A 57,671-nucleotide genomic window follows, 5' to 3' on the forward strand; every position below is an offset into this window, starting at 1 on the left:
TGGACCTAGGCCTGCTTTACCTAGAGAAGTTGAAGAGTATTCCCTTTATGACAAACAAAGATTAGGTGTTACCCCAGGTTGCACAGGACTTTGGCAGATTAGCGGAAGAAGTAATTTAGGGTTTAAGGAAATGGTTGAGTTAGATCTTAAATATATTCAAGACAGAACTTACTGGTATGACATTAAAATTATATTCAAAACAATAAGGGTGCTTTTTGGGACAAAAGATGCATTTTAAAGCAGTGCTATGCTGAAGCAAATAGCTTATTAATTGGGCCTTTAAAGTTTCCCCTTATTATTAGTTTAGGGATTTAAAGTGCGAATAGTAATGATCTGAAAAGAATTTCTGAATATAAATTTTGATTTTTAGTTTTCCAAAGAAAAGAGGGATAAGATGAAATTAATTTTACTATCTGGAGGATCGGGAAAACGACTTTGGCCACTTTCTAATGATGCAAGATCTAAACAATTTCTCAGGATATTAGATATGGAAGGTCAAGATGAAAAAGTATCTATGGTACAAAGAGTGTGGGATCAACTGAAAAAAAACGGTTTGTCTGATGATTCTTATATTGCGACTAGTCAGAGGCAGGTTGAGATTCTCAATAACCAATTAGAAAATGAAATAAGGTTAGTAATTGAGCCTGAAAGAAGAGATACATTCCCTGCTATTTCTCTTGCAGCTGCTTATTTATACAATATTTCAGGTGTAAGTTTAGATGAGACTATTGTAATTTTACCGGTAGATCCTTATGTAGATGATTATTTCTTTGAATGTGTCAAAAACCTCGATCAAGTATTAAATGATTCGGGTGCAGATATCGCCCTTATTGGAGTTAAGCCAACTTACCCATCTGAGAAATACGGTTATATTATTCCAGAACAAAGTGACAGTAATCAATCATATACAAGCGTTAGTACTTTTGTTGAAAAACCTCATCATTCTGAAGCAGAGTCAATGATTAAACAAGGCGCTCTTTGGAATTGCGGGGTTTTTGCATTTAAATTGAACTACTTAATTAATTTGCTGATTGAATTAGAATTACCTATCCAGTATGAAACAATGTTAAGTCAATATGGACAGATGTCTGCCACAAGCTTTGATTATAAAGTAGTCGAGAATGCAAAGAATATTGTGGTTAGTCCATATGATGGATATTGGAAAGATCTTGGTACTTGGAATACACTTACTGATGAAATGGCGAATAAGATTATTGGTAGAGGTTACATATCAGATGATTCTCTGAATACACATTTAATTAATGAATTAAATATCCCTGTAACTATACTAGGACTTTCTAATATTGTAGTTGCGACTAGTGCAGATGGGATTCTTGTAAGTGATAAAGAATCAAGTCCACGAATAAAGGATGTTTTAAAGGGAGATAATCCCCGCCCTATGTATGAAGAACGACGTTGGGGGAGTTACCAGGTCCTTGATCATACGAAAAATAAAAACGGTGAACAAGTATTAACTAAGCGTATTTGTATCAAAGCGGATAGTAATCTGAGTTACCAATATCATAATTATCGGGAAGAAATGTGGTCCATTGTATCTGGTGAGGGAGAGCTTATTCTCAATGATCAATTTCGAAAAGTAAAACAAGGGGATCTTATTAAAATTCCTTATAGAACACTTCATAGTATTAGAGCCATTACTGATTTAGAAATAATCGAAGTCCAACTTGGCTCTGACCTAGTTGAAGAAGATATTGTTCGAGTGAAAATGGATTGGTCTGAAATTATGGAACTAAGTCTTTAAGGAGAGATTATTATGAAATTAGCAGTGATTGGTACCGGTTATGTAGGGCTAGTATCCGGAGTTTGTTTCTCAGACTTAGGTAATCAGGTTATATGCGTGGACAATAATCCATTAAAAGTTGAAATACTGGAACGTGGAGAAGTACCAATATACGAACCAGGACTGAAAGAATTAATAGATAAAAATAAGGCAGCCGGCAGGCTGTCTTTTTCTTATGATACAAAATCTGCAGTGGAAGCCTCGGATATCGTATTACTTGCCGTAGGCACTCCATCATTACCAAACGGAGAAGCAAACCTCAGCTACATTGAACAAGCTGCTAAAGATGTAGCTGAGGCACTTAACGGATTTAAAATTATTGCAACGAAGAGTACCGTGCCCGTAGGTACGAATGAACACATCGAACGAATTGTAAGCGAGCATACTAATTTTCCATTCTCGATTGCTTCAATTCCTGAGTTTCTTCGGGAAGGTTCTGCAATTCAAGATACTTTTAATCCAGATCGTATTGTTTTAGGCTGTTTGGATCAAGAAACCTTAAATACATTAATTGAACTGCATAAGCCGCTTACTTCAAATATCATTACAACCGATATCCGTTCTGCTGAAATGATAAAATATGCTTCGAATGCCTTCTTAGCTACCAAGATCTCCTTCATTAATGAGATTGCGAATATTTGTGAGAAGGTTGGGGCAGATGTTACTAGAGTTGCAGAAGGTATGGGATATGATCAGCGAATCGGTAGTTCCTTCCTCCAAGCAGGTATTGGCTATGGCGGATCTTGTTTTCCAAAAGATACGGAAGCCTTAATTCAAATCGCAGGAAATGTAGATTATGAATTCAAGTTACTTAAATCCGTTGTTGAAGTTAACAAGGATCAGCGCTTTAATATTATTAGAAAATTACAAGAAGCACTTGGTTCTTTACAAGGAAAGAATATTGCGATCTGGGGATTGGCATTTAAACCAGAAACAGATGATATTCGTGATGCACCAGCGATTGAAATCATCGAAGAATTAATAAAATTGGGAGCTAATGTAAAAGCATACGACCCGGTTGCCACAGCAAACTTTAAACTTAAAGTGAATCATAGTTCAATTAAGTGGTGTGATAATGCTTTAGAGACAGCGTCACAAAGTGATGCACTTTGTCTTCTTACTGAATGGTCTGAATTTACTCGAATTGACTTAGTACAATTGGCTTCATTAATGGCCCGTCCTATTCTGATCGACGGAAGAAATGTGTATGATCCTATTAAAGTGAAAGAAGCCTCGTTTATCTATTATTCAGTTGGTCGTCCTCATTCTGCTAACATTTCTGATTCTTATGCAGAAGCTATGTCCTAATGGACATAGCTTCTTTTTTTTAGGTTCGAAAACTACCCTATATCAGAACGGGGGAATATAATAGATGAAAAAATGGGCGAAGGTCACACTAAGTATAGCTTCATTATTTATAGTTCTTGGTGTTGGATACGGTGTTTATTTATATAAATCAGTTGAATCAACTGCGAATAACATCTATGAACCTAGAAATCCCATTCCTGCAGTCACTAATACAGATGGTGGACAACAAACAGATACAGCTGTCATATCTGAAAAAATTGCAGATCAAGAGCCCTTTTCCGTATTACTATTAGGAGTCGATGAGAGAGCGAATGATGTTGGACGCTCCGATACAATGGTTGTTCTAACCGTGAACCCAGGTAAACATTCTATTCTCATGTTTAACATTCCAAGGGATACACGAACAGAAATTATTGGCCGGGGGACAGTAGATAAAATTAATCACGCCTATGCATTTGGAGGAGTGAATATGTCTATCCAAACCGTGGAGAATCTCCTGGGATCTCCTATTGACTACTATGCGAAGGCTAATATGGAAGGATTTTCATCTATTATTGATCTTTTAGGTGGAGTAAGTGTCAACAACCCATTTTATTTTACCTACGAAGGAAAAGTATTTGAACAAGGGAATATACAATTAACTGGAGAAGAGGCACTATTATTTTCCCGTATGAGATATGACGATCCTCGTGGCGATCTCGGGCGTAACGCAAGACAACGAGAAATTCTTCAAGAACTGATGAATAATGCGCTGCAGGTATCCAGCGTAACTAAAATCCAAAATATCTTAGGTGAAGTAGTCAATAATGTAAAGACGGACATTACGTTTGATGAAATGAAGCAATTTATTAAGGACTACCGCTCAGATTTGAAAAACATCGAAACGATAGAAATACAAGGTCACGGTCAGCGTATTAACGGAATCTACTATTACATTGTAGACGAACAAGAACGGGAACGAGCACAGAACTTAATGAAGGAACATTTGCAAAGGGTTGATACTCCTTGAGTAGATTAGAGAGAAAAAGGGCGAGTAGAAAAAAGAAGCAATGGACTTATTTGCTTATAGGTATCTTTCTTTTATGGGCAGTATTTATATTGTTTATGTCCACTCGATCTTATCAACAACAGACCATTCGCCCTCTTCTTATTAAAATTTCCAATCAGATTAATATAGAAATTCCTCTGCCGGATGTGAAGATACATTATGCGGGATATAACTACAATCTTCAGTCAAACCCCTATGGATTCATTGAATTTACTTTTCGCAAAAGTGCACATGTGTTTGTATATGCTGTACTCACACTTCTAGCCCATTATCTGATTCGAAAAAAGTGGGGGAGAAACCTGTACAGCTATATTCTCCCGCTCATTTTTGTTGTTACGGTGGCAAGTATTGATGAGACCTTGCAAAAATTTTCAGCGGATCGTACGTCCTCCCCCTATGACGTTCTCCTAGACTTCACCGGTGGATGCATCGCTCTACTTCTCATGATCCTGATTGAAAGGATCTCACGCAAACGCAGGTCTAAAGATTCTTCTTCGCTCATAACCTGAGAAAGATACAAAGGACAAGAGGGAGGGAGCATCATGCTGCGCAGACGCCGAGGGAATGGATTTATCAAATTGCTCACTGCCATCCTGGTGGTGGGCTTGATTATTCTTTTGTTCTGGAGTGTACGTGGGATGGTTAAATCAACGAATGGAGAAGAAGCGGTAAAGATCGTTGAACAATTCTATGATTATGAGCAAGAAGGGGACTTTGGAAGTTCGTGGGAACTGTTTCATTCGCTCATGAAGGAAAGATATAAGAAACCCGACTATGTTCAGACCCGGGCGCATGTGTTTATGCAGCATTTCGGTACGAACACCTTCCAGTATGAACGGAGCGAACCAGAGCGAAAATTCGATGTACAGTTGGTAGAAGGAACAGAACCGCTGAAAGAAGTTTACCTTATTACGGTAACCCAGATCTATCATTCTTCCTTTGGTAATTTTAAGATCGTTCAGCCTGTATATGCTGCTGAAGAGTCGGGCGATTGGCGGGTATTATGGTCATTTCAGAAATCTGAAGATTTCTAATGTTTCATTTATATGAAGAGCCCCTTTATGCATGGAGAAATTCGGTGCATAGAGGGGCTCTTTTTGTTTTTCATCTCTACTTTTTTCAAAATCGCAAAGAAGTTGTCCTAACGTACAAGCAGTAAGCGTACAATAAAGTAGGTCAAGATGGGTGCGCCTACAATAACGAGTACAGGTACGAGGCTGATGTGCCTCGATGCATTCCTCCTGCATTTTTCACTGTTCTTGTCATCATTCTTCCTCCTAAAAACAACTGTATTTATATAGTACATTTTGTATCATTTGTCCGTGGTCGTGTGAATACGATAATGACTTGTTTACGTAATTCTTACGTAATTCAACAGCTGTTTTCAGAAAAAACGCGATTTAACCCATAAAATACAGGTTATATTTGTAATACAGGGTGATTATTCTTGACAAAGATATAGGACTCCATTATGTTCGAGATACAAAATGTATCGAATTAGATCGATTTTTGTAGTTCAAGAATGTGTTGCACGTTACTTGAATGGGAGGGGTTTGATATGATAGGTACTCGTCGTTTTTATTGTGTAGCCTGCAAGAAAATTATGTGGGTCGAGAATGAGTCTGTAAGTACTTTTGACTCAAGTCGCATTACAGCCGATCTTATCTTCCGGACCGGATTCTATCGAAATGAAATGCCGCTTGGCTATTGTGGTCACTGCCGGGAACTTCATCATCAGCCGCAAGATCAGGAGCAGGCTTCTCAGCAGGAGAGTCATGATCTTCCTTCCATAAATCCACAGAAGAGTGCTTCCTCTCTCGAATGTAGTACAGGTTGTATGGTACACTAGCTTCTGAGCTTAAGTTTCAGTACGAATCTGTACGATATTTGATAAATAAGGAGTGAACTTGTCCATGCATCAAGAACCTGTTGTTCGAATGCAAGGGGTCAGCAAAGTCATTTCTTCCCGCTATCTAGTACGAGACCTGACTCTGGATATCCATCCAGGCCAGGTTTTTGGTTTTTTAGGACCCAATGGCGCGGGAAAAACGACGACGATCCGTATGATGGTTGGACTGATTTCGATCAGTGAAGGCGATATACAAATTGCGGGGCATAGTATAAAACATGAATTTGAAGAGGCGATTCGCGAGGTAGGGGCGATCGTAGAAAACCCGGAAATGTACAAATTTATGACCGGATACCAGAACCTGTTACATTTTGCTCGGATGTCACCAGGTGTAACCAAGGAACGAATTCAGGAAGCGATTGAACTTGTCGGGCTTACGCAGCGTATTCATGATAAGGTGAAGAATTACTCGCTAGGAATGCGGCAGCGACTTGGCGTGGCACAGGCAATTTTGCATCGTCCCAAACTGCTTATTCTAGATGAGCCGACGAACGGACTGGATCCTCAGGGAATTCGTGAACTGCGGGATTATCTCCGCAAACTATGTGATGAAGAAGGAACGACCGTCTTCGTATCCAGTCACCTGTTATCTGAGATGGAGCTGATGTGTGATACGGTGGCCGTCATACAAAATGGAAACCTCATTGATGTGAGAAGCGTAAGAGAAGAGGGAGTACAAACGGTGACGGAATATGTCTTTGAGGTGAGTGACGTGGATATGGCGTACAAGCTCCTTAAGGGTGAAGGAAGAGTAGAGCAAGGTATGTTATATCTGTCAGGAACGAGAGATGAAGCTGCAGCGCTGAATGCTCTTCTTGTGCAACGTGGAATACAGGTATATGGAATTCGTGCTAGAAAGAATTCTCTAGAAGATCGGTTCCTAGCCCTTACAGGAGGTGAATCGATTGAGTAATTTTTTGATGCTTGTCCATAATGAGAATATGAAGATATACCGTCGTATGCGGACATGGGTCATGCTGGGCATTTTGGCTTTCATGTCGATCATCATCCCCTATCTCTTTTCCGGCAACGGGGGAGGAGAGACGACTTCTTTCTGGGAGGGAGCGATGCTCGCGGTTACGTTTGTCAGCTTCCTGAATACGATCTTTTCCGTCGTTATCGCCGCAGATTCCGTAGCAGGTGAGTTCTCCTGGGGAACGATTAAGCTCTTGCTGATCCGTCCTTGGACGCGGAGTAAGATTCTTTTCTCCAAGTATCTTTCTGTTCTGCTATTCAGCATACTCAGTACACTTACCATGATTCTGCTTGCTCTCGGTACATCGTATCTGCTTCTATCTTCTACAGCGGATGTGGGAATGATACCTGAAAATATGACTCCCGCGAGTTATGCAGTGATTAGTTGGGTATTTGAATATGTAGATCTATTTATTACGATTGCGATTGCTTTTATGGTATCAACCGTATTTCGTTCGGGTGCGCTTGCGATCGGCTTGTCTCTATTTATCCTATTTACTCAGGGGATCTTCGGAATGATCTTTAATCCTGAACGTTATGTATGGGCGAAGTACATACTTTTTACGAATATGGATCTTAGTCAGTATATGTATGGGGATGGCCTCGGAGGTATGACTCTTGGTTTCTCGATGATGATTCTCGCCGTGTATTATGCCATCTTTATGGGAATCTCCTGGTACGTATTTAGCAAAAGAGATGTGGCTGCGTAAAGCAGCATGACCGGATCGTAGTTACGCTTAAGGTATCCATACAGAAGCTTCCCTGCACATCGTAGACAAAATTTATGTGGATGGAGGGTCTGGCATTGACTCAAACAAACCGATTTTTCCGGTTTCTGATCGGAATTATTTTGGTCTTTCTCGTGATTTACCTGGGTTCAAAAGTAAACTTTATTTTTGACCCGATCATCTCGTTCGTCAGTATTATTCTTGTTCCACTCATGCTGGCTGCGTTCTTCTATTATCTGCTTCGGCCTTTGGTAGAAATTATGGCGAAGCGAAAACTCAATCGTACGGTTGCCGTTCTCTTGATTTATCTGGCGATCACTCTGATTCTGGTTGGGTTTATTCTAGGCGTATGGCCTTCTCTTCGGGCGCAGTTCCTGGCATTCATCGAGAGTGCACCTGATCTGCTTAATATGCTTGGGAAGCAAGTGAAGGAATTAGAACAGAGCGGCGTTCTTGCCCAGTTTTTCCCGGAAGGTACGAATATATTATCTAAGGTGACTGATATTATCAATCAGGGATTTACGGTGGCCGCCAACTATTTGTCGGGTCTCGTTTCCTTCTTCTCCTCCTTTGTGGTAGTACTCTTTGTTTCACCGATTATGCTGTTCTTTATGCTCAAAGAGGGCGGTAAATTTGGAGAGAACATTGTCAGCTTCCTGCCAAGACGTTTTCGAGATGAAGGTACGGATTTGCTGAATGATATTGATAACTCACTCAGTGGATTTATTGTAGGCCGTGTAATAGCGAATGTTGCTTTAGGTGTACTCATGTACATTGGTTTTCTTATTATTGGTTTACCGTATGCGTTACTTCTTACCGTCGTCTCCATAATTATGAATTTCATTCCATTCATTGGGGCGATTGTATCTTCTATTCCGATTGTGATTATTGCTTTCACGGAAGATCCTGTAATGGCAATCTGGTCGCTGGTTATCATTCTTGTAGCACAGCAAATTCAGGATAACCTACTGGCACCGTACATTATGAACAAGACGCTGGATATCCATCCAATCACAACCATCGTTGTTGTACTCGTGGGCGGAGATATCGGAGGACTTATCGGTATGCTGCTGGCGATCCCAGTTTACATGACGGTAAAGATCATTGTTGGACGTGTATATAACGTGTTCTTTAAAGATCGTTGGGAAAAAGTATAGAAGAAACGGAAGAATAACTACATTCATAATCTGCTTGTAAATAAAGCAAAATAAGGCCCGCATCCTACATAGAGGATGCGGGCCTTATTCTATATAACAACGAATTACTCAGCCATAATGGCTTGTTCATCTAGTGCACTGGCAATAGGTACTTTCGATGCCACCGCAACTTTAAGGAAGCGGTTTTTCTCTTTTTCAATAAGAGTGAACGTAAGTCCTTCAAATTCAAATTCCTCTTGTACTTCCATTTCTGGCTGATGACTATACAGCCATCCTCCAATGGTATCCCATTCGTCTGTATCAAGCGCAGCGGAAAAGAGATCATTCACTTTCGAGAGCGACACTTTTCCGTCAAAGAGGATATGGTTCTCATCCATGATTTGGATTTCTTCTACCTCATCAGAGTCAAATTCATCTCTTATCTCACCGACAATTTGTTCCAGTACATCTTCGATGGTAACCATACCTGAAGTACCGCCGTATTCATCGACCAGGATCACAATATGATTGCCTTCTTGCTGCATTTTTTTCAGCAGGTCTTTGACCGGTGTAGTTTCATGTACTGCCGGAATCGGGTGGATCAAACTTTGAATATCAATCTTATTAGAATCGTTGCCGTAATAGTCCAGGAAGAATTGTTTGGTATGAATAATTCCGATAATATCATCCTTGTTCTCATTAACGACAGGAAAACGAGTATACTGTTCTTCTTTAATGATGGCGAGATTCTCTTCGACCGACTTACTGGCGTATAGGCATACCATATCCGTACGTGGAACCATAATTTCTTTGGCTAACATCTCATCAAAAGCAAAGATTCGGCTCACATATCCAAATTCACTTTGGTTGATCATGCCACTTTCAAAACTTTCGTTAATGATGATCTGCAGTTCCTCTTCAGAGTGAGCTTCTTCTTGTTCCGAAGCCGGTTTCACACCGAATAATTTAACAAGCTGGTTTGCAGAGCTATTTAAGACGAAAATAAATGGATACATCACTTTGTTAAACCAGATAATGGGTCCCGCAGTCCACATAGCCACCGTTTCGGCTTTACGAATCGAGACAGTCTTAGGAGCCAGTTCCCCTACAACGACATGTAAGTAAGTGATCATCATGAAAGCAAGTACAAAGGATAACACCGATCCTACGGATTCAGGTATTCCCCAGCTTGCAAACAATGGATGCAGAATTTTCTCAATCGTTGGTTCACCGAGCCAGCCAAGTCCGAGTGAAGTAATAGTAATTCCCAGCTGACAAGCAGACAGATAACCATCCAGATTGGCAACCACTTGCCTTACCGCGGCTGCTTTCTTATTGCCTTCTGCAATTAATTGATCGAGCCTACTTGTTCTTACACGTACTATGGCGAACTCAACAGCTACAAAAAATGCAGAAAATCCGATGAGCACTGCCACCATTACTAAATTTAACGCGTAACTACTACCTTCGTCCATTTCACATCTCTTCTCCTTCATGATTTTAAAGTATATAAAAGTTTAACGAATATTATATCGCATCTTCCATCTTATGACCAACTTGACATAAGGCCTAATAAGTGTTCTTACGGAAAAATAGTTCTCAAACACGATATGTATAGACTTGTATATATATTAATGAAACATTTTCTTCTGATCCGAAACTGTTCACAGGAGATCAAAAAGGGAGATTCTGTACAGAAGCGTGCATGAAATACGCTGAAGTTTGTCAAACTGTATAGATGACTGTGTAGAGTCGTATTATGTTTTTTATCAGATCAGAGGAGGAGCTTAGCGATGATGGGGTCGGTTATTCTTTTTCTTATCCTATTGTATTTGGGTCAGACAATGCTTCTGTTATTGCTGGAATATAAGCGCCCGGACAGAGCCGCTGTGTGGATCTTCATTTCGTTCTGTCTGCCTCTGATTGGTATATGGCTGTATCGGATTGCAGGAAGACCTTATGGCAAGAGTGCTTCTATGACAAGAGAAGAGTGGATGGTATGGCAAGAGATGCATTCACAGATCGCTGGGAAAGTAAGTAGGGTTACCTCTGTAGAGGACATGAAGAACAAAGATTTTACACATCACCTGCGCCTTTACAATCTGTTATCAGAAATTCCTAATAGTACAATCACGAGCTGCAATCATACAGATTATTATGCGGAAGGAGATCCGTTATTTACGGCTTTATTTCAAGATATCAAAGAGGCTAAGGAACATATCCATCTCGAATTTTATATTATTCGGCATGATATTATGGGCACGATATTTCAAGATCTGCTAATCAAGAAGTCACAGGAAGGGGTTCAAGTACGAATCATCTGTGATGGATTTGGAAGCAAAAGTCTGTCGAAATCATTCATACAGCGTATGAAGGAAGCGGGGGTAGAAATTCATTTCTTTTTACCGCCATTACACGCACTAAAACTCAGAAAAATAAACTATCGGAATCATCGAAAAATCGTAGTGATTGATGGCACGATTGGCTATACGGGCGGGATGAATATCGGTGATGAGTACAAGGGCGAATCTCTCAAATTGGGATTCTGGCGTGACACGCACATGCGTATGCATGGGGATTCAGTCTACTATTTGCAGATGGCTTTTATTAAAGACTGGAGGCTGGTGAGCGGACAGACGCTTTGCACCCATCTGGTTCCGGATTTATTTCCTGAGCACAATTGTAAAGGAACAGAACAGGTGCAAGTAATCGCGAGCGGTCCCGATGAGACCAGGCATCCCATTCAGGAGATGTGTTTTAATGCCATTGCGATGGCTAGCTCAAGGGTGTATATTACAACCCCTTATTTTATTCCGGATGTAGCGCTGATGACGGCGATTAAAACGGCTGCCCGAAGCGGGGTGGATGTAAGAGTGCTTATTCCCGGCAGGGCGGATTACAAGATTGTGCTGCTTGCATCGCTGTCTCATCTAGAAGAATTAATGGAAGCGGGAGTTACGTTCTACCGCTATCAGAAAGGGTTCGTTCATGCCAAGGTGGTAATCGTGGATCAATTACTGGCAGCGGTAGGATCAGCAAACCTTGATATGCGCAGCTTCTACAGCAATTTTGAACTGACAGCAGCCATGTATTCTCGGAGTGCGATAGACCAGTTGACAGCTAATTTCGAACAAGATTTACAGGATAGTAAACGAATTGAATTAGGTGAATTTAAGCAACGTTCTCGGGCCTCCAAGTGCGCTGAAGTCGTATGTAGGTTGCTATCTCCGCTGCTTTGATGAAATTTACCGGATTTCTAAAAGAAAAACAAGTTTCTAATCGTTTATCTCGGTTTTGCTGTCGTTCTTGTGACTTTTGTAACTTTGGTATGTTATAATAAAGGCATCCAGTATGTCTTATGGCATAGAAAAAGTGAAAAGAAAAGGGGGAGTTCTATGTCAGAGATGACAACCAAAGAAATGGTGCCAAGTCAAAGTAAACAGACAAAGGCAAGCAGTTCTCCGCTTAGCCTAAAGCTTCTGCAACGAGCACTTCTAATCATTGTGGGAGCTACATTAATGGCAGTAGGCCTTGAAATTTTCCTTGTTCCAAACGGTGTTATTGATGGTGGAATTACAGGGATATCGATTATGTTATCCCAAATAACCGGTCTGCCGCTCGGGATCCTGCTAACCGTACTTAACCTGCCTTTTCTCTTCATCGGCTATAAGCAGATCGGCAAGACATTTGCGATTTGCACCTTTTTCGGCATTGTAGTAATGTCAATCGGCACACAATTGCTTCATCATGTAAGTGCACTTACGCCAAATGAGCCGCTGCTTGGCGCTGTATTTGGCGGTGTTATCCTAGGGATTGGTGTGGGTCTTGTTATTCGTTCTGGCGGATCGCTGGATGGTACCGAGATCGTTGCTATTTTGCTTAGTGAAAAATCCCCCTTCTCCGTTGGACAGATTGTTCTGTTCATTAACTTATTCATCTTCGTTATGGCCGGATTCGTATTCGGATGGCCGAATGCACTGTATTCCATCATTGCCTACTATATTGCGATGAAGATGATCGACATCACGATCGAAGGTATGGATCAATCCAAATCGGTATGGATCATCAGCGACAAGTTCCGAGATATCGGTGAAGCACTTACCGACAGATTGGGACGCGGCGTTACATACCTCGATGGTGAGGGCGGTTTTAGCGGAGAAGAGAAGAAAGTCATCTTTGTAGTAATTACTCGACTAGAAGAAGCGAAACTGAAGAGTATCGTAGAAGATTGGGACCCGGACGCATTTCTTGCGATCGGTAACATTCACGATGTGAAGGGCGGACGCTTCAAGAAAAAAGGTATTCATTAATACATGAGTCCTCATTTCTTTGTTTTCATGTGTATGAAATGGATTCAAATAAATAACAGCCCGGCTGTTCCTGAGTTTATAGGAACGCCGGGCTTTTTTTGTTTTTATCGGAATCAAGAAGAACATATACATAGTTTCTCATGTCTTAGCGAGATGAGCGAGAAGAGGATCTAATGGCTGAGCAGGGAGGGCTGCGATCAGATCTCCTTTTTCGGCAAGGCGCGCTCCAATGTTTAGTAACGTGAAATCTTTGGGCGATACATCACGCGCCACTTCTTCCCATAAGAGAGGGGTAGAGACGGTTGCTTGTTCTCTAGCTCTTGGCGTATAGGGGGCAGCAAGTGTTTTTCCTCCATAATGCTGTAAATAGTCAAAATAGATTTTATCTCCGCGATCTTTTTTGAGACGCTCTAGGGTGAACAGTTTAGGATGTTTCTCACATACGTACCTGCCGACAAAATGACCGAGCATTCGAAGCTGTTCAAACGTAATTCCTTTGCTAATCGGAACAATGATTTGTACACCGGTTGCACCAGATGTTTTGGGAACGGACTGAATCCCGAGTGAAGAGAGTACCTGACCTACAATGTGCGCGGCTTCCATTATTCTTGGTTCTTCTTGAAGGGTAGGGTCAAGGTCAATCATCCATTCACATGGCAGACTGCTGCCTACCGCATGAAGGGAAGGATGGAATTCCAGCGCAGCCAGATTGCCAAGCCATAATAACTCAGGCAGGCCGCTCAGCACAACGTAATTGATCTTCTCATGAACAGCCGTCTGAACAAAGGGCGGCAGCGGCTCGGGAGCATTTTTCTGATAAAAGAATTCACCATGTACCCCGTGCGGATAACGGATTGTAGTTAATAGCCGATCTCTGCAGTAAGTAAGAAGGTAAGGCGAAAGCTCGGCTAGTTTCTGTAAATATATCGCCTTTGTTACACCAGCCTCTGGCCACAGCGGTTTGTCGGGATTCGTAATGGTCAGGGTCTGGCCTTGAATCTGAATACTTCCTTTTACCGTTCTAGCCATTACGAATGTTCCTCCTTCTGTGATACCCTGCAGTCCTTTGGCTGGATATGAGGCGCAAAGCTTTCGATGGTTGGATGACGCATCGTCCCCCCAGGTGTCCATTCGAGATAGGTAATGCGAACGACGATCTCAGGACGGATCCATAAAGCTCCCTGATATCGGCCTGGCAGTTGTTCAAAAGGCATTTCGCTGGTGAGAAGGGGCTTAATACGATCTGTAAGATCCCGCCACTCCTTAACTGTGAATCTTCCGGTTCCGGCGTGACCGATGTACGTAAGAACTCCATCCTCACGGTATAATCCGACAAGCAGAGAGTTTACGATGTTGTCACGGAGCGTAACGCCGCCGATTACCGCATAGAGGTCACCGTTCTTCTTACGTTTTTGCCAGCGGTTATCCTTTCCGTTTAGCGCATACGTACTCGTTAGATCTTTGACAACAACGCCTTCTAGCTGTTGCGCTTTGGTCGCTTCAAAGAGAGCATTCCCATCGGGGAAATTCTGTACGAGTTGGACAAGGGGCTGAGGTTTAATGATCTGGTTCAGCCGTTCCTGGCGTTCAGATAGAGGGAGGTGAGTTATCCATTCTCCATTCAGATAGAGAAGGTCAAACACCATATAGGTAACGGGAACACTTTGTAGCCCTTGCCGTATACTTCGCTCGCTCCGAAGACTGTCCCGACGCATGATCTCGTGAAAAGAGGGTTTACCACCGGCAAATGCGATGAGTTCTCCATCCAAAATAAAAGAAGAAGCGGATGAATATACATCCGCCTGACCGAGTTCCGGGTATTGTATTGTTCGATCGTTTCGCTTGCGATTCACGAGGCGTACTTCCTCACCATCATAATAAGTGAGCATTCGAACACCGTCCCATTTGACCTGCGCAATCCAGGGATGCCCTGATGGAAATCGTTCGGTTCGAACCGGTTCGAAAGGAATGACGGGTGTAAGCTTCATATATCGCTTCTCCTTATGTGTAAGAGAGATCAGGCGTGAGTAATTCGAATCTGGATACCGAAGGGATTCATTACTCTAGCTTCCTCCGCTTTGCGGCTGACAGAGACTCCGTTCTGCTCAAGTCTTGTGAGAGCTTCTTCATACACGACCTGATTCTCAAAGATAATGGTAAAATAATCAATTCCAACAGCATCCGTAGGTACTTTCGGTGCACCTTTGCCTGCCCATACATTAAGACCAATGTGGTGATGATATCCGCCTGCTGATGCGAAGAGGGCATGCATATTGCGGGAAGCGTCTACCACAATATCAAAACCAAGCAGATGATTGTAGAAATGGCGTGCTACTTCTAGATCAGAGATATGAAAATGCACATGTCCAATGATCGTTCCTGCAGGCAGTCCCGTAAAAGGTGTAACTCCCGCGAGTTGCAGTAAGCCTTCAACATCGACAGGATCTGTTCCCATGATGTAGTTATTATGTTCATCTTTCTTCCATGTGCTTCTTGGACGATCCGCATAAATCTCAATACCATGTCCATCCGGATCATTGATGTATAATGCTTCGCTGACCGTATGATCGCCTTGACCAATCTCAATCCCCGCTTCGGCAAGATGCCGTAGTGCAATGCCTAGAGAAGTACGATCCGGCAGTAGAATGGCAAAATGATATAGTCCTGCATGGCTTCTTGGTGCAACCCTCTTAGCATTCGGAATCTCTTCCAGAATAAGAAGCGGTGTAGAGCCGTCTTTCGCTGTAAAGCTTGCAACATGTTCTCCGGTACGGGATAACAAGGTCAGACCAACCACTTGTTCATAAAAAAGAATGGACCGTTCCAAGTCGCTTACACGAAGTTTTACTTCACCGAGCACGGTATTTGGATGAATAGAATAAGTCATATGATAAATCCCCCTTATGTAAGTAAATCAATTAAATTAACTAAAATAAATATACTTAATTACTTTGTGTAAGTAAGTATAAAGTGTTAATCGATTTACGTCAATCAGAAGATTTATGATAGATAGATTCCATTTGTTAGGCTCCGGACTCTTTTGTTTTGGCAGTTTTGCGTTTTTTTGGTTTTGGCGTAACGACAGGAGTCGTCTTGATTTCTTCTGATTTAGCTGCAGTTGCCGTTTTCCGCGTCCGTTTCTTGGCTGGTGGTTTTCCTGGATCAGTTGGTATCGGCTGCGTAGCTTCAATGCTTGCCTGAAGAGCAGCCATTAGATCAACAACGTTGGTCTCTGGTTTAGCAGGGGCGACTTTGAATTCTTCTCCGGCCACTTTATGCTGAATCGCGTCAAGTAAGCGCAGACGATAATCATCCGTATATTTTTCAGGCTCAAATGGAGTAGACAGCTGGTCGATCAGCAACTTAGCCATCGTGAGCTCCTTATCATTCACCACGGTGTTCTCCGGAAGATTCGGAACCTGAGAGATGGGGCGAATTTCGTCGGGATAAAAAATCGTTTCGATAGCAAGACATTCATCTAATACACGGATGGCTGCAAGGCTGCTTTTCGAACGAATCGAGATTTTGGCAATACCAATCTTCCCTGTATCCCTCATTGCAGACATCAAGAGCTGATAGGCGTTAGCGCCTGCTTGATCGGGAGACAGGTAATATGTTTTTTGAAAATAAATAGGGTCGATATCGGTTAAATTCACAAAATCAAGAATGGTAATATTTTTATTAACTTGATCAGATAATTGCTCTAATTCCTCTTTTTCAAAAAGAACGAATTTGCCCTTCTCATATTCATATCCTTTCGTAATTTCCTCCCATTTCACTTCAATATCACAAGAAGGACATTTACGGATATAGGCAAGCGGACTTCCGCACACATTATGGATGTATCGCATCGAGATGTCTTTATCTTCCGTAGCTGAGAACATTTTGACAGGGACATGAACGAGTCCGAAGCTGATGGCTACCTTCCAGACAGTATGCATGATTCTTCCCCCTCCTTCTTCATCATTTATCAATCCTGTTTTACTGCTATTATGGTCAAAAAAAGCCGGATCTATCCTGATTTCTGACGCATGATCTTCTTTTATAGCGGGCATAGTACATAAATCATTACTAAAGGGGGAAGCTAGAAGATGACATGGGATTATTCGGATTCGCATGAAGGAAGAGATGGGAAAGATGAATGGGATCTTCCTGCTGATTTTGGAGGACCGGATATGATTGCTGTCGATTTAGTGAACTGGGAAGCTGTTACTGCTCCTGAAGATGAAGTAGAGGAATCGTTCGAGAATACCGCATTTGATGTTGATCGAATGGTGAATGAAGGGCTTGGCGGTGGAGAAGTTACGCGGGATAACGGATATATTGGAGACAGTACGAGTGATGCTCTTTTTGATGAAAGTGAATTTAAAGTGAATGAGAAGAAAGGGGAGGAATAGAGATGGAAGCAACGCGCGCAAAAGCAATCTTTGATGCGAAAGAAAATTATGCTGTGAAATTAGATGGTGAAAAACCGGTATGGATCGAGCATGTAGATTTAGACAATAAAATGGCAACAGTACAAATCGGAAATAATCCGCTGGATACGCATACCGTGAATGTAGAGCGTCTTGTAGAAGGTTAACAGTTATACTCTACTTACGAAAGCCATGAACAGCAGAGATAAGCAGAACTCGGGGGAGAGGTAACATCCTTCGGGTTCTTTGACTTGTCTTTCGCCTTGCGAGTGAAAGTGTGGAACTATATAATGAGATGAAGTATTTTGTTATCCTTACATAAGGATAATGGACCGAAAGAAGGTTGGCACATTGGTACAAGAACATCAGGAATGGGTGTTTCACTCTAAAGGTGTACAAGATACAGACAAATTGGCGGCTGTCCTTGCGAAGTTAGTAATTCCTGGGACCGTCATTGCGCTTGATGGAGATTTGGGTGCGGGAAAGACCGCATTTTCTCAAAGCTTTGCAAGACATCTCGGTGTAGAAGGGGTTGTGAACAGCCCTACATTTACACTGATTAAAGAATATAAGGGAAGACTTGCACTATATCATATGGATGTGTACCGCATTTCTTTAGATGAAGCTGAAGGATTGGGCCTGGATGAATATTTCTACGGTGATGGTGTAAGTCTGGTAGAATGGTCCAGCATCATCCCTGAACTGCTGCCGGAAGCTCATCTGCATATTCAGATGGAAGTTACGGGAGCAGAAGAACGAGTTATTCGTTTAGATGGTTACGGAGCACCTTATGCTTCATGGTGTCAGGAATTAAGCAGAAGTGGAGTCGATAAGGGATGAACGAAGAACATCAGCCGCGTCAGCGGTTTTTGGTGCTTGATACATCGACAGCTGTGCTTGCCGCAGCCGTGATGTCAGAAGAGACACTAGTAGCTGAAAGTAATACAAGAGCAGATCGTAATCATGCCGTGCATGTGGTGCAGGCTTTGAAGGATCTGATGGAGAATAATCAAATAACAAAAGAAGATATAGCTGGCATCGCTGTCGGCATTGGACCGGGTTCTTATACAGGGGTCCGCATCGCGGTCACGGCGGCCAAAACATTAGCTTGGGCTTGGGGCGTTCCTGTAGCTGCTGTATCTAGTCTTGCGGCGCTTGCTTTAGGCGGACTAGGGGCTTATTTGAATGATACTAGTTTGGCGGAAAATCCACACGGATCACCGGATAAGTCCGGTAGCCGCTACTGGGTTGTACCGCTGATGGATGCGCGGAGAGGTCAAGCTTATACTGCGTTGTTTGAAGGAGAAGGAGCAAGTTCGGAACTGCACCGAATGGAGCCTGATGCTATAAGGCTGGTCGATAGCTGGGTAGATGCGATTGCATCGCTGCTGAGTGAACTTCCTTCTTCGGATGCACCGGACGGAATTCTTTTTGTAGGAGATGTAGAGCCTCACAGGCAGACGCTCGAGAAACTTCAGATGATGCAGCCTGAAGTACAGATTCATCTTCGATCTTATGAGATGGAAGGGCATTATGTTGGCAAGATCGGAGCAGCGAAACTGCTTCAAGGGGAGCAGGAAGATATTCATACCTTACTGCCGAATTACACCCAACTTGCAGAAGCGGAAGCAAATCTTCTGCGTAAATGAAGGGAGTCGTAGAGCTGCATGGATCGTATGGAAGAGAAGGGACAGCTCGTTTTCCGGATGATGACGATGCAAGATATACCGGATGTCCTCATTATTGAACAGGATTGTTTTACATTACCATGGACGGAAAGTGCGTTCGTGAACGAACTTACACATAACCATTTTGCGAAATACATGATTATGGAACTAGACGGTAAACCGATTGGATATGCAGGAATGTGGACTATTATTGATGAAGCCCATATTACGAATATTGCCGTTCTGGAAGCATACCGTGGCAGAAAGCTTGGGGAGAAGCTGCTTACGGAACTTATGAAGACAGCAGCCTATCTTGGTATGACAAGAATGACTCTGGAAGTTAGAGTCTCAAATACGGTAGCACAAGGATTATATGAGAAAAAAGGATTCAGACCTTCCGGACTCCGCAAAGGATATTATTCAGATAATAATGAAGATGCAATGATTATGTGGGCTGATTTATCCGCAAGCGCGCAGCTGGGTACGGAAGGAACAGAGGAAGGAAGTCTAAGAGATTCATGACACAATCGTCCTTACAAAATACAAGTTATATTCTCGCTGTGGAGACAAGCTGTGATGAAACGTCCGTTTCTGTGATTAAGAATGGGCGCGAAGTATTGGTGAACCTCATCGCAAGTCAGATTGAGACACATAAAGCTTTTGGCGGGGTTGTACCGGAAGTTGCTTCACGGAAGCATGTTGAGGTCATTACGCTCATTATGGAGCAGGCTATTGAAGCATCGGGTATCCAGCCGAAGGATCTATCCGCGATTGCGGTTACGCAGGGACCTGGTCTTGTGGGTGCTTTGCTTGTAGGTATCGTTGCTGCCAAAACGCTAGCGATGGCTCTTGAAAAGCCGCTGATCGGAACTCATCATATTGCGGGTCATATCTATGCAAACCGTTTGGTGGAAGAGATTGAATATCCAGCGATGGCACTGGTTGTATCCGGTGGACATACGGAGCTTACCCACATCCCTTCGGAAGGTAAGTTTGAAGTGATCGGACGTACACGGGATGATGCAGTAGGTGAAGCTTATGATAAAGTCGCACGCGCACTCGGTTGTCCTTATCCGGGTGGACCGCATGTGGACCGGATGGCTCATGAAGCAGAGACGGTAACGCCGCTTCCTCGGGTATGGCTTGAACCAGGTTCTTATGATTTCAGCTTCAGTGGTCTAAAGTCCGCCGTGCTGAATATCGTGAATCAGGCATCGATGAAAGGCGTAACACTTGATCGCAGCAGTGTGGCGCGTGGTTTTCAGGAATCGGTCGTTGAAGTGCTTGTCGAGAAAGCCGTTCGTGCGGTTCGTGCTTATGGTTCCAAGCAGCTTCTGCTAAGCGGAGGGGTTGCTGCGAATAAAGGTCTGCGCAAGGCACTCGAGGAACGCTGCGCCAAAGAAAACATCAAGCTTCTCATTCCGCCAATGGAATACTGTACTGACAATGCGGCGATGATTGGAGCAGCTGCCTACCTGAAATGGGAACGTGGCATGTTTTCGGATCTGAAGATGCAAGCAGAACCAGGCTTATCTTTGGAGAACTGGTCCGTAGAGTAAGATTAATCACATAAATAAAGATAAAGAGCATAAAGATCAAAAGTCGACATCTTCTATAGATGATCGACTTTTCTTTTTGCGCGGAAACCAATATGTAGGATAAATACGATTAACTAAAAAAGGTAAATCTGTCAAGTTGTTAACAAAGTTATCCACATATCCGGAAGATAATGGGGATAAAACCAAAAAAGTGAGTAATATTACGTTTTCGCAAACAAATGAAAATAACGAAAATTCTTAACATCCATATGTAAGGTAAATTGTGGATAATGTGGATAGAATAGTGGATAATATTGGGTTTTACATGAAAATGGCTTTATTAAGCCAAAAAAACAGCCCAAAGGGCTGTTAAATTGGATTTGTTATCCACTTTTTCTGTGGATAGTATTGTTAATAGTTTCTTTATACTGTAAATATGTCAATTTAAAGATTTATTTTTTTACTATTCAGCGAGTTCTTCCCACTCTGCATACACTTCGCTGAGCTTGTTCTTCCAAGTTTCGATCGATTGCTGAATTTCTTGTAGTTTCATGTAATCTTGATAGATCTCTGGCTTCGCCATTTCCGCTTGCTCTTCTTCAATCTTACTTTCGATATCCGCAATTTGTTCTTCGAGACTCTCCAGTCTGCGCTGTCTGTTCCGCTCTTCCCGCTTTGCCTGCTTCTCCGCTTGAAATAGATCGGCTCCAGACTTCTCAGCGGCGGAAGAAGATGGTGTACTCTGTTTCGTTGTTGCTGCCTTTAGTTCTTTGCGTTCCTGCTCGATTTCTTCAAGCTCCTGTTTCTTCATCACATAGTCATCATAATTTCCTAGGAAATGCTGTGTTCCATTCGGGTGCAGTTCGACAATGCGTTCTGCCATTTTGTTAAGGAAATAACGGTCATGTGAAATGAAGAGCAGGGTTCCTTCGTAATCGATCAGTGCAGATTCAAGTACTTCTTTACTATATAAGTCCAAATGGTTCGTCGGCTCATCAAGTATAAGTACATTGGATTCTTGCAGCATAAGCTTCGCTAACGATACACGGGCTTTTTCTCCGCCGCTCAGCGCACTGATTCGCTTCTGCACATCATCTCCGCTGAAGAGGAAGTTACCGAGTACAGTACGAATACGTGCTTCTTCCATATGTGGATATTCACTCCACAATTCTTCAAGTATGGTGTTCTTATCATTGAGATTCGTCTGTTCCTGATCATAGTACCCAAGCTTAATCTTGGTACCCCAATCGATCTGACCTGAGCGCGGAGTCATCTGTCCTGTCAGGCATTTAAGCAGGGTGGATTTTCCGATTCCGTTCGGTCCAATGAGAGCAACTGTTTCTCCTCTACGCAGATCCATATCCGCATGTTCGAAAAGTGGCTGACTTTCTTCATCAAAAGCGACAGATAAGTCCCGCACATGCAGTACTTCTTTTCCAGACATATAAGCAATATCAAAAGAAAAGTGAGCCCGTTTCAAATCGCCTTGCGGCCGATCCATGACTTCCATCTTATCCAGAGCTTTGCGCCGGCTTTGAGCGCGTTTGGTAGTGGAAGCACGCACAATGTTCCGCTGAATAAATTCTTCCATCTTGGAGATTTCATCTTGCTGCTTCTCATATTGTTTCATCTGAGCTTCGTATTCTGCTGCTTTGATCTCCATATAACGGCTGTAATTCCCCGTATACTTGCGGGAACGGTGCCGTTCAATCTCCACAATACCGGTGACAAGCCGGTCAAGGAAATACCGGTCATGGGAGACAACTAAGATGGCGCCTGAATATCCGCGAAGATAATCCTCCAGCCAAGTGAGTGTTTCAATATCTAGATGGTTCGTCGGTTCATCCAGCATAAGCACATCAGGAGCTTGAAGGAGGATTCGGGCAAGAGCAAGTCTTGTCTTTTGTCCACCGCTGAGAGTAGAAATCTTCGTATCTACAGGAAATTCACCGAACCCCATCCCGTGCAGGACACTTCGAATTCGTGTTTCGATCTCGTAGCCGCCATGATCTTTGAACCAGTCTTGACGTACGGCGTAACGCTCCAGCAGATCGGCATATTTTTTCTCATCATTCATTTCTTTTGGATCCGCAATTCGCTGTTCCATCAGTCTTAGTTCTGCTTCGGTTTCCGTCAAGTGAGCGAATACCTTAAGCATCTCTTCCCATAAGGTCCCATCTGACTCCAGGCCACTGTTCTGTGCGAGGTATCCGATGGTTGTTTCTTTGGCTTTAAAGATTTGACCTCCGTCATAGGACATTTCTCCAGCCAAAATTTTCAGTAGAGTAGACTTCCCAGCACCATTGACCCCTACAAGTCCAATCCGTTCACGTTCTAATATCTGTAGGCTGACACCTTCGAGAATGCTGTCTATGCCATATCGTTTTATAATTCCAGAAGCTTGAAAAAGCATGATGTTTCCTCCTGTCTAGAAAGCAATAAACTAGTCCTAGTTTACATGAAAAAGCAAGGCTTTGCACCGCTTAGAACAAGTTATAACCGAAGTTACCCGTCAGCCTTGGATAAAAAGGTTTGAACTTTGTCTCGCTTATAGTCTTTTCATGAAATAGGTGATAAACTTAAAGTTAGAAAAAGCCGAATTGTGATTCACATTAGTGAACGTCAGCAAGTGGTGATGAACGCTAGTGAACAGGTTGTGAATAACCACTTTTCGCACGACGGATAAAACGGAGGGAAAGTGGATGGAAGCACATCCGGACAAGCTCCAGTTAAAGAAGCAACTTCGAAGAAGAATGCTTGCGGTGCGCGAAGCACTGCCGCCTGATCAGCGTTCAGAAGCATCAAGGCAGATATCTGAATATGCCACTCAGGAGATGGATCTTTTGCGCAGTAAGCTTAAGCAGAAGAATCTAACTCTTTTTCTATATATGACTTTCCGAAGTGAAGCCGATACTTTTATGCTTTTGGCGAAGGCACTGGCCCAAGGAGACAAGGTACTCGTGCCGAAGGTAAAAGAGGATTCGGAACTTATGGAACTTAGGGAGATTAAGCGGTTGACAGATGTGGAGCCGGGAAGATGGAATATTCCTGAGCCGGTAGATCATACCGCTATCTATCCTGTAGAGAGATGGCCTGAGATTGATCTTGTCATTGTTCCAGGACTTGCCTATGACCTTTGTGGAGGAAGAATTGGATACGGTGGAGGGTATTACGACCGCTTTGCCGAAAAGATGTATATGGAAGTTCAGAAAAAGCAAATAGAAGGCCAAAATGTAACCTTACCTCTATATGCAGGGCTAGTTCTTCCCGGACAGTTACTTCCGCCGAATGATATTCCCATGGAACCGCAGGATTTTAGACTAAACCTTCTTTTTACAGAGAAGGGTGTTTTACATACTCAAATAAAAGGAACGTGATGGAACATGGATGCGAAGTCACAGAACGGACAGAATGAAAGACAGCAACTGACTCATTTCAATGAGCAGGGACGTGCGAGAATGGTGGATATCTCGGGTAAAGAGGTTACCGTTCGTACCGCGGTCGCACAGTCGAAGATTACAATGAATGAAGCTACACTTCAGGCGATTAAGGCAGGTACGGTAGGAAAAGGGGATGTACTGGCCGTTGCTCAAGTGGCCGGAATTCAAGCTGCTAAGCGTACTTCCGATTGGATTCCGATGTGTCACCCGCTGCCGCTTACCGGTGTTAACATTACTTTTGCAGATAACGGAGAACGCGAACTTTATATTGAAGTGTCCGTTAAGACAGAAGGAAAAACAGGTGTAGAGATGGAGGCTCTAACAGCTGCATCGGCAACTGCACTCACCATCTACGATATGTGTAAGGCGATGCAGAAAGATATGATAATAGGTCCGACACTGCTGAGTTCAAAAACAGGTGGTAAAAGTGGGGACTATAAATCCAAATAGAGGGATGGGTGATCTTATGTTGTGGAAAACAGCGATCCTTACAGCAAGTGATAAGGGAGCGAGAGGAGAGCGGGAAGACACGAGTGCGCAGGTCATCCGTGAACTTGTCGAAGAAGAACTGGGCGGTGAAATTATTGAATACCGCATTGTGCCGGATGAACCAGACGAGATCATTGCTGCGCTGATTGAAATGACGGATTATTTTCATGCGGACCTTGTTCTTACCACAGGCGGGACTGAACTTGCGATTAGAGATGTTACACCAGAAGCTACACGCAGAGTCATTGACCGTGAAGTACCAGGTATGGCAGAAGCTATGCGGATGACGGTGCTCCAGAAGAATCGGGGAGCTATGCTCTTTAGAGGAATCTGCGGTATTCGCGGAAGAACGCTGATCGTGAATTTACCGGGAACACCTAAGGGTGTGCACGAGAATCTCGCAGCTATTATGGACCAGCTCCCAGAGGCACTTCTGATGGTTACAGGTCAATTTAGACAGTAAGCGAGTGACCATGTATCCCTTCCTTTTTCTTGTAAATACGGCTATGTATGTGATTACATTTGTGGTATGATTTCATGTAGATGGATGATTATGGATGCTAATCCATATGTAAAGTACAACAAGAAGGAGGGGTATACATGCCAAATATCGGAGGAACGGGCTTTATTCTGCTTGTCATTGTTGCCTTGTTGTTATTCGGACCTAACAAGCTACCTGAACTGGGACGAGCTGTAGGAAGAACGTTCCGTGAATTTAAGAATGGTGCTCAAGAGATCATGTCAGATGAACCTTCATCCCGTAAGGGATCTTCAGCAAGTGAAGTAAAGTCAGCTGAAGCAGCGACAGTTCAGAAAACAGAGGATAAGCGCCTGCCTGAGTAATTCTATATGTCTTATGCTTGCGCGCTTTAAGTGAGGGTGCATGCTAAGTGCTTGTTTCGTGCAAGTTAAGGATCCCTTCTTTGTAAGAAGGGTTTTGTTTTTTCTTCTACCTGATGAGCAGAGAGAGGGAGTGTTACGATGTCTGAACATGAAGAAGGCATGACGCTGGTGAGTCACTTGGGGGAACTGCGAAGACGTCTTGTCGCTGTACTGGTCGTACTTCTGCTCGGTCTGATTGGCGGTCTATTTATCAGTGATCCGATCTATCAATATCTGACAGCATATGGGCCCCTTCCGGGTATAGAACTTCATGCCCTTACGCTGTGGGATGGACTTGGAATGTATATGAAGATTGCTCTTATTTTTTCTCTTGTTATTACGTTGCCTTTTACAGCCTATCAGATTTGGAAGTTTGTGAGTCCAGGTTTGAAGCCGAGTGAGCAAAAAGCGACTGTGCGTTATATTCCTTTTGTTTTTTTATTGTTCTTATTAGGAATTGCTTTTTCATATAAAATATTGCTCCCAATGGCTACCTCTTTTACAAGCAGTATCAATCAGAATCTTGGTCTTGTCGAAACGTATGGGATGGCACAATATTTCACGTTTATGTTTAATCTAATCCTGCCTGTATCGCTGTTATTTGAACTGCCTGTTGTTGTTATGTTTCTGACGAAACTGCGTATTCTCAATCCACTGCGTTTACGTAAAATGCGCCGGATCTCCTACTTTGCACTTGTATTTATCGCTGTATTTGTGACCCCGCCTGATTTTATTTCCGATATTTTGGTTACAATTCCTTTGATCCTGCTCTATGAGTTCAGTGTCTTTCTGTCATCTGTTGTTTACCGGAAGCAACTCGAAGAGGCTGAGGAATACGAATCAAGATATGTTAAGGTGGATGCAGGAGAGAAGATATAGGACGAGCATAATTTTTACAGGATTGGAGAGAATGGAAGATGGCTTCATGAATTACTGAAAAGATCTGCTAAAAATCCTGAAAAGGACTTGAAATCATCTTCTAATTTCAGTATCATGAAATTGGTTGTTAGCACTGACGACTGTCGAGTGCTAATGTAAGAGTGCAACAACCGTAAGATATGTAACTTACTTATTTAAGGAGGCTATTTTTCATGATCAGACCTTTAGGTGAACGCGTATTGGTAGAACCGATCGAACAAGAAGAGACAACAGCTTTCGGGATTGTACTTCCGGACTCTGCTAAAGAAAAACCGCAAGAGGGTAAAGTTATCGCTGTTGGCGCTGGAAGCTTAAAAGATGGCGTTCGTGTTCCTTTGGAAGTAAAAGAAGGAGACCGCGTTATTTTCTCCAAATACGCTGGAACAGAGCTTAAATACGAAGGTAAAGAATATTTGATTATGAAGGAAAGCGACATTCACGCAATCTTGGGTTAATCTTCATAAGTGAAGAGCTTGAATATATGAATCGAAGCATAGATTTCATAATATATTAGGAGGTTTTATCACCATGGCTAAAGATATTAAATTCAGTGAAGACGCACGTCGTTCCATGCTTCGTGGTGTGGACGCTTTGGCAAACGCAGTAAAAGTAACACTCGGACCTAAAGGACGTAACGTTGTTCTTGAGAAAAAATTTGGCAGCCCCCTCATCACGAATGATGGTGTAACCATTGCGAAAGAAATCGAACTTGAAGATGCATTTGAGAACATGGGTGCTCAACTCGTTAAAGAAGTAGCTACAAAAACGAACGATGTTGCTGGTGACGGTACAACGACTGCAACCGTTCTTGCTCAAGCCCTCATTACAGAAGGTCTGAAAAACGTAACTGCAGGTGCAAGCCCAATCGGTATCCGTAAAGGGATCGACAAAGCGGTTCGTGCTGCTGTTGAAGAACTTCACAAAATCTCCAAACCAGTTGAGAACAAACAATCCATCGCACAAGTTGCTGCTATTTCCGCAGCTGACGACGAAGTAGGCGAACTGATCGCTGAAGCAATGGAAAAAGTGGGTAACGATGGTGTTATCACTGTTGAAGAATCCCGTGGTTTTGAAACTGAACTTGAAGTGGTTGAAGGTATGCAATTCGACCGCGGATACATTTCTCCATACATGATTACAGATACAGATAAAATGGAAGCTGTCCTCGACAACCCATACATTCTGATCACTGATAAAAAAATTACAAACACGCAAGAAATCTTGCCTGTTCTTGAAAAAATCGTTCAACAAAGCAAACCGCTTCTGTTGATCGCTGAAGATATCGAAGGCGAAGCGCAAGCGATGCTGATCGTGAACAAACTGCGCGGAACATTCAATGCAGTAGCTGTTAAAGCTCCTGGATTTGGTGACCGTCGTAAAGCAATGCTGCAAGATATCGCTGCTCTGACTGGCGGCCAAGTGATCACTGAGGAACTCGGACTTGATCTGAAATCCGCTTCTATTGATCAACTGGGTACTGCTCGTCAAGTACGTGTAACAAAAGAAAACACAATCATCGTTGACGGTGCTGGAAGCAAAGAAGATATCGATGCTCGTGTTAAACAAATTCGTTCCCAACTCGAAGAAACAACTTCTGAGTTCGATAAAGAGAAATTGCAAGAGCGTCTTGCTAAACTTGCTGGCGGCGTAGCTGTTATCAAAGTAGGTGCAGCATCTGAAACTGAGCTGAAAGAACGTAAACTTCGTATCGAAGATGCTCTGAACGCAACTCGTGCAGCAGTAGAAGAAGGTATCGTATCCGGTGGTGGTACAGCTCTAGTGAACGTATATGGCGCTGTAGCTGCAGTAGGTGAGAAACTTGAAGGAGACGAGCAAACGGGTGTGAATATCGTACTTCGCGCTTTGGAAGCTCCAATCCGTACAATCGCTGCTAACGCTGGTGAAGAAGGTTCCGTAATCGTGGACCGTCTGAAACGCGAAGAAGTTGGCGTAGGATTCAACGCTGCTAATGGTCAATGGGTGAACATGATCGAAGCGGGTATCGTTGACCCTGCGAAAGTAACTCGTTCCGCATTGCAACATGCTGCATCTATTGCGGCTATGTTCCTCACTACGGAAGCAGTTATCGCTGACAAACCAGAACCAGCAGCTCCTGCAGGTCCAGACATGGGCGGCATGGGTGGAATGGGTGGCATGATGTAATAACAAGGTTTAAACCTTGTTGCTTCAATACATCGAAGTAGCCACATTTTAATTGAGGCATCTCAATAGTTCTCTAAACTATTGAGATGCCTCTTTCTTTTTATTGATTAGAATCTTATAAATTAATTGTTGAGTTATACTTTCATCTTTCGAACTATTAAGGCGAATTAGCAATGATAAGGAGTTTATATTCATGTTTTTGAAATCAGCACAACTTTACAGTAATAACGAGAAACAGTTTATAATATCTAATCAAATTCTACTAAACGGTTTTTTAACAGAGTACGGAGAGGTTACCGAATTGGAATGGAATTGTAGTGAAGAGATCTTACAAAAAACGTTACTTGAAGCGTTAAATAAATCAAATACTATAACTTTGGAAAAAGAAGATAAAGTGGATCCTTTAGCAAAGCATCTAGGAATAAAAAGTTGGAAAAAGGCAAAAAGTGATAAAAAACTAGTTATGGTGAATCATCATTTTGATGACGATCCTTATTTTAAAGTTACTGCTACAAAAAAGATGAAGAATGGAGCGTATCCCGGCATAAAGAGTGTAGAGATTCTTGATGATGAAGCTCTACAAGACAATAACCTTGCTAAAAGTGTGCTAAAGGCTATGAAATAATCTAGCATTTAAATAAAGCATAAGACCCCTGACTCATTAAAGAGCTAGGGGTCTTACACTTGATTAATAAATAAGTTCCTCTGCAAGATGAGTAAATACTTCACCGATTACAGAATCCTCGTCATAGACGGAGGGGTCTGTATTTTTCTGCTTACGTTTTTACTTAGCGAGATATTCCACGAATCTTGTAAAGATGGTAGCTACCTCGGCGCGGGTTGCGTTGGCGTTGTGGTCAAAGAGGTTGCCCGGCTTACCTGATACAATGCCGATGCCCTGCAGTGCCTGAACGGCCTCGAGCGCCCATGAGCTGATCTCACTCTCGTCCGCGAAAGACGTAGATTGGCTTTTCGGTATCTCAAAGCCCTTGTATTTCATGTAATTGTATAGGATCACTAGCATCTGCTCACGCGCAATCGTTGAATTGGGTTTAAACTGGTCTGCGCTTATACCGTTGACTATGCCGTTTTCGGCCGCCCACTCGACTGCGGCCGTGTACCACTGTCCGTCCGGCACGTCGCTAAAGCGGGAGTTCGCGCCGCCAGAGCGGTTTACGTTCTCAAGGTTGGCCAGTGCCTGCACGAACATCGCGCGCGTCATAGAGGTTTCCGGTGAGAACGTCGTGGACGTTGTTCCGTTGAAAAGACTGAATGTGTAGGCGAAGTTTACATAGCTGTAGAACCAGTTGTCATCGTTGACATCATTGAAAGGATTACCCGATACGACGATGAAGCCCAGTGCAGTATCATCATCGAGTACAAGCTCCGTACCCTTTTGAATATTCAACGATACGCCGTTTTCTAAGCTAACAATCGCGACGCCAGATCCTACCACGATCTTACCGTTTGAGTCTATTGTTGTACCTTTTGGTACTTCGATCTTCGTTCCGTTCTTAGTCACAATCTCACCGCCACCGGGAAGGGTAGTGATGCCATTTTTGTCCGTGACCGCAGGCTTATCTTTCGGTGTGTTCACTGTGTAGGTCGGCTTAGAAGAACCAGTGTCTGTCACTGTGCCGGTATTGCTGGTGTTGTCTCCTAAAGGTTTAGGCACAGTCGGATTCGAAGGTGTCGGAGTTGGAGTCGGTGTAGGTGATGGTGACGGATTTGGATTTTGAGTTGTAGTCTGTTTCGGCTTCGCCGTCACAATTTTCTCCGCACTGTCGCCTTTGGAACTTACTGCTACGATCTTGAAGGTGTATTCTTGATTGTTGGTCAGACCTGTAAAAGTGTACTCGTACGTTGACTTATCCACTGAGATTGGTGTCTTGTCTCCATACCAGACTTTATAGCCCAGGATCGTGCTGCCACCGTCGTTCGCTGGAGCAGTCCATTTCAGTGTAACCTGTTTGTCGCCCGCCACCGCTGTAAAACTGCTTGGAGCATCAGGTACGCCTGATTTACTCTGTGAGAACATCCAATCAAAGACGTCTGTGTAGTCATTGTTCCAAGACGTCAAGTTAGAAGACTGTGCTGTTGGAGCTATGCTCCAATTCCCCATCGTAATCTGGTTGTAGAGAACTGCCGCTTCTACTTCGTGTGCTATATAGTCGAGCAGGGGAGGGTTGTTATTCGGATTTGGTCTTTGATTTGGTTGATCAAATTGATTGTATGGCCAGGTAAGAGCCTCATTGCTCTCAAAACGAGAAGCCCTTGCGTTAGTCATTTTAGGCATATTGTTATTTATGAAGTTATTGAGGTTAGTCTGGTATCCTCCTACGTTATGAGTGTTTACAAATATCCAATAGGCCAGATCTTTATGAGCTTCATTTACGCTTGCTTCCGGTGAGCCGAATACCGGGGCCATAGGTGCACCTGCTGCGAAGAATCCAGGATAAGTATTAATTAAGGTGTTCGTATACGCGCCGCCCCATGAAAAGCCCGCGACATAAATACGTTTAGGGTCTACTGATCCGCTTGCCACTAAGTCGTCGATCACTTTCTTAACATCGTCTGTTTTTGGAGTAGAGGTCCCATTGTAGGAAATATTCAGAATATGGCTAGCGTATTTACTAGGATCTTTCTCCATATTCTTCATCAGGGCAACCGAACCGTTAGCAGATTTCATAGACGCTTTTTGATCGATTTTTGACTGTGTGCCGCCTCGCGACATCCCGTGGGTATAGACATATAGCGGCATTCCTTGCAGCACTTCGCCTTTTCCATCCTCGTGAAGGTAGAGGGCGTAATTGAATGAATCATTCGTATGTGTTGTAAACTTGTCGAGGATTGGATTCACAACATTTGTCTGTTTAAAGACGGCGTTATTAAGCGAACCGCCTTTCGTCAGCACGATATCGTCTTTTTGAACAATGCTGTAACTTTGCTTTGTCGAGTTACTGCTTCCATCCAGGGTTGTTCTACCGCCGGCCTCTGTATAAAACTCAAGCTCAACTACGATGTAACGGCCGCTTTCCAGTCCGGCTTGATAATCCGGCGAATTGCTTACTTTCCCAACATAACCGCGTACTTTCGGTTCGTCGTTGGCATATACTCTTGAAATTTTGCGTGTTCCTTCAAAGACCAACTGGTCACCGACCAAGGTTGTGTTCTTTGCCGATACGTTAAACAAGCCTGCTTGAAGTTTGGAACCTAATGCTTCTTTTCCTTCGCCTAAGTCAATAATGACGGCTGTTGTGTACTCACCGCTAGCAAAGTTGTCATTCCATACAATAAAAGGAAGTTGATCAGCGGCTGGATCATCTTTGAACGTGACACGAATCTCATGATCAGCACTAATATTTGTTAAAGAGAAAGTATTATCGCTGGATATATTCACAGCTTTGCCATCAACCGTTACGGTATCTACAACATTGCCTTGATTAGGGGTAATCGTAAATGTAATATCTTCGCCTTTTTCCATTCTCAGAACATTGCCGGGTGCGTTTGGCGATATGTTGCCGCCCGTATCCGCCTGGATGGTGATGGAGAATCTAGTATCCACTTTTTCGGCTTCAATAAGCTCCAAGCTGTCTCTAAATGCAGCATCGCTACCATAACCCGTGTCCGGCTCTCCAAAAGCGGAAACGACTTCATAGCGATCCCCGCCTTTTTCACTCGAGTTATTAATATAAATATCGAAGGTAAACTTGCCTGGCTCCAGGATCAAGTTTCTTTTTGGAATCCTCATCTCCACGATATATCCTGTATCCGTAATCTGGGTCCACGCAGCTCTGTCCGTATCGGACTGCCCTGAATAAATGCCCGTCGAACTGACACGCCATTGGTTTGAACCGCTGGATCCTGGGCCGACATAGAACTCTAAGCTGTCATACGTGTGATCCCCGCCTGGTCCCTGATATACATTGCTATCCTGTACAACTACGCGGGAATACAGGTAGTCATTGTCCCATAGGATTCTGGCTGTGCCTGTGGCATGAGGTTTAGAATCATCAGGAACCGTACTTTTATTAAGAGGATACTCCGTTGTTTTGGACCACAGTGGGTCGTTCGATCCAAGCTCAGGAGTTCCATATGATGCGGTTGGAGCATCAGGCAGTACCATTTGTTTACTCTGTGAGAACATCCAATCAAAGACGTCTGTGTAGTCATTATTCCAAGACGGCAAATTAGGGGACTGTGCTATTGGAACTATGCTCCAATTCTTCTTAGTAAAAGGATTCTCCATAGTAATCTCATTGTAAAGAACCGCTGCTTCTACTTCGTGCGCTATATAGTCACGCAGGGGAGGGGTAGTATTCGGATTCGGTCTCTGAGTTGGCTGATCATATTGATTGTATGGCCACGTAAGAGCCTCATTGCTCTCAAAACGAGAAGCCCTTGCGTTGGTCAAATTCGGAATATCATTTTTAATGAAGTTATCGAGCTGCGATGCATTTACTCGAGTATCATAAGCGTTTACGAGTATCCAATAGGCTAGGTCTCTATGCGCTTCGTTTGCACTCGCTGACGGCCCGCCACTTGCAATTCCCAGAGGTGCAGCTGCTGCAAAAAAGTCTGGGTAGGTGTTAATTAAGGTGTTCGTAAACATGGCACCCATTGAAAAGCCAGAGGCATAAATACGGCTAGGATCTACTAACCCGCTGGCAACCATATTGTCTATAATCTTCTTCACATCGCCTATTTGTGGAGCAGAACCGCCACTAAAGGATATATTTAGAATATGGCTGGCATATTTATCGGAATTGTTTTCCATTTTCTTCATTAGAGCAACCGAACCATTAGCTGATTTCATAGACGCTCTTTGGTCGATATGTGCCTGTGTGCCGCCGCGTGAGAAGCCGTGAGTATAAATATATAGCGGCATTCCTTGCAGCACTTCACCTTCTTCATCTTGATGGAGGTAGAGTGCGTAATTGACCGAATCGCTTGTATGTGTTGTAAACTTGTCAAGGATCGGATTTACAACTTTTTCCTGTTTGAAGACAGCATATCTAAGCGGATAGCCTTCAGTTAGCACGATATCGCCTTTTTGAACAATGTTGTAATTTTGCTTTGTAGAGTTGCTTCCATCCAGCGTTGTTTTACCACCGACTTCTGTATAAAACTCTAACTCAACTACGATGTAACGGCCACTTGCTAGTCCTTCCTGATAGTCAGGTGAATTGCTTACCTTCCCGAGATAGCCAAGTACTTTTGGTTCGTCATTGGCGTATACTCTAGAGATCTTGTGCGTTCCTTGAAAGGTTACTGAGTCACCGACCAGGGTTGTGTTCCTAGCTGACACCGTAAACAAGCCCGGATAAAGCTCAGAACCTAATGCTTCTTTTCCTTCGCCTAAGTCAATGATGACAGCCGTGGTGTACTCGCCACTAGCAAAATTGTCATTCCATACGATAAAAGGAAGCTGATCAGCCGCTGAATCATCTTTAAATGTCGCATGAATGTTAAGATCAGCATTAATATTGGTTAGAGAAAAAGTATTATCGCTGGATATAGTCACTGTCTCGCCATTTACCGTTACGGTATCTACCGTTTTGCCGTGATCGGGGAGAAGGGTAAATGTTTTGTCTGTGCCAGAAAAGACTCTTAGAACATTGCCGGGTGCATTCGGCGTTATTGTGCCGCCCGTATCCATCAAGAGGTTAATGGAGTGTCTCTCATCCACTTCACTGGCCTCAATGAGCTCCAGACTGTCTATAAATGCAGCATCGCTACTAAAACCCGTGTCCGGATCTCCGAAAGCGGAAACGACTTCATAGCGATCCCCGCCAATTTCAGTCGAGTTATTGATATAAACCTCGAAGGTAAGCTTGCCTGGCTGAAGGGTTACGTTTCTTTTTGGGATTCTCATCTCCACGATATATCCTGTTTCCGTGATTTGGGTCCACGCAGCTCTGTCCGTATCGGACTGTCCTGAAAAGACGCCTGTCGAACTGACACGCCATTGGTTTGAACCGCTGGATCCTGGGCCGACATAAAACTCAAGGCTGTCGTATGTATGATTCGCACCGGATCCCTGATAAACATTGCTATCCTCTACAACTACCCGGGAATACAGATAGTCGTTGTCCCAGAGGATTCTGGCTGTGCCCGTGGCATGAGGTCTAGAATCGTCAGGAACTGTGCTTTTGCTGATGGGATACTCCTTTGTCTGTGCCCACAATGGGTCGTCTGACCCGAGTTCGGGAGTTCCGAAAAGAGCAGTCGGTGTTTCATCCGCTTCTGCGTTCTCGATGTTGTCATTTTCGGCGGCAAAGCTGACAGGCATTAGTGACGTCACCATTACCAAGCAACAGAGGAACGCGAGCATTTTGCGATACCGTTTTGAAATCAATGAAAATCCTCCTTGTTTTTCGATCGGGTGCATCACACGGCTTACCCGCATCTCATTTGGGATACATTGTAAATTTATCCAGTATCAAACTATTTAATATGGTTATTTAAATAGTTTACAATGAAATTGATTTTATCGTTACCTGGGAACGCCTTGCTATTTATTGATGAGGCATATGACAAAAGAGATTAACATTCATATAAAACGAAACCCCTGACTCATTAATGAGCCAGGGGTTTATAGCTTTCTTTTACTATTGATAAATAAGTTCCTCTGCAAGATGAGTAAATACTTCACCGATCACCGAATCCTCGTCATAGACGGAGGAGCCTGTATTCTCCTCAGGCTGAGCAAAAGGCACTTGAGCAATGATATGGGAATGAAGCTCCTCTGCTAATTTTTCTGCACCGCCTTGACCGAAGAGATAGTTCTTTTCACCGTTCGATTCAAAGTAGGCCATATTTTCAACCACACCAAGAATCGAGTGTTTGGTATGCTGAGCCATGACTCCCGCACGAGAAGCGACATGGGAAGCAGCATAGTGAGGAGTGGTCACTATGATCTCTTGCGCTTGTGGAATCATAGCTGCCACATCAATGGCGACATCTCTTGTACCGGGCGGTAAATCCAGCAAGAGATAATCGAGTTCACCCCAATGGGTATTCGTAAGGAAATTACGAATCCATTTGTTCAGCATCGGGCCGCGCCACATGACAGGCTGGTTATCTTTTGCAAAGAAGCCCATCGACATCACTTTTACCCCATGACTTTCGGCCGGAATCGCCGTTTGGTCAATCATGGTTGGCTTTTGGTCGATCTTCATCATCGCAGGAATACTAAACCCATAAATATCTGCATCTAAAATCCCCACACGTTTCCCAAGCCGGGCAAGAGCTGCGGCTAAGTTAATCGTAATCGTAGACTTACCGACACCACCTTTACCGCTTGTCACTGCAATGAAGGTAACACCAGACTCAGGCAGAAGCATTTTCGGCATACCTTGTTCTGTAGCATTTTGTGTTTTTAATGAAGAGGTTATCTTCTGGCGTTCTTCATCTGTCATGGAACCAAACGTAATCGAAACGCTGGATGCACCGATTTCTTTTAGTGCCTGTTCAATATCCTGCTGTATCTTTGCTTTTAGCGGGCAACCTTAATGGTTAAAATAACGTCCAGCGAGACATGCGTACCGTCAACCTGTATATTCCGAACCATATTAAGGTCAACGATACTTTGATGAAGTTCCGGGTCATGAATATTCTTTAGTGTTTGTAAAATTTGTTCATTTGTCAGCATATAAGAAACCACCTTATTTTAAGCCTTTGCCGAGCCCTTTTAAAAAGTGGATTCCAAAATTTAAAGAGCGATTGACATCTGGATCATTTAATAGTTTTAAAAGTTTGAAGGCACTAATCTTTTCATCTGATTCAATAGCTTTGTTTGCTTCATCCAGTCCTGTAGTCAGGCTATTGATAAGTTTCGTTGTTGTTTCAGGATCGATTTCAGATAGTGCTCCAGCCGCACCCATTAAGTTGTTGATCATATTCGTAACCGGTTTACGAGCCAATTGACTAAGGGCCACATGAGCGACATCTTCTTTTGCTTCTAGCAGTTTAGTAGCTGCTTCTAGCGCTCCGATATCATTTAATTCTGCCATGATCGAAAAGACTTGTTGCACCATGTCTTCATTCTCGGACAAAAGCTGTTTTAAATTCTCTAACTTTTCTTCCTTTTGTTGTTCTTCCGTTACTTGTTGTTTTTTAATCGTTGTAATTGGCGCAGCCATGTGGTCACTCCCTTTCGTTAGTCGTTGTTAAATGTACGTATCCAGGACGATTCCATTTACGCTCGACTTCAACGCCATTTTGTGGATGACGTTTTTTATAACGTGGATTAGTCCTCGGAAGCGGATTTTTCCCTTTTGGTTTCAGTACTTCGACACGTACTTTTGTTTGTTTATAAGCCGGTGTAGATGTATTAATGTCTGCAGCCGGACCGGTTAAGAAATTAATAGCTGAATCTTTACTAACCGAGTTCATTGGTAAAAATAGTTCGTTTCCTTGTACCCGATCGGTTACTAGGGCATTTAATTTTAATGCACCATACGGAGATACGAGACGAAGTAGGGCCCCATCTTCAATACCGCGTGCCTTGGCTAGTTCTGGTGAAACCTCTACAAAAATCTCAGGTACTTTGGATTGGATCCCTTTTGATTTATTCGTCATGTTTCCTTCATGGAAGTGTTCCAGCATACGGCCGTTGTTAATAAGACAGTCATACTGAGCTTCATATTGGGCAGGTTTTACCCAATCATGTAAAGCAAAACGTGCCTTTTTATCAGGGAAGTTAAATCCATCTTCATAGAGTAAAGGTGTATCTTTTCCATCCAGGCTACCCCAACAGAAACTGCCCCAATCGGCGAGAACATCATAGTTAGCTTGAGAGAAGAGGGGAGATAGGCTAGCCATTTCATCAAAAATCTCACTTGGATGACTATAGTTCCAATCTGCACCTAAACGGCGTGCTACTGCCTGAAGGATTTCCCAATCGGCTTTTGATTCACCTAGCGTGGGTAACACTTGATAGAGACGCTGCACACGGCGTTCTGTGTTGGTGAAAGTACCTTCTTTTTCAAGCGATGGTGCTGCTGGTAAAATGACGTCTGCGTATTGTGCTGTACGTGATAGGAAGATGTCTTGTACAACAAAGAAATCGAGTTGCGAAAGAACTTTATCTACGTGGTTTGAATCGCAGTCGACAAGAGCCATATCTTCGCCCACTAAGTACATAGCTTTCATTTTACCTTCAATAATTGCATCTAACATTTTCATGTTTGTACGACCTGGTTCTGGCTTGATTTTTACACCATATGCTCTTTCAAATTTCTCGCGTTCCGCATCGTTTGTCACTTTTTGATAACCTGGCAATAGGTTTGGAAGTGTACCCATGTCGCACGCACCTTGCACATTGTTATGACCGCGAAGAGGGTAGGCACCTGCACCAGGGCGACGATAGTTACCCGTAGCGAGAAGTAGATTTGAGATTGCTGCTGATGTGTAGGAGCCGCCTGTATTTTGGGTAACACCCATACCCCAAAGAACACAGGTACCGTCTGCATCACGAATCATTTCCGCAACGTGAATCAGCGTATCTTTTGAAATACCGGTCGTCTCTTCCGCGTATTCCAATGTGTACTTTTCAAGCACTTCGGTGAACTCATCAAAGAAATGTACATTTTCATTAATGAAGGCTTCATCATGCCAACCTTGATCAATGATGTATTTGGTAACCGCCATGATCCATACTTGGTCTGTGCCTTGTTTTGGACGGATGAAGATATCAGAACGCTCCGCCATCTCATGTTTACGAATATCGGAAACAATTAATTTTTGTCCGTGTAGCTTATGAGCACGTTTTACTCGAGTCGCTAAAACAGGGTGACCTTCTGCAGGGTTTGCTCCAACAATGATAACAAGGCCAGCTTTTGCAATATCTTTAATCGTTCCAGCGTCACCACCCATACCAACGGTGCGTAGTAATCCGTCTGTAGCAGGAGATTGGCAATAACGCGAACAGTTATCGACGTCATTAGTTTCGAACAATTGACGTGCCATTTTTTGAATTAAGTAGTTTTCTTCGTTTGTAATTTTGGAAGATGAGATAAATCCGACTGAACCGGAGCCGTATTCCTTTTGAATGCCGCCAAGTTTAGAGGCAATTAAATCAAGTGCTTCGTCCCATGATGACTCAACAAATTCATCATTTTTACGAATTAGTGGTTTTGTAATCCGTTCTTCGGAGTTGATGAAATCCCATCCGAACTTTCCTTTTACACAGGTAGAGATCGCATTGACGGGACCTACCGAAGGTTGTACTTTTAAAATTTTTCGGTCTTTTGTCCAAACTTCAAACGAGCAGCCTACACCACAGAAAGTACATACGGTTTTTGTTTTTTTCGTACGTTTACTTCGCATGGCAGCTTCGATTTCAGATACAGCAAAGATACCGCTATATCCAGGTTCAACGTCCTTAATTACATTAATCATTGGAGTGAGCATATCTTGTTTGAGTCCAGTCATAAAACCGGCTTCGCCAAGCATCGTTTTTTCCATAAGCGCGTTACATGGACAGACGGTAACACACTGACCGCAGCTGACACAGGAGGAATCGTTAATGGTAGCGCCTTCATCCCAAACTACTCGGGGTCTATCTGCTTCCCAATCGATGGATAACGTTTCGTTCACTTGTAAATTTTGACACACTTCTACGCATTGTCCACATGCGATACATTGATTGGGATCATATCGATAAAATGGATGCGACATATCCACTTGATCTGGTTCTACTTTTGGTTCATAAGGATATTTTTGATGCTCAATTTCCATGAGTTCTGCTGTGTTATGTAATTTACAATCGCCGTTGTTATTGTCACATACGGTACAATACAGCAAATGATTTTCTAGTATACGATCCATTGCTTCGGTTTGAGCAGCCTTTGCCTTCTGGGAAGTAAGCTCCACATTCATGCCGTCTACTGCTTTTGTTGAACAAGAACGAACGAGCTCGCCATTCACTTCAACGATACATGTATCACAAGTTTGAATCGGATCAACAGAGGGTACGTGACAAATTTGTGGATGGGGGATGCCGTTTTGATTAAGGGTATCAAGAATCGATGCTCCTTCTAAAGCGTCATACGGTACGCCATTAATGTTAATTTTAGTCAAGGTTATTTCCTCCTTTTGCTCTAAGAGACTTATATGTTCTCAGGATCATATTTAGGATGAATAATGAATAAAATATGGAGTTAATTATTAGATTTAAAGAAACGGTGAGTAAAAAATAAAAAATCCACCATGAAACAGCATGCAGTAAACATGCTGAATAGCTCATGGTGGATAAAATTAATAGCAGGCCTTGCTAAAAATTCAATCTACTTTTATTTATTATTTATGTAACAATAGAGTTCAAACATTACCTATTCAAACTCCATTGTTTCCACATTGATACATTGATTATAGCTCTTTTTGATAAGAATGTTCAATAATAGCAATAAATTTTATTAATGAGAATGGTTATCAAGTTAAATTATGTAATGTAATTTAGAGAAAACATGGGTTAGAATTTGTAAGATAATGGACAAAAGCAGGCTTTACTAGTACTATTTATCTGCGAAAGTTGAATAAATTGACCAATCTATTTCCTTTAATTTTATAAAAGTGTATTGATGATGGGGGATCGTTATAATGTCAAAAAAAGTGCATGAATTTAATGACATGATTCGAAAACTACGTAAAGATAAATTTGGAAAAGGACCTGAGCGTATTCATACCGTTTTCGTTGAGAACATGGCTATTTCCACTTTATACGGTAATCTCACACCTACCGAAAAATTTATTGCGAGTACAGCTGACGGATTGAAAATGGTTCACGCGGCACGCACAAGTATGATTCAAGATTTGTATAGTGAATCACCTCCAGAAGGCATGGAAGAACTGATAGGCTCAAAGCTGCTCCATTTATTTTCAGACATCAAAATTGATGAGGACTTTGCTATTTCTGTATTTGTTTTTGAAGACAATATTAGAGAGTAAAGAGGATGCCGTATGGAAAAAGCAGTAACAAGAGAGGTTACACATGTTGAAGGTGAACAGATTCAAGTAAGAGAAGATCTTGTAGTTACAGAATATGCGGTCACTGTTAAAATTAATCAACAAGAGTTTGTTACCATGGTTTGTACACCAGAGTATGTAGAAGATATGGTTATTGGATATTTAGCTTCTGAACGGATCATTCGGAGTTCCACAGATATTGTACAAGTTTGGTATCAAGAAAAAGAAGGTTTTGTACATGTCAAAACCAAGGGTGTTAATCCTTACTCACAACAAATTCAGAATAAAAGATACATCACCTCTTGCTGTGGTATGAGTCGTCAAGGTTTCGTTTTTGCTAATGATGCACTCGTAACCAAAAAAATAGAAGATATTCATGTGCGTATTACAACAAATGATTGTTTTCGGTTAATGCGAGATATGCAAGATTCAGCTGATATTTTCAAAAAAACGGGTGGAGTGCATAATGCATCGCTATGTGATGTGAATGGGATTATACTAAGTCGAATGGATATTGGACGCCATAATGCACTTGATAAAATATATGGATATTGCCTGCGAAACAACATTAGTATGAAAGATAAGATCATCGTATTTAGCGGACGAATTTCATCTGAAATTTTACTCAAAGTATCTAAAATTGGGTGTGAAATTGTGTTGTCGAAATCAGCTCCAACCGAACTAGCATTGCAATTGGCAGAAGAACTCGGTATTACGACGGTAGGTTTTATTCGTCAGAATTCCCTTAATATATATACACATAAAGAGCGTATTCTTTTACCTGTAAATGAATAACTCTTCAAAATGAAAGAAGGAGATTACAATTTCAAATCTACAAGACCAACTACATAGACCTCTAAGAGATTTAAGAATTTCCGTGACAGACCGATGTAATTTTCGTTGTCAGTATTGTATGCCTGCCGAGGTATTTGGTCCAGATTTTGCTTTTTTACCGTCTGATAAAATACTTAGTTTTGAAGAAATCGAACGATTAGTCAAGATTTTCGTCTCATTAGGGGTGAGAAAAGTACGTATTACGGGCGGGGAGCCTTTACTACGTAAAGATCTGCCTAAGTTAATAGAACGAATTCATCGCATCGCTGGAGTAGAGGAGATTGCCTTAACAACCAACGGCACTTTACTAAAAAAATATGCACATGATTTAGCAAAAGCAGGATTATCTCGAGTTTCGGTTAGCTTGGATTCACTAAATGAGGAACGTTTTTTCGAGATGAATGGCCATCGGGGCAAAGTGTCAACGGTATTACAAGGAATAGAGAAAGCGGCAGAAGCTGGCTTACTAGTAAAGATCAATATGGTTGTGCAAAAAGGGAAGAACGAACAAGATATCGTACCTATGGCGAGATTTTTTAAAGAGAAACAGCATATCCTCAGGTTTATTGAATATATGGATGTTGGGAACTCGAATGGTTGGCGGATGGATGACGTTGTATCTAAGAAAGAAATCATTGACCGGATTAACGAGTTCTCACCTTTGAAACCTACTGATCCTAATTATATAGGGGAAGTGGCTACGCGTTATCAATATGAAGATGGTCAGGGTGAAATCGGCGTGATCTCCTCTGTAACCGATTCTTTCTGCGGGACTTGTTCGCGTGCACGGATCTCTGCAGAAGGAAAATTATATACTTGTTTATTTGCAACAGAGGGAACGAATCTACGAGATTTATTACGGTCTGGGGAAGATGATGACTCCATCACCCGGTATATTTCAGAGGTATGGGCAAATAGAAATGATCGCTATTCCGACGAACGAAATGAAGAGACAATGAGAAAAAGAAAGAACTCAAAAATCGAAATGTCACACATCGGTGGTTAGACAAAATAAAAAAGAGAGCAGAAGAATTTCTCTGCTCCCTCATTATCAATATCTAATTAGCGTTGCAATAACACGACCCCGCTGATTGCAGATGTTCTTTTCTTGAAAATGATCTTGAAGCCAACATGCTTATCTAACATACAAGCTAATGAGGTACCAATCCATGCATTGTGTTTTAAACCATATTTACAAGGCTCAGAACTCCCAATGACACGTACGGAGACGATTCTTTTTGGAGAGCCAGGGATTAGAGGGTTTCTTGCCCAAGTAATTAATACAAGGTCAGGTTGTCTAGTAGCTTTTATACTTGTCATTTAATCACCTCTTTTCTTCTAGTATTCTATATTAAATGCAACTAGAGGAAGAAGTGTGCTAGACAAATCTATTAAAAATAAAGAGAATCCATCGAGAATCTATGAATATATCAATTAGTTGTTATACGAAGGAAATATCAATAGAATCAAAAAGGAATGAATTCTGATTGATAGATTAGGGTTCAAAAGAACCAAATTTATATGAAATTGAATGAAGTGACTCAGATCGGTGTAATGATAAGTAGGGAGAAATAAAGTTCTATATAGTTGGGAAATGATCCCGATCTATTTTTCGAAAAAGGTTGACTTTCATTTAGATTAGTAATAAACTTTAGTTAAGCGATTGATAAAAAGTAAGTTACGAACGTCAAGCAATGAATTGCCAAGAGGCATGAATGATTAAAATCCCTGAATGTTAGAGATATGGAATGCAGCTCATTTTCACATCGAAAATAAAGAAGCCATTCGTTATTACTTCGTCGAACATATGGGATTTGATTTTTAATCATATATCTTAAATTTGTAATACTTTAATTAGAGGTAATTAAAAGGCAGGGATAAACAATGAACCATTTAAAAGGGATTCACCATGTAACAGCAATTACGAGTAACGCTGAGAAAAATTATGAGTTTTTCACTTATGTCCTGGGTATGCGGTTAGTGAAAAAAACAGTAAACCAAGATGATATTCAGACGTATCATTTGTTCTTTGCAGATGATAAAGGCAGTGCAGGTACGGATATGACATTCTTTGATTTTCCTGGTATCCCCAAAGGCACCCATGGTAATGATGAGATCTACAAATCTTCTTTCCGTGTTCCTACCGACAAAGCGATTGATTATTGGAAAGAACGCTTTGATCGCCTTGGAGTAAGTCATTCCGGAATTCAAGAGCTGTTTGGGAAGAAAACATTGTCTTTTGTCGACTTTGATGATCAGCAGTATCAATTGATCTCAGATGAGTTGAACAAAGGGGTTCCTTCCGGAACGCCATGGCAAAAAGGTCCGATCCCACTAGAGTATGCGATTACAGGACTAGGTCCTATCTTTGTACGCTTCTCCCAGTTTGATTATTTCAAAGAATTGATGGAGAGAGTGCTTTTGTTTAAAGAAATTGCACAGGAAGGAAATCTTCATTTATTTGAAGGAGGCGAAGGTGGAAATGGAGCCCAGGTTGTCGTTGAAGACAACACGGAACTCCCGCCAGCTCGTCAAGGATACGGTACGGTTCACCATGCTGCATTCCGGGTTGAGAACCGGGCTGTGCTTGATGAGTGGACATCTCGTATGGAAAGCTTCGGCTTTACTACTTCAGGTTATGTAGACCGTCACTTCTTTGAATCCTTGTATGCAAGAGTAACTCCGCAGATTTTGTTTGAATTTGCAACAGATGGTCCTGGTTTTATGGGGGATGAACCTTATGAAACGCTGGGAGAGAAATTGTCTCTGCCGCCATTCTTGGAATCGCGCCGTGAGCAAATTGAGCGAGATGTTCGCCCGATCGACACGATGCGCAGCGATAAAGTTTTCAATAAGGAGTAAACTTTATTATTTCGGTCAAACTCGAAATGAGTTGATGAAATATTAAAGTAAACTGCAAAGATTTTATCGTTGGAGAATCGATAGACCCTTTACAGGATCCTTTGAAAAATATAAATACATTATATTCAATTAATAGGAGGAAATTTATTATGAATTTTTTTGAAGCAGTAGAAACACGCCGTTCCGTATATGCACTTAACAAAGAAGTAAAGGTGTCTGACGATCGTATTAAAGAAATCGTTGAGCATGCAGTAAAACACGTACCATCTTCATTCAACTCCCAATCCACTCGCGTTGTGGTTCTTTTCAAAGGCGAACACGAAAAATTGTGGGACATGACAACAGAAGTACTGAAAGCAGTTATGGGCGATGCAGACTTCTCCGGAACTCAGCAAAAAATGGATATGTTTAAAGGTGCTTATGGTACCGTATTGTTCTTCGAAGATCAAGCGGTTATAGCTGGCTTGCAAGAAGCATTCCCTGCATATGCAGAGAACTTCCCAATCTGGTCTGAACAAACTTCTGGTATGCACCAATTCGCAGTATGGACTGCTTTTGCTACAGAAGGGGTCGGCGCTTCCTTGCAACATTATAACCCACTGGTTGACGAAAGAATTGCTAACGAGTGGAACGTTCCTGAATCTTGGAAACTTCGTGCTCAAATGCCGTTCGGTGGTATTGCACAACCAGCTGGCGACAAAGAATTCAAATCGCTGGATGAGCGCATTAAATTCTTCGGCTAAGTTTCTACCTAGTTTCAGCCATTCCTTTATCTTCGGATGAAGGGATGGCTTTTTATTTGTAAACATTTCTACTGCAGGTACTGTTCGTCCACTATTCTGCATACATAACTTTATATCTCAAAATGCAGAAAAGAGGGGAGTGGGCGATGTGGAGTGGAGTGTGATCTGGGATCTTATTGACCCGCGTCTAGTTGGGGTGGTAGCCGCTTGTTGGGTCGTGGGATTTATTCTTAAATCTACGCCGGCTATACCGGATTGGACCATTGTATATTTCGTTGTTATTGTTGCTGTACTGCTTACAGTCTGGATGCTGGGCTGGTCTCCGGATTCAGTCGTGCAGGGGATTCTAGCCGGATCTTTCTCTGTATATGGACATCAGGTGGTTAAACAGACGCGCAGTATTGGAAGAGAAAATTAGGGTAATGGGCTGATAATGAAGCATGAGCAAGATAATATAACAAAAAAACCGTAACCCAGTAGATAAGGGTTACGGTTTTTTTGTTGAAATGCTTTTTATAATTAAAAGATTTATTTCAAATCTTCAATGGAGTCGACATCCATGTAAGCTGGAACAGTAAGTCCTGTTTTTGCACCTTCCATATTCACACCAACATCTTCGACTTTGTCAATGTAACGATCGTAGTATGCTGCGGAAGTGACAGGCATCCATGCTGCCAGGGTTGCATCCACATCTCCAGCTGCGACACCAGTCCACATTGGACCCATCTCTACTTGAAGGGAAGTTACATTGTAACCAAGTTCCTCTTCGAGAATATATTCCACGAGATTTGTGCTTGCGATTTCGGAGTCCCAAGCTACATAGCTAAGTTTTAATGTCTCACCATTCGAAGACCGGAGACCTTTTGTCCACTCAGCGACTTTGTCTTTATGAGCTTCAGCCCATTCTTTTGCCGCTTGCTGTGGATCGGAGCCGTCCTGGATAGCAATCATCATTTCAGCCATCTCTTCAGCAGTCCAGTTGAAGCGATCCAAGAACTCGTAGGCTGTCGGATGATCTTCTTTGAGTCCTTTACGGACAATCGTACGAATTTCTTCTGCTTCTCCATAAGATTTAAGCGGATCTTCAAGGAATTTCAGATCATATTTGTTGAACATCCAGTGCGGAGTCCAGCCCGTTATGATAATAGGCTCTTCATTCTTCAGTGCTTTCTCCAGCATCGCTGTCATTGCGGAACTGGAACCTTCCACAAGCGTCCAATCTGTCAGATCATAATCTTCCAGTGCTTGTTTTGTAGAAGTCATGATACCGGCACCAGGGTCAATACCCACAATCTGATAATTTACTTCTTCGCCAACTGCGTTGCGTTCTGCACCATCAGCAGCATTATTACCTACAAAATACTGAGAAAAACCAGCGATAAGTACAATAGCTGTAGCAGCCGAGATCATCCAGATCCGCTGTTTCGAAGTAAAGCGGCTGTGTTTCTTCTTCCCTGGCTTACCTACCAGATTTTGCGAGAAACGGTCGAGCACGATCGCGAGTACAACAACGACGAGCCCTGCTTCAAATCCTTTACCAATCTGAAGTTGTCCAACTGCACGGTATACCTCAGCACCAATACCTTGTGCCCCAATCATTGACGCGATTACGACCATGGATAGTGACAACATAATGGTTTGGTTAACACCACTCATTAGTGTTGGCATGGCTAGCGGAAGCTGCACTTTAAATAGCTTCTGAGTTGAAGTTGAACCAAAAGCGTCAGCCGCTTCGACAAGTTCCGTGGACACTTGGCGGATACCAAGATGTGTCATACGAATCGTTGGCGGGATGGAGAAAATAACAGATGCAATAACACCCGGTACAACACCCAGACTAAAGAAAGTAACGGCTGGAAGCAGGTATACGAACGCAGGCATCGTCTGCATTAGATCGAGGATCGGAGTAACCACTCTTTCCACGCCGCGGCTATACGCCGACAGAATACCAAGGGGTACACCGATCACGACGGATACAATCCCTGACGTTACGACGAGTCCCAGTGTATCCATGGATTGCGTCCAGTAACCTAGGTTATAGATGAGCAGGAAGCCAATTACCGTGAATGCGGTAAGTTTCCATTTTCCGAGTATATAAGCAAGAACACCAAAAATGATAATAAAAAGAAAAGGGTGGGGCAACAAAAACAGCCCCGAGAAAAATCCGACGACACTTTCGATAATAGTCGAAATGACGCCGAAGAATCCGGAGAGTGAGTCATTTAGCCAATTAACTGCGGCATCTGTCCACTCAGCTATGGGTAACTTCGGCATGAGATGGTTCCTCCTTCGTTGTAACTTCGCCGCCAAGGGCTCCGAGCAGTGCGCCTCTTACGATAACGCCTACGATTCTTCCATTGTCGCCTACTACGGCTACAGGAACTTTGGCAGAGCTTGTAATTTCAAATAGATCATTCATCATCGTTTCAGGCGGTACTTGAGGTCCGTCTGTAATGAGAATATCTTGTAATGTTTTTCCGTCTTTAAAGGCCTGAACAGCATCTTCCGCAGTGATAACACCGAGCAGTTTTTTAGTACGGTCGATGACAAACAGATTAGATATACCACGTTCACGCATCAGCTCAAGTGCTACACGAGGGCCGCGATCGAGTGTAATGGTCTCTGGTCGGAGCATGACGTGAGAAGCAGTGAGTACTTTAGATAAGTCCACATCCTCGACGAAACGAGCGACAAATGAGTTAGCAGGCTGAATCATAATTTCTTCCGGTGTGCCAATTTGTTCAACAGAACCGTCTTTCATCAGCGCAATTCGGTCTCCAATACGAAGAGCCTCGTCCAGATCATGCGTAATGAAGATAATTGTTTTTTGCATGCGTTCTTGCAGCTCTAAGAGCTCATCTTGCATGTCACGGCGAATAAGTGGATCAAGTGCGCTGAACGCTTCGTCCATAAGCAGTACTTCTGGATCATTAGCAAGGGCTCGTGCAAGACCGACACGCTGTTGCATCCCGCCGCTGAGTTCGCTTGGAAGTTTATCTTCCCAACCTTTAAGTCCTACCAGCTCAAGAGCTTCTTTTGCTTTTTCTCTGCGTATCGCTTTATCTACTTTTTGAATCTCCAAACCATATTCGACGTTATCGAGTACAGTGCGGTGAGGTAGAAGAGCAAAGCTTTGGAATACCATGCTGATGGTTTCGCGGCGAACTTTTCGCAGCTGCTCTTTGTTCATTTTACGAAGATCTTTCCCGTGAACGAGAATTTCTCCTGAAGTAGGTTCAATCAAGCGGTTGAGCATTCGTACAAGTGTGGATTTACCACTACCAGAGAGCCCCATAATTACGAAGATTTCTCCCTGCTTGATGTCCATGTTGACTTGATTTACGCCAACCGTAATATTTTTCTCTTTAGCCAAGCGCTTTTTATCCCAACCTTGTTCAAGAAGCTTAACTCCCTCTTGAGCATTAGGACCAAACAGCTTACTTACATTTTTCACTTCTAGTATGGTCATGCTTATCTTTACACCCCTTTTTCTATAACGATATAAGCTTTATTTCACTTAATTTAAACATTTGCCTTTGCTATTGTAACAAAATGGTTCTATACTTTCAATTGTACATTCCGTATGTTAAGTTTGTACAGTAAAAACTGTACGGATTGAATATTCGGAAAATACGCATATTTTCTTGAGTATTCTTCATTTATTGAGGAATAGCTACGCATAAGACATCTTTACTTTTTATATTGCTTTTTTTAAAATAGATCATGACATTTAACAAAAAATGTGATCTATTTTATCGATTTATTAATTTGCTTTATAGATTGTCCTTAATGTAATTCTTTTATGATTCTGGTTATTCGAACCAAGCGAGTGAGAATATTTCAGTTATTTATTTGAACAGTAAGCGTTTTTATAAATGTAGGATTAAGGGTAGAATGGGAGGTTACAAGCATGAGCTTGGACCAATTAAATGAAGAACAACAATTAAAAGTAATGAATATTCGTAAGCGTGTCATTCAAACCGTGGGTAAAAATATGGAATTGTACGGACTCACTTCTTCTGCTGGCCATCTATATGGACTTCTCTTTTTTGCGAATCAACCCATGACGCTTGATGATATGGGAAGAGAAATGGAAATGAGTAAGACCAGCATGAGCACGAGTGTACGTAATCTTCTTGATCTTCAAATGGTAAATAAGGTATGGAGTAAAGGCTCTCGTAAGGATCAGTATGAAGTGGAATATGACTGGCATCAGACCTTTATGGATTATTTCACTATTAAATGGAGACAAGCAGCAGAGAGTAATCTTCTTTCATTTAGAAAAGCAATCGAAGAATTGAATAGGCTTTTAAAAGAGCATGTTGAAGATGAAAAACTTTACGAGATCCTATCTAGAGATAAGAAAAAGATGGAGGGAGCCGTAGCTTATTACAAGTGGCTGAACCGTTTAATCGATGCCATGGAATCGGAAGAAATTTTTCAGCTTGTTCCTAAAGAGGAATCGGATAAGTAACCGTTGAGTTCATGATAAGTCTCACTTTCTACCGCAGAAGGTTGAGGCTTTTTTTGTGTGTTTCAATCCATTTTAAATATTCATTTCTCCAGCTTGTCAGGCCAGTCTGCATAAATCGAACAAGTCCCTCATAAACATGTATCAATCAGTCGAAAACAGTGTTAAAGGGGATGATGTCATGCGCCGGATATCATGGATTATTGCCATGGTACTGTGCTTTTCAGGTCTGCTTACGGCTTGTGGACCAAAGGATGCAGAGTCAGTAGTAAAAGATTTGAACGAGGTCGTAGGAGAGCTAGAAAGTTACAAAGGTTCGGGTGTAATGACACTTTATTCTGGAGAAACACCACAGGAGTACAAAGTAGAAGTATCGCATCAAAAACCTTCTTATTATCGTATTGCATTAACGAATGCTAAGAAAAACATCACACAAATTGTGCTACGTAATGATGATGGCGTATTTGTTTTAACACCGAGCCTGAATAAAAGTTTCCGGTTCCAAAGCAACTGGCCGGACGATCAGGGTCAAGTCTATTTATATGAAACCCTTGTCCGCAGTATTATTGGCGATAATGCCCGTCAATTCGCAGATGAAGAAGACAGTTATGTGTTTGACGTAGCTGCCAATTACAATACTCATTCGCTAGTTCGTCAGAAGATTTGGCTGGACAAAGAAAATTATTCGCCAAAACATGTTGCTGTATCGGATGCCAACGCTAACGTTGTTGTTGATGTAAAATTTGATACATTTGAATTTGGTGCAAAGTTTGAAAAAGATTCTTTTGATATGCAGAAGAACATGTCGGCTGGTAATGGAGAGGCTCAAGCTCCGGAAGCAGGCAGCACCCCTACGATTAATGAAGATGTGAATACACCGGAAGTATCTGCTCCTGAAGAGCAGGATCCTGGAGTAGACGTTTCCGATCAGCCTGAACTAGGGCAGCCAGGTGACGAGGTTGGGGGAGAAGTGAATCCGGATGACAGTGCGAGTGCGGAAGAAGGAGCATCAAGTAATCTGGGAGACTTTGGAGTCATCGAACCAACATATCTTCCGAATGGGGTAAACATGAAAGGCGAGCCGACGATTATGGAAACGGAAGATGATTATGCAGTCATGTTACGTTTCGAAGGAACCTATGACTACACTATTATTGAAGCAAGACCACAAGACAGGGCCTCTTCCTATGCTGCAACAACACCTGTAGATCTTGGCTTTACGATTGGTATGATGACCACAGAATTACCTCAGACGTTGACATGGTTTGATGAAGGAATGGAGTACCGTATTACTAGCGATAACCTACCAGTAGCAGAAATGGTACAAATCGCCGCTTCTATGCAGGACCAATCGGGTAAATAATAGTTGAGACAGGCGGATACCGAATATTTACGAAGCTTTTCTTCGTAAATTACACGGCTGTTCGCCTCTTTTTTATCCGCAGATTGTAGGCAAAATGGGGTTTGACGTCGAATATAGCAATAAATGTAATTCCTATTCCTTACAGGAATCAAATACCTTAGCCAAAGGCATTTGACAGTCGACTTTCTCTCGCATACCATTAGTTTATTGTTAGGTAGGAATTAAAATCAGGGAAGGTGACTGAGGGTGGAAGGACAGTATCGCCCGACCCAAGCTGAAATTAACTTGGATCATTTAAGACATAATGTGAATGTATTTCGCAAGAGTTTGCCAGAAGATGTGTTATTCAGTGCTTGTGTTAAGGCGAATGCTTACGGTCATGGTGCTGTAGAGATGTCGAAGGAACTTGAAAGGATAGGAGTTGACTATCTCAACGTTGCTTTTCTTGACGAAGCCCTAGAACTGCGTAAAGCAGGGATAAACACACCGATACTTATACTGGGATATACACCACCGGAAGGGATAGAGACTGCATATCGTCATGATATTACGGTAACGGTATTTAGTGAGGAAGTTATCACAAGTATCGAAAAACTTGATCCTTCCGAAGATATACGCAAGCTGAAAGTGCATCTCAAGATTGACAGTGGGATGGGGCGTCTTGGAGTGATTACGGTAGAAGACGCAAAGCAGGCAGCAAGTCGCCTGTCATGTCTTCCTTATGTAGAACTCGAAGGGGCATATACCCATTTTGCCAAAGCGGATGAAGAAAACAAAGACTATACACTGATGCAATATCAACGGTTCATGGATGTGATTAGCGCGCTGCGGGAATCAGGTTGCAAGCTCCCGATCATACATACGGGTAATAGCGCTGCTGCTATTGATACTCCCTCTCTTTCGCTGAATATGGTGCGGGTAGGAATTAGCCTGTACGGACTATATCCATCAGATGAGGTAGATAAGCAGAGCGTGCATTTACTCCCAGTGCTGTCACTAAAAACAAAGATTGTTTATGTAAAAAATGTTCCTGAACATTGGGGCATTAGTTACGGAACCAAGTATTATTCTTCAGAAGAAGAAAGGATTGGAACCCTTCCGATCGGTTATGCAGATGGTTACTCACGTATGCTAACCGGTAAAGCAGAAGTTTTAATACGCGGCCACCGCGTCCCGGTCGTTGGTACCATTTGTATGGATCAGTGTATGGTGTCTTTGCAAACGTTAACGTATAAAGAAGATATTAAAGCTGGTGAAGAGGTTGTTCTCATCGGTCAGCAAATGGGCAGTACAATTACTGCCGACGAGCTGGCATCGAAGATTGATACGATTAACTATGAAGTTCTGTGCATGATTGCGAATCGTGTCCCGCGAGTTTATATCCGGGATGGAAAGGTCATCGCTCACGTTAACGCGCTGTTATCCTAAGTTTCGTGAAATTTCTGTGAAGGAAAGAGGATTTCGTCTAAAACCCGCGAATTGTGTAGATATCTTAAAATGGATGATGTACGTATCAGTTCATTCCGTTTATAATGAGTAATGCATACTTGATATACGCGGGGCATATATATCCTCTTGTATAAATTTCCTGAAATAACGTTATACTGGTTTACAGTGGCGTAGGTTTTGTGTGGGGGTGGAAGAGACTTGACCAATGTACAGAACACCAAACGGATTATGATCAGTTTACCCGATCATCTTTTGCAGGAAGTTGATGGTATCGTAGCAATGGAAAATTCGAACCGCAGTGAATTTATTAGGCAGGCTATGAAGCTGTACCTGATGGAGCGCAAGAAGCGTTACATTAGAGAAACCATGCAGCGCGGCTACATGGAAATGGCCAAAATTAATTTGACCATGGCTTCCGAAGCCTTTCACGCGGAGGATGATGCAGACAGCATTCTGGGCCGCTTAGTGAGCGGGGTGTAAACATTGATCGTAAAACGCGGAGACGTATTTTTTGCGGATCTTTCACCCGTTGTTGGTTCCGAGCAAGGGGGAGTCAGACCGGTGCTTGTGATCCAGAATGATATCGGCAATCGGTTTAGCCCAACCTGCATCGTAGCTGCCATTACGGCACAGATTCAGAAGGCGAAATTGCCGACCCACGTAGAAATTGATGCCGAAGCGCATGGTTTTGACCGAGATTCTGTCGTTCTGCTTGAGCAGATTCGGACCATTGATAAGCAGCGTCTTACAGATAAGATTACGCATCTGGATGACGAGACGATGAAGCTTGTTAATGAATCGTTACAGATCAGCCTAGGTTTAATTGATTTCTAGTGAGCATAAGGAGCGAACAGTATTGCAGTACTGTTCGCTCTTTTTGTTATGTTTAGATATCTCTTTTGTGTAAAATTAACGTTTTAGTATTTATTTTAGATGAAGATGGAATCAGAAGACGAAGATAGTACATTGCATTTAAAATCAACCGATTCTATACTGTGAAGAGGATCAGCAATTTTCACATTTCATTTTTGAAAGCGCTATTAAATAGACATGGGAGTGAATCACAACATGGCGATTTTTTATAACGAAGATAAACGGATTTTCCACCTGCAAACCAAGAGTGCTAGTTATGTATTTCAGGCATTGCCTACAGGTCATTTGACTCAAATATATTATGGTAAAAGATTACGCGATAACGATTTCGCATGGATTCATGTACGTGAGGAGCGATGTTCGTTCAGCCCGAATCCCGTCCCAGAAGATCGGACGATTTCTTTTGATACTTTGCCTCAGGAGTATCCGGTATATGGGACGAGCGATTTCCGCTCTCCGGCTTTTCAGCTACGTCAGCCGAACGGTTCAACGGTAACTGAGTTTTTGTACAAAAATCACCGAATTATAAACGGTAAACCTGCATTATCGGGACTGCCAGCGACTTATACGGAGCAGGATACCGAAGCGGATACCCTCATTGTGGAACTTGAAGATTCCGTAGCAGGAATCCAATTAGAACTGACTTATACCGCATTTCATGAGTACGATGCGATTACACGTTCCGCACGAATTATAAATATAGGGGATGCTACAAACGAAATTGTACGCGCTTTAAGTGCAAGTATTGATTTCCCTCATGCGAACTACGAGTGGCTGCAGCTTTCAGGAGCTTGGATTAGAGAACGGAATATTGTCCGCAAACCGCTTACCTTTGGCAATCAAAGTGTAGAAAGTCGCAGAGGTTCCAGCAGTCATCAGCAGAATCCGTTTGCGGCTCTATTAAGTCCGAATGCAACAGAAGATACTGGTGAAGTCTATGGATTCAGTCTTGTTTACAGCGGTAATTTCGTAGCACAGGCAGAAGTGGATCAGTTCCAAACCACACGTTTGTCCCTTGGCATTAATCCGTTTGAATTTGGCTGGATTCTTGAGCCAGGCGAGGCTTTCCAGACACCGGAAGTGGTTATGGTTTACTCTGACGAAGGTCTTGGCAAAATGTCTCAAACGTATCACAAATTATACCGTGAGCGTCTGGCAAGAGGGCAACACCGCGATCAGGAACGCCCGATTCTCGTTAATAACTGGGAAGCGACTTATTTTAACTTTACAGCGGACAAGATTGAGAACATTGCTCGCGCCGGGCAAGAACTTGGTATTGAATTGTTCGTTCTTGATGATGGTTGGTTTGGACATCGGGATAGTGATAATTCTTCATTAGGCGATTGGTTTGTTGATAAAAACAAGCTGCCTGAAGGATTGGACAACCTGGTGGGGCGTGTAACAGAGACGGGTATGCAGTTTGGCCTGTGGTTTGAACCAGAGATGGTATCACCAGATAGTGAGCTTTACCGTAATCATCCGGATTGGTGCTTGCATATCCCAAATCGCCGCCGTACAGAAGGCAGAGAGCAGCTCGTTCTCGATATGTCCCGTAAAGATGTGCAAGACGAAATCGTTCGTATGGTATCGGATATTTTGGCAAGTGCTCCGATCACGTACGTAAAATGGGATATGAATCGAAACATGACAGAAGTTGGTTCCGCTTTGTTGCCACCAGAAAAACAGAAAGAAACAGCTCACCGCTATATACTCGGTTTGTATGATGTGATGGAGCGGATTACTTCGAAGTTCCCGCACATTTTGTTTGAAAGCTGTTCCGGTGGCGGAGGCAGATTTGACCCAGGAATGCTGTACTACATGCCGCAAACATGGACAAGCGATAATACCGATGCCGTATCACGTATGAAGATTCAATACGGTACAAGTCTTGTTTATCCGATTAGCTCCATGGGTTCTCATATCTCAGCTGTCCCTAATCATCAGGTTGGCCGGAGTACCTCTCTGGAAACCCGTGGTCATGTGGCGATGTCCGGTAATTTTGGATACGAACTGGATCTGACGTTATTCGATGAGAATGATAAGAAAACGGTGCAGGAACAGGTTGCCTTGTACAAAGAGATTCGTAAGACCGTACAATTTGGGGTATTCCATCGCCTATTGAACCCATTTGAAGGAAACGAAGCGGCATGGATGTTTGTCTCACCAGATGGTGAAGATGTGGTCGTATTCTACTTCCGTGTACTGTCCGAACCGAATGCTCCGCTGCAGCGTCTGAAGCTGAAAGGACTTGATCCTGAACGTGACTATGCAGCTGTAGACGGAGAAGGTGTATACAGCGGGGATGCCCTGATGTATGCCGGTATTTCCGTAGGAAATAAAGTGGGAGATTATCATAGCGAGATGTACCGTTTCAGACGCGTATAGTTCGTTTTCGTAATCGTTTAACAGGAAAGACTGCAAAAGCTGCCTTAGGGTACGCTGCTGCAGTCTTTTTTTGCCGTAAATACAGTAATTTGGCGCTCCAAAAGTGGAAATTGAGCCGAAGTTCTGTGATAATAAGATACATCCCGCCTGAGGTGGTGACATAGGGACCCGGAGATGCTGGATGAGACAGACAGATTTCGTGTACGATATACTTTTCCGGGGCGTATTCTAAAATAAATAGAAATCGAAGTGCAGGTATTATACCAGCAACTTCGAACTAACCTAAAAAATATGTGCTTTAATTAAAAAAAAGAAATTGGACGTCTCTTATTCTTTTGCATGATTTTGTAAATGCAGTGTTACGGTGCTGGCGGTAGCGGAGTAACAAATGAATTCCGAGAAGCGAAGCGTCCGCCTTTGTGATTGGAGTTATACCACAGATTAATATGATTAAAAAAACTCCAATTACAACAGCGGTCATGGAATCATTTGTGTACGTAGCGGCTATTTTCGTTAGCGAAGTTTGTCATTGCAGAGTTCATCTTGCAACGGAATCAGAGCGGGTAATCCATAGAAGAAAGAGGGATTTTTTTGTCAGAGCTATCCGCAGTTGAAGTGAACGATGAGAAACTGAAGAAAGAACAGGAAGAGCGTATTGTTAATCAGGTCGCTAAAGAACTTTCGCTCTCACTTAAACAGGTAAGAACAACCGTGTCCTTGTTGAACGAAGGGAATACCATTCCTTTTATAGCTAGGTACCGTAAAGAAATGACAGGCGAGCTGGACGAGAATGAGCTGCGTCTGATTGAAGAAAGAACGATCTACCTTCGTAATCTAGAAGATCGCAAAGTGGAAGTTATCCGGATTATTGAAGAGCAGGGCAAACTGACGGAAGAACTAGCTAAATCAATCAAACAAGCGGTCAAACTTCAAGAAGTAGAAGATTTGTACCGTCCTTATCGTCAAAAACGTAAAACCCGTGCGAGTGTAGCGAAAGAAAAAGGGCTTGAGCCATTGTCCGAGTGGATCTGGAATCAGCCGAAACAAGGAAATGTAATGGAAGAAGCTGCTCGTTATGTGAATGAAGAGCTTGGAGTAGATAGTGCAGATACGGCGCTGCAAGGAGCGAAGGATATTCTAGCTGAGAATATCGCAGATGATGCATCCATTCGTTCATGGGTAAGAAGATATACACTGGATCACGGTATGCTGACTTCGGAAGCGAAGGATATCGATGTGGAATCCGTATATGAGAATTACTATGACTACCGTGAACTCGCTAAAAAAATGCCGCCGCATCGAATTCTTGCAATTAACCGCGGAGAACGTGAAGGCATACTGAAAGTTGGACTCGATGTTAATGCAGAACCGGTTCATAACTATATTGGCCGTCAGATACTGAAACCATCGTCGGTCGTTAGTGACATCCTTGAAAATGTAATTATGGATGCATATAAGCGTCTAATCGCTCCTTCCATTGAAAGAGAAGTTCGTACAGAGCTAACGGAAAAAGGCGAAGCACAGGCCATCTCCATCTTCTCAGGTAATCTGCGCAGCTTGCTTCTGCAGCCGCCGATTCCGAATAAACGTGTACTTGGTGTCGATCCTGCTTACCGGACTGGCTGTAAGCTTGCGGTTGTAGACGAAACAGGAAAACTGCTTGAAGTAGCTGTAACGTATCCGACACCGCCGAATAATAAGAAGCAGGAAGCATTAGCTAAGTTTAAAGAGCTGATCAGCAAATATGATATCGAATTGATTGTCATTGGAAACGGGACAGCTTCCCGTGAAACCGAGCAATTTGTAGCGGAAGTCATGCAAGAGATCGGAGATCCAGATCTTGCTTATCTGATCGTGAATGAGGCAGGGGCGAGTGTATACTCCGCTTCCAAAATTGCACAGGAAGAATTCCCTGATCTAGACGTAGCGGAGCGCAGTGCTGCTTCCATTGCCCGCCGGGTTCAAGATCCACTGGCTGAACTTGTGAAGATTGA

At 42.7% G+C, this 57,671-nt stretch carries 51 protein-coding genes and 1 pseudogene (2 of these 52 cut by a window edge); 39 read left to right on the forward strand and 13 right to left on the reverse strand.

Features of this window, described 5'->3' with window-relative positions; all coding sequences use genetic code 11:
* The 10 genes from H9647_RS00240 to H9647_RS00285 all read left to right on the forward strand — a co-directional run.
* Positions 1 to 238, forward strand: partial view of a sugar transferase gene (locus H9647_RS00240; RefSeq protein ID WP_318245256.1) — the 3' portion only. Its footprint begins 419 nt before the window's first position; only the last 238 of its 657 coding nucleotides appear in the window; its start codon lies beyond the left edge, outside the window; it ends in the stop codon at positions 236 to 238.
* Between the two features lie 156 nt (positions 239 to 394).
* Positions 395 to 1,762 carry a sugar phosphate nucleotidyltransferase gene (locus H9647_RS00245; RefSeq protein WP_191797108.1) on the forward strand — a complete coding sequence of 456 codons (1,368 nt, stop codon included), beginning with the start codon at positions 395 to 397 and terminating at the stop codon, positions 1,760 to 1,762.
* 12 nt (positions 1,763 to 1,774) lie between these two features.
* Positions 1,775 to 3,109: a UDP-glucose dehydrogenase family protein gene (locus H9647_RS00250; protein WP_191797110.1), complete on the forward strand. Its 1,335-nt coding sequence runs from the start codon at positions 1,775 to 1,777 to the stop codon at positions 3,107 to 3,109.
* 64 nt (positions 3,110 to 3,173) lie between these two features.
* Positions 3,174 to 4,118 carry an LCP family glycopolymer transferase gene (locus H9647_RS00255; protein ID WP_191797112.1) on the forward strand — a complete coding sequence of 315 codons (945 nt, stop codon included), beginning with the start codon at positions 3,174 to 3,176 and terminating at the stop codon, positions 4,116 to 4,118.
* Between the two features lie 50 nt (positions 4,119 to 4,168).
* Positions 4,169 to 4,666, forward strand: coding sequence for a VanZ family protein (locus tag H9647_RS00260; RefSeq protein WP_225228972.1), 498 nt, complete (start codon positions 4,169 to 4,171; stop codon positions 4,664 to 4,666).
* A gap of 33 nt (positions 4,667 to 4,699) precedes the next feature.
* Complete coding sequence (locus H9647_RS00265) at positions 4,700 to 5,191, forward strand: hypothetical protein (protein ID WP_191797116.1); 492 nt, start codon at positions 4,700 to 4,702, stop codon at positions 5,189 to 5,191.
* A 524-nt stretch (positions 5,192 to 5,715) separates the two neighbouring features.
* Complete coding sequence (locus tag H9647_RS00270) at positions 5,716 to 6,006, forward strand: hypothetical protein (protein WP_191797118.1); 291 nt, start codon at positions 5,716 to 5,718, stop codon at positions 6,004 to 6,006.
* Between the two features lie 64 nt (positions 6,007 to 6,070).
* On the forward strand, positions 6,071 to 6,979 hold the full coding sequence (locus H9647_RS00275; RefSeq protein WP_191797120.1) for an ABC transporter ATP-binding protein: 909 nt from the start codon (positions 6,071 to 6,073) through the stop codon (positions 6,977 to 6,979).
* The gene (locus tag H9647_RS00280; RefSeq protein ID WP_191797122.1) at positions 6,972 to 7,751 is read left to right on the forward strand and encodes an ABC transporter permease; all 780 of its coding nucleotides are present in this window, start codon (positions 6,972 to 6,974) and stop codon (positions 7,749 to 7,751) included. Before H9647_RS00275 ends, H9647_RS00280 begins: the two co-directional genes overlap by 8 nt.
* A 95-nt stretch (positions 7,752 to 7,846) precedes the next feature.
* Positions 7,847 to 8,926, forward strand: coding sequence for an AI-2E family transporter (locus H9647_RS00285; RefSeq protein ID WP_191797124.1), 1,080 nt, complete (start codon positions 7,847 to 7,849; stop codon positions 8,924 to 8,926).
* A gap of 104 nt (positions 8,927 to 9,030) precedes the next feature.
* On the opposite strand, the gene H9647_RS00290 is transcribed toward H9647_RS00285, so the two are convergent.
* Positions 9,031 to 10,380, reverse strand: a complete 1,350-nt coding sequence (locus H9647_RS00290; protein WP_191797127.1) for a hemolysin family protein — start codon at positions 10,378 to 10,380, stop codon at positions 9,031 to 9,033.
* A 318-nt stretch (positions 10,381 to 10,698) separates the two neighbouring features.
* Here H9647_RS00290 and cls point away from each other — a divergent pair, with 318 nt between their 5' ends.
* Positions 10,699 to 12,144 (forward strand): cardiolipin synthase, encoded by a 1,446-nt coding sequence (gene cls, locus H9647_RS00295; RefSeq protein WP_225228973.1) that lies wholly within the window; start codon positions 10,699 to 10,701, stop codon positions 12,142 to 12,144.
* 180 nt (positions 12,145 to 12,324) lie between these two features.
* Complete coding sequence (locus H9647_RS00300) at positions 12,325 to 13,215, forward strand: YitT family protein (protein ID WP_225229044.1); 891 nt, start codon at positions 12,325 to 12,327, stop codon at positions 13,213 to 13,215.
* 138 nt (positions 13,216 to 13,353) lie between these two features.
* Here the strand turns inward: H9647_RS00300 and ligD are convergent, their stop codons facing one another.
* The 4 genes from ligD to ku all read right to left on the reverse strand — a co-directional run bounded on the left by ligD (position 13,354) and on the right by ku (position 17,156).
* Positions 13,354 to 14,244, reverse strand: coding sequence for a non-homologous end-joining DNA ligase (ligD, locus tag H9647_RS00305; RefSeq protein ID WP_191797131.1), 891 nt, complete (start codon positions 14,242 to 14,244; stop codon positions 13,354 to 13,356).
* Complete coding sequence (locus H9647_RS00310; RefSeq protein ID WP_191797133.1) at positions 14,244 to 15,203, reverse strand: ATP-dependent DNA ligase; 960 nt, start codon at positions 15,201 to 15,203, stop codon at positions 14,244 to 14,246. Before H9647_RS00310 ends, ligD begins: the two co-directional genes overlap by 1 nt.
* A gap of 29 nt (positions 15,204 to 15,232) precedes the next feature.
* Positions 15,233 to 16,102 carry a VOC family protein gene (locus H9647_RS00315; protein WP_191797135.1) on the reverse strand — a complete coding sequence of 290 codons (870 nt, stop codon included), beginning with the start codon at positions 16,100 to 16,102 and terminating at the stop codon, positions 15,233 to 15,235.
* Between the two features lie 136 nt (positions 16,103 to 16,238).
* Positions 16,239 to 17,156, reverse strand: coding sequence for a non-homologous end joining protein Ku (ku, locus tag H9647_RS00320; RefSeq protein ID WP_191797137.1), 918 nt, complete (start codon positions 17,154 to 17,156; stop codon positions 16,239 to 16,241).
* Positions 17,157 to 17,306: 150 nt separating this feature from the next.
* Between ku and H9647_RS00325 the strand changes: the two genes are divergently transcribed.
* The 6 genes from H9647_RS00325 (at position 17,307) to tsaD (ending at position 20,856) form a co-directional block, all read left to right on the forward strand.
* Positions 17,307 to 17,612, forward strand: coding sequence for a hypothetical protein (locus tag H9647_RS00325; RefSeq protein WP_191798679.1), 306 nt, complete (start codon positions 17,307 to 17,309; stop codon positions 17,610 to 17,612).
* A gap of 2 nt (positions 17,613 to 17,614) precedes the next feature.
* The gene (locus H9647_RS00330) at positions 17,615 to 17,797 is read left to right on the forward strand and encodes an H-type small acid-soluble spore protein (RefSeq protein ID WP_160032316.1); all 183 of its coding nucleotides are present in this window, start codon (positions 17,615 to 17,617) and stop codon (positions 17,795 to 17,797) included.
* A gap of 184 nt (positions 17,798 to 17,981) precedes the next feature.
* A complete protein-coding gene (gene tsaE / locus H9647_RS00335; RefSeq protein WP_225228974.1) occupies positions 17,982 to 18,470 on the forward strand; it encodes a tRNA (adenosine(37)-N6)-threonylcarbamoyltransferase complex ATPase subunit type 1 TsaE in 489 nt (162 codons plus the stop codon).
* Positions 18,467 to 19,279 carry a tRNA (adenosine(37)-N6)-threonylcarbamoyltransferase complex dimerization subunit type 1 TsaB gene (gene tsaB, locus H9647_RS00340; protein ID WP_191797141.1) on the forward strand — a complete coding sequence of 271 codons (813 nt, stop codon included), beginning with the start codon at positions 18,467 to 18,469 and terminating at the stop codon, positions 19,277 to 19,279. The genes tsaE and tsaB overlap by 4 nt, the downstream gene beginning before the upstream one ends.
* Before the next feature lie 18 nt (positions 19,280 to 19,297).
* Positions 19,298 to 19,819, forward strand: a complete 522-nt coding sequence (gene rimI / locus H9647_RS00345) for a ribosomal protein S18-alanine N-acetyltransferase (protein WP_191797143.1) — start codon at positions 19,298 to 19,300, stop codon at positions 19,817 to 19,819.
* Positions 19,816 to 20,856: a tRNA (adenosine(37)-N6)-threonylcarbamoyltransferase complex transferase subunit TsaD gene (tsaD, locus tag H9647_RS00350; RefSeq protein WP_191797145.1), complete on the forward strand. Its 1,041-nt coding sequence runs from the start codon at positions 19,816 to 19,818 to the stop codon at positions 20,854 to 20,856. The genes rimI and tsaD overlap by 4 nt, the downstream gene beginning before the upstream one ends.
* A 442-nt stretch (positions 20,857 to 21,298) precedes the next feature.
* Here tsaD and H9647_RS00355 read toward each other — a convergent pair whose 3' ends face one another.
* On the reverse strand, positions 21,299 to 23,248 hold the full coding sequence (locus H9647_RS00355; RefSeq protein ID WP_191797147.1) for an ABC-F family ATP-binding cassette domain-containing protein: 1,950 nt from the start codon (positions 23,246 to 23,248) through the stop codon (positions 21,299 to 21,301).
* Between the two features lie 289 nt (positions 23,249 to 23,537).
* Here H9647_RS00355 and H9647_RS00360 point away from each other — a divergent pair, with 289 nt between their 5' ends.
* From H9647_RS00360 to H9647_RS00395, 8 genes are all read left to right on the forward strand, one after another.
* Entirely contained in the window at positions 23,538 to 24,212 is a 675-nt protein-coding gene (locus H9647_RS00360; protein ID WP_191797148.1) for a 5-formyltetrahydrofolate cyclo-ligase, read from the forward strand.
* Positions 24,213 to 24,218: 6 nt separating this feature from the next.
* Positions 24,219 to 24,725, forward strand: coding sequence for a cyclic pyranopterin monophosphate synthase MoaC (gene moaC, locus H9647_RS00365; protein WP_191797150.1), 507 nt, complete (start codon positions 24,219 to 24,221; stop codon positions 24,723 to 24,725).
* Positions 24,726 to 24,741: 16 nt separating this feature from the next.
* Positions 24,742 to 25,227 (forward strand): MogA/MoaB family molybdenum cofactor biosynthesis protein, encoded by a 486-nt coding sequence (locus H9647_RS00370; protein ID WP_160032308.1) that lies wholly within the window; start codon positions 24,742 to 24,744, stop codon positions 25,225 to 25,227.
* Between the two features lie 137 nt (positions 25,228 to 25,364).
* Positions 25,365 to 25,607: a twin-arginine translocase TatA/TatE family subunit gene (tatA, locus tag H9647_RS00375; RefSeq protein WP_191797152.1), complete on the forward strand. Its 243-nt coding sequence runs from the start codon at positions 25,365 to 25,367 to the stop codon at positions 25,605 to 25,607.
* 138 nt (positions 25,608 to 25,745) lie between these two features.
* The gene (tatC, locus tag H9647_RS00380; RefSeq protein WP_191797154.1) at positions 25,746 to 26,525 is read left to right on the forward strand and encodes a twin-arginine translocase subunit TatC; all 780 of its coding nucleotides are present in this window, start codon (positions 25,746 to 25,748) and stop codon (positions 26,523 to 26,525) included.
* A gap of 212 nt (positions 26,526 to 26,737) precedes the next feature.
* Positions 26,738 to 27,019: a co-chaperone GroES gene (gene groES, locus H9647_RS00385; RefSeq protein ID WP_191797156.1), complete on the forward strand. Its 282-nt coding sequence runs from the start codon at positions 26,738 to 26,740 to the stop codon at positions 27,017 to 27,019.
* Between the two features lie 73 nt (positions 27,020 to 27,092).
* Positions 27,093 to 28,727: a chaperonin GroEL gene (groL, locus tag H9647_RS00390; protein ID WP_191797158.1), complete on the forward strand. Its 1,635-nt coding sequence runs from the start codon at positions 27,093 to 27,095 to the stop codon at positions 28,725 to 28,727.
* A gap of 193 nt (positions 28,728 to 28,920) precedes the next feature.
* Positions 28,921 to 29,352 carry a hypothetical protein gene (locus H9647_RS00395; protein WP_191797160.1) on the forward strand — a complete coding sequence of 144 codons (432 nt, stop codon included), beginning with the start codon at positions 28,921 to 28,923 and terminating at the stop codon, positions 29,350 to 29,352.
* Positions 29,353 to 29,511: 159 nt separating this feature from the next.
* Here H9647_RS00395 and H9647_RS00400 read toward each other — a convergent pair whose 3' ends face one another.
* The 4 genes and pseudogenes from H9647_RS00400 to fdhF form a co-directional block, all read right to left on the reverse strand.
* Positions 29,512 to 35,085: a sugar-binding protein gene (locus H9647_RS00400; protein WP_191797162.1), complete on the reverse strand. Its 5,574-nt coding sequence runs from the start codon at positions 35,083 to 35,085 to the stop codon at positions 29,512 to 29,514.
* 253 nt (positions 35,086 to 35,338) lie between these two features.
* Positions 35,339 to 36,381: pseudogene (locus H9647_RS00405) on the reverse strand (P-loop NTPase).
* A gap of 13 nt (positions 36,382 to 36,394) precedes the next feature.
* Positions 36,395 to 36,871: a DUF1641 domain-containing protein gene (locus tag H9647_RS00415; RefSeq protein WP_191797166.1), complete on the reverse strand. Its 477-nt coding sequence runs from the start codon at positions 36,869 to 36,871 to the stop codon at positions 36,395 to 36,397.
* 4 nt (positions 36,872 to 36,875) lie between these two features.
* Positions 36,876 to 39,812 (reverse strand): formate dehydrogenase subunit alpha, encoded by a 2,937-nt coding sequence (fdhF, locus tag H9647_RS00420; protein WP_191797168.1) that lies wholly within the window; start codon positions 39,810 to 39,812, stop codon positions 36,876 to 36,878.
* 519 nt (positions 39,813 to 40,331) lie between these two features.
* Between fdhF and H9647_RS00425 the strand changes: the two genes are divergently transcribed.
* From H9647_RS00425 to moaA, 3 genes are read left to right on the forward strand one after another with little or no spacing between them, the layout of a single operon-like run.
* Complete coding sequence (locus tag H9647_RS00425; RefSeq protein ID WP_191797170.1) at positions 40,332 to 40,679, forward strand: DUF2294 domain-containing protein; 348 nt, start codon at positions 40,332 to 40,334, stop codon at positions 40,677 to 40,679.
* Between the two features lie 12 nt (positions 40,680 to 40,691).
* Positions 40,692 to 41,492 carry a formate dehydrogenase accessory sulfurtransferase FdhD gene (fdhD, locus tag H9647_RS00430; RefSeq protein WP_191797172.1) on the forward strand — a complete coding sequence of 267 codons (801 nt, stop codon included), beginning with the start codon at positions 40,692 to 40,694 and terminating at the stop codon, positions 41,490 to 41,492.
* Between the two features lie 28 nt (positions 41,493 to 41,520).
* Positions 41,521 to 42,537, forward strand: a complete 1,017-nt coding sequence (gene moaA, locus H9647_RS00435; protein WP_191798584.1) for a GTP 3',8-cyclase MoaA — start codon at positions 41,521 to 41,523, stop codon at positions 42,535 to 42,537.
* A 56-nt stretch (positions 42,538 to 42,593) separates the two neighbouring features.
* Here the strand turns inward: moaA and H9647_RS00440 are convergent, their stop codons facing one another.
* Complete coding sequence (locus tag H9647_RS00440; protein WP_191797175.1) at positions 42,594 to 42,851, reverse strand: hypothetical protein; 258 nt, start codon at positions 42,849 to 42,851, stop codon at positions 42,594 to 42,596.
* Between the two features lie 564 nt (positions 42,852 to 43,415).
* Here H9647_RS00440 and H9647_RS00445 point away from each other — a divergent pair.
* From H9647_RS00445 to H9647_RS00455, 3 genes are all read left to right on the forward strand, one after another.
* Positions 43,416 to 44,393 (forward strand): ring-cleaving dioxygenase, encoded by a 978-nt coding sequence (locus H9647_RS00445; RefSeq protein ID WP_191797177.1) that lies wholly within the window; start codon positions 43,416 to 43,418, stop codon positions 44,391 to 44,393.
* Between the two features lie 149 nt (positions 44,394 to 44,542).
* Complete coding sequence (locus H9647_RS00450; RefSeq protein WP_191797179.1) at positions 44,543 to 45,136, forward strand: nitroreductase family protein; 594 nt, start codon at positions 44,543 to 44,545, stop codon at positions 45,134 to 45,136.
* Positions 45,137 to 45,284: 148 nt separating this feature from the next.
* Positions 45,285 to 45,554 (forward strand): phage holin family protein, encoded by a 270-nt coding sequence (locus H9647_RS00455; protein ID WP_191797181.1) that lies wholly within the window; start codon positions 45,285 to 45,287, stop codon positions 45,552 to 45,554.
* 110 nt (positions 45,555 to 45,664) lie between these two features.
* Here H9647_RS00455 and H9647_RS00460 read toward each other — a convergent pair whose 3' ends face one another.
* Together H9647_RS00460 and H9647_RS00465 are read right to left on the reverse strand one after the other, a co-directional pair.
* The gene (locus H9647_RS00460) at positions 45,665 to 47,410 is read right to left on the reverse strand and encodes a glycine betaine ABC transporter substrate-binding protein (RefSeq protein ID WP_191797183.1); all 1,746 of its coding nucleotides are present in this window, start codon (positions 47,408 to 47,410) and stop codon (positions 45,665 to 45,667) included.
* Complete coding sequence (locus tag H9647_RS00465; protein WP_191797185.1) at positions 47,388 to 48,605, reverse strand: quaternary amine ABC transporter ATP-binding protein; 1,218 nt, start codon at positions 48,603 to 48,605, stop codon at positions 47,388 to 47,390. Before H9647_RS00465 ends, H9647_RS00460 begins: the two co-directional genes overlap by 23 nt.
* A 441-nt stretch (positions 48,606 to 49,046) precedes the next feature.
* On the opposite strand from H9647_RS00465, the gene H9647_RS00470 reads away from it, so the two are divergent.
* The 7 genes from H9647_RS00470 to H9647_RS00500 all read left to right on the forward strand — a co-directional run.
* On the forward strand, positions 49,047 to 49,610 hold the full coding sequence (locus tag H9647_RS00470; RefSeq protein WP_191797187.1) for a GbsR/MarR family transcriptional regulator: 564 nt from the start codon (positions 49,047 to 49,049) through the stop codon (positions 49,608 to 49,610).
* 178 nt (positions 49,611 to 49,788) lie between these two features.
* Positions 49,789 to 50,970 (forward strand): LolA family protein, encoded by a 1,182-nt coding sequence (locus H9647_RS00475; RefSeq protein WP_191798585.1) that lies wholly within the window; start codon positions 49,789 to 49,791, stop codon positions 50,968 to 50,970.
* A 246-nt stretch (positions 50,971 to 51,216) separates the two neighbouring features.
* Entirely contained in the window at positions 51,217 to 52,398 is a 1,182-nt protein-coding gene (alr, locus tag H9647_RS00480; protein WP_191797189.1) for an alanine racemase, read from the forward strand.
* A 219-nt stretch (positions 52,399 to 52,617) separates the two neighbouring features.
* Positions 52,618 to 52,899, forward strand: coding sequence for a CopG family ribbon-helix-helix protein (locus tag H9647_RS00485; RefSeq protein ID WP_191797191.1), 282 nt, complete (start codon positions 52,618 to 52,620; stop codon positions 52,897 to 52,899).
* A 3-nt stretch (positions 52,900 to 52,902) separates the two neighbouring features.
* The gene (locus H9647_RS00490; RefSeq protein ID WP_160032284.1) at positions 52,903 to 53,253 is read left to right on the forward strand and encodes a type II toxin-antitoxin system PemK/MazF family toxin; all 351 of its coding nucleotides are present in this window, start codon (positions 52,903 to 52,905) and stop codon (positions 53,251 to 53,253) included.
* Positions 53,254 to 53,487: 234 nt separating this feature from the next.
* Positions 53,488 to 55,677 carry an alpha-galactosidase gene (locus H9647_RS00495; RefSeq protein ID WP_191797193.1) on the forward strand — a complete coding sequence of 730 codons (2,190 nt, stop codon included), beginning with the start codon at positions 53,488 to 53,490 and terminating at the stop codon, positions 55,675 to 55,677.
* A gap of 591 nt (positions 55,678 to 56,268) precedes the next feature.
* Positions 56,269 to 57,671: the 5' portion of a Tex family protein gene (locus H9647_RS00500; RefSeq protein WP_191797195.1), read on the forward strand. Its footprint extends 811 nt past the window's final position; the window shows 1,403 of its 2,214 coding nt (coding positions 1-1,403); the start codon lies at positions 56,269 to 56,271; the stop codon falls past the right edge of the window.

The sequence above is a fragment of the Paenibacillus gallinarum genome (genome assembly GCF_014836635.1).
In the GTDB taxonomy this organism is placed as follows: domain Bacteria; phylum Bacillota; class Bacilli; order Paenibacillales; family Paenibacillaceae; genus Paenibacillus; species Paenibacillus gallinarum.

Coding starts and splice junctions, on each gene's coding strand:
- H9647_RS00300 (WP_225229044.1), top strand. CDS start 12,325: ATGGTGCCAAGTCAAAGTAAACAGACAAAGGCAAGCAGTTCTCCGCTT.
- cls (WP_225228973.1), top strand. CDS start 10,699: ATGATGGGGTCGGTTATTCTTTTTCTTATCCTATTGTATTTGGGTCAG.
- H9647_RS00290 (WP_191797127.1), bottom strand. CDS start 10,380: ATGGACGAAGGTAGTAGTTACGCGTTAAATTTAGTAATGGTGGCAGTG.
- fdhD (WP_191797172.1), top strand. CDS start 40,692: ATGGAAAAAGCAGTAACAAGAGAGGTTACACATGTTGAAGGTGAACAG.
- H9647_RS00275 (WP_191797120.1), top strand. CDS start 6,071: ATGCATCAAGAACCTGTTGTTCGAATGCAAGGGGTCAGCAAAGTCATT.
- H9647_RS00355 (WP_191797147.1), bottom strand. CDS start 23,248: ATGCTTTTTCAAGCTTCTGGAATTATAAAACGATATGGCATAGACAGC.
- H9647_RS00415 (WP_191797166.1), bottom strand. CDS start 36,871: ATGGCTGCGCCAATTACAACGATTAAAAAACAACAAGTAACGGAAGAA.
- H9647_RS00330 (WP_160032316.1), top strand. CDS start 17,615: ATGGAAGCAACGCGCGCAAAAGCAATCTTTGATGCGAAAGAAAATTAT.
- H9647_RS00250 (WP_191797110.1), top strand. CDS start 1,775: ATGAAATTAGCAGTGATTGGTACCGGTTATGTAGGGCTAGTATCCGGA.
- tsaB (WP_191797141.1), top strand. CDS start 18,467: ATGAACGAAGAACATCAGCCGCGTCAGCGGTTTTTGGTGCTTGATACA.
- H9647_RS00370 (WP_160032308.1), top strand. CDS start 24,742: ATGTTGTGGAAAACAGCGATCCTTACAGCAAGTGATAAGGGAGCGAGA.
- H9647_RS00425 (WP_191797170.1), top strand. CDS start 40,332: ATGTCAAAAAAAGTGCATGAATTTAATGACATGATTCGAAAACTACGT.
- H9647_RS00465 (WP_191797185.1), bottom strand. CDS start 48,605: ATGACCATACTAGAAGTGAAAAATGTAAGTAAGCTGTTTGGTCCTAAT.
- H9647_RS00475 (WP_191798585.1), top strand. CDS start 49,789: ATGCGCCGGATATCATGGATTATTGCCATGGTACTGTGCTTTTCAGGT.
- ku (WP_191797137.1), bottom strand. CDS start 17,156: ATGCATACTGTCTGGAAGGTAGCCATCAGCTTCGGACTCGTTCATGTC.
- ligD (WP_191797131.1), bottom strand. CDS start 14,244: ATGGCTAGAACGGTAAAAGGAAGTATTCAGATTCAAGGCCAGACCCTG.
- moaC (WP_191797150.1), top strand. CDS start 24,219: ATGGATGCGAAGTCACAGAACGGACAGAATGAAAGACAGCAACTGACT.
- H9647_RS00310 (WP_191797133.1), bottom strand. CDS start 15,203: ATGAAGCTTACACCCGTCATTCCTTTCGAACCGGTTCGAACCGAACGA.
- tsaD (WP_191797145.1), top strand. CDS start 19,816: ATGACACAATCGTCCTTACAAAATACAAGTTATATTCTCGCTGTGGAG.
- groL (WP_191797158.1), top strand. CDS start 27,093: ATGGCTAAAGATATTAAATTCAGTGAAGACGCACGTCGTTCCATGCTT.
- H9647_RS00470 (WP_191797187.1), top strand. CDS start 49,047: ATGAGCTTGGACCAATTAAATGAAGAACAACAATTAAAAGTAATGAAT.
- tatC (WP_191797154.1), top strand. CDS start 25,746: ATGTCTGAACATGAAGAAGGCATGACGCTGGTGAGTCACTTGGGGGAA.
- H9647_RS00495 (WP_191797193.1), top strand. CDS start 53,488: ATGGCGATTTTTTATAACGAAGATAAACGGATTTTCCACCTGCAAACC.
- H9647_RS00445 (WP_191797177.1), top strand. CDS start 43,416: ATGAACCATTTAAAAGGGATTCACCATGTAACAGCAATTACGAGTAAC.
- H9647_RS00255 (WP_191797112.1), top strand. CDS start 3,174: ATGAAAAAATGGGCGAAGGTCACACTAAGTATAGCTTCATTATTTATA.
- H9647_RS00315 (WP_191797135.1), bottom strand. CDS start 16,102: ATGACTTATTCTATTCATCCAAATACCGTGCTCGGTGAAGTAAAACTT.
- H9647_RS00440 (WP_191797175.1), bottom strand. CDS start 42,851: ATGACAAGTATAAAAGCTACTAGACAACCTGACCTTGTATTAATTACT.
- tatA (WP_191797152.1), top strand. CDS start 25,365: ATGCCAAATATCGGAGGAACGGGCTTTATTCTGCTTGTCATTGTTGCC.
- rimI (WP_191797143.1), top strand. CDS start 19,298: ATGGATCGTATGGAAGAGAAGGGACAGCTCGTTTTCCGGATGATGACG.
- H9647_RS00265 (WP_191797116.1), top strand. CDS start 4,700: ATGCTGCGCAGACGCCGAGGGAATGGATTTATCAAATTGCTCACTGCC.
- H9647_RS00395 (WP_191797160.1), top strand. CDS start 28,921: ATGTTTTTGAAATCAGCACAACTTTACAGTAATAACGAGAAACAGTTT.
- H9647_RS00270 (WP_191797118.1), top strand. CDS start 5,716: ATGATAGGTACTCGTCGTTTTTATTGTGTAGCCTGCAAGAAAATTATG.
- H9647_RS00325 (WP_191798679.1), top strand. CDS start 17,307: ATGACATGGGATTATTCGGATTCGCATGAAGGAAGAGATGGGAAAGAT.
- H9647_RS00460 (WP_191797183.1), bottom strand. CDS start 47,410: ATGCCGAAGTTACCCATAGCTGAGTGGACAGATGCCGCAGTTAATTGG.
- H9647_RS00360 (WP_191797148.1), top strand. CDS start 23,538: ATGGAAGCACATCCGGACAAGCTCCAGTTAAAGAAGCAACTTCGAAGA.
- H9647_RS00245 (WP_191797108.1), top strand. CDS start 395: ATGAAATTAATTTTACTATCTGGAGGATCGGGAAAACGACTTTGGCCA.
- groES (WP_191797156.1), top strand. CDS start 26,738: ATGATCAGACCTTTAGGTGAACGCGTATTGGTAGAACCGATCGAACAA.
- H9647_RS00450 (WP_191797179.1), top strand. CDS start 44,543: ATGAATTTTTTTGAAGCAGTAGAAACACGCCGTTCCGTATATGCACTT.